Source organism: Candidatus Methylomirabilis limnetica, from assembly GCF_003044035.1.
GTDB lineage: Bacteria > Methylomirabilota > Methylomirabilia > Methylomirabilales > Methylomirabilaceae > Methylomirabilis > Methylomirabilis limnetica.
The window spans coordinates 106,733-153,077 of sequence record NZ_NVQC01000013.1; the positions used below are offsets into that span (position 1 = coordinate 106,733).

Genomic DNA, 46,345 nt, shown 5'->3' on the forward strand with positions numbered 1-46,345 from the left:
TGGTTGTAGGCCTGCTGCAGCGCAATCATCGCGCTGGCGCAGCCCATATCTCCCACATGCACCCGTTGAACCCCCTCCTTCATCCTGAATTCCCGGACGAAATGGGCGTCGATGTTGGGACACCGTCGGCCGGTACACGTGGTGGTCGCGATGAAGTCGATCTCCTGGGCGGAGCACCCGGCCTGGTCCAGTGCCCGCTGGATCGCCAGGCAGCCAATCTCGACGCTTCCCTTGAGGTATCGGGCGTTGAGTTCGTCCGTGGTCTCAGTGGGGTGGAAGGCGGCCTTATCCAGATACATATGCCGGTGTTCGATACCGCTGTGGATGAAGAAGCCCCGCCGTCGCTCATCGGTGTAGGGCGTTAGGGCTAGAATCTCTTCCTGGGAGAAGGACGTTGTCGGATTGGCGGTTCCGAGCGCGACGATCCTGGGGTTGGGCATAGGTGAGCCTCCTGAAGATGCGACATCCGGATTCCTCACTCGCGGACACAAGGCCTGCGGCTAAGCCGCTTCCGCGAACTTCAACCTGGATGCCTGGAAAAGAACATTTAATCTCAAGGACAGTACGCCTCTTCTCCTGCTGGTCGAGCAGCAGGTCATGAGAGGCAACGAGGGATCTCCCACCTGCTCAGTGATCCGGCCCTCGCGGCACACCTTATTTCTTCTCTACCAGGAAGTAGGTGTAGCGAAGAAAACCTACGTCATAGCCGACCTTGATGTAGATAGCTGCCGGAAATTGCTCTTTAATAATCCCAATACCGTCGCTCCCTAACTTCATTCCTGTCCAGATGAGGCGTGGAAGATCTTTGAATGAAAGCTTCTTAATACTCTTCAATGCTGCCTCGTAACCGAATTCCCAGTTTCGCTTGACTTGATTATTGAGGTCCGTAATCTCAATTATTCTGAAATCGTTTTGATCAAAATATTTCTTATAATTCTCTGGCGTCTCAAGGCTGGGTATGGCCCAGTACTTCATAAAAGGATGCAACACAAGTTCTTCCTGCATTGAGTTTAGCCCATCCTGCTTGCACCATCCAAGCAGGAGGAAACGAGCTCCAGGATTCATGACTTTTGCGATTTTTTCCACAGCTAATCTTTTATCCGGTAAATAGCAATCGGCGTCCATGAGCAAAATCGCGTCAAACATTTCTCCGAGTTCATCAACTTTCATGATGTCGTGGTGCTTGAAACGTAAATTGGGCCGCTTAAATCTGTTGGTATGTGAAAGTTGTGAACGGGAAATATCGATCCCCAAAACTTCACCAGAAGTATTTTCAGCTAGAACGTCGGTAACACCGCCTCTCCCACAAGCCAGTTCGAGCACCTTACGCACATCTTTAATCCGCAGAGCTTCTAAATATTTTTTGTGAGTATTTCTGAAAGCCGATTCCCAACTTTCATTTTCATCCTTGAACAGTGCGGGATGAAAATAATCATTCCAGTGCTCCGCATAAAGATCGCTGACCGCCGCAAACATACGTTCCATACTTTCGGCGTATTTCTCCTTAAAATACTTAAAATCATTTGTGTAAGTGTTTGGCGTAAGCATATGTTTAGAAAATTTCCTTTTGCCCTTACAGAATTCCGTTCGAGCCATTTTCAGAATACATCGCCGATTGGAAGTTTGTAAATAAGAAAGCTCTGCTTCGCGGCGCGTCTCTCGCCGCCTATTGGCCATTCAGCAAGGTTTCTTATGTTATCACTACCGTCCCGTCAAAGGCGACTGTCAAGAACTTCCTCCGTAAGAAGTGCGCCGTGGGAAGGGTGTGCGCGAGCCATGTCGACTCCACACAGTCTTGCCACTTTTCACTTGACAGGAATCAATCGATGTTTGAAGATCGCCGCGTCTTTAAGGCTTGGTTTTCCTTGTGTTTCCCTCCGATAGGCCCCATGCACATGACTCAGACGATACTGCTACTATGGCACCATGAAGAGATACCCCTGCTATGCCTTACTTGTGGCCAGTGTCAACTCTGTCGATGCTGAGAGGCGGTAGATGAGCGCAGCGACTGGACCCTTCAAGCGTACCCCACTGTTCGATGTGCACCGCCAGCTCGATGCCAGGATGATTCCCTTTGGCGGCTGGGAGATGCCGGTGCAGTATGCCGGGATTATAGAGGAGCACCGTGTCGTCAGGGAGCGGGCGGGCTTGTTCGATGTGTCGCATATGGGGGAGATCGAGATTGCGGGACCCGGTGCCCTGGAAGCGGTTCAGCACCTCACCCCGAATGATGCGTCACGACTTTCTGTCGGAGAGGTACAATATTCTGCGCTCACCACCCCAGAGGGGACATTCGTGGATGACATCACCGTATATAAATATGCGGATGACCGCTACCGTTTGACGGTGAACGCCGCGAATATCGAGAAGGATGTTGCCTGGATCAGCGAGCACTTGGTATCAGACGTCGAGGTCAAGAATACCAGCGATGACGTGGCCATCCTGGCCATCCAGGGACCCAGGGCGCAGGAGATCCTGCAGAAACTGACCTCCGTGGAGTTGGGAACGCTGAGGTACTTCCGATTTGTCGAAGGGCAAGTGGTTGGCATCGACTGCTGTATCTCCCGGACAGGTTACACCGGGGAGGACGGCTTCGAGCTTTACATCCCTCCGCAGTATGCGGTTACTCTCTGGCATGCTCTTGTCGATGCTGGGACACCGATGGGCCTGCAACCCTGCGGACTTGGCGCCCGCGACACCTTACGCCTCGAGGCCAAGATGGCCCTATACGGTCAGGACATCGATGACCAGCACACCGTCCTGGAGGCGGATCTTGGCTGGATCGTCAAGCTGGAGAAGGGGGAGTTCATCGGCCGCGAGGCCCTTGCTCGGCAGAAGGCGGATGGGATCAGTCGAAAACTGGTAGGGTTCGAGATGCTTGGTCGAGGAATCGCCCGCCCCCACTATGCGATGGTCAAGGGCAGTAAGCCGATTGGTGAGGTGACCAGCGGCGGCCCCGCGCCCTCACTCGGGAAGAACATCGGGCTGGGCTATGTGGCGGTACAGTACGCGGCTATCGGAACCGAGTTTGACATTGTGATCCGGGGCCAGACTGTAGCCGCGAGGGTTGTTCGAACTCCTTTCTACAAGCGAGTGCGGAGTTGAGAGCTATGACAACGGTCAGCGATCAACTATTAGCTATAACCTGGCTCAAAATAATCGTTTCACGTTAGCGAACAAACCCTCCTCACCTTCCTTTGCCAAAGGGAGGGTTAACCCCTCTTTGGAAAAGAGGGGCGAGGGGAGATTTTCTCAATCGATGTTTATCCAATGTTAAGACTCTTAATATCAGCCATCAGCGCTCAGCGAAGAGGAAAGAAGCCGTTATACTTTGGCTGATCGCTGATATAGAAGGAGGTGACCATGATCCCTGAGGGGCTGTATTATACGAAAGCGCATGAATGGGTCAAGGTTGAGGGGGATCGTGGGCGTATCGGGATTACCCACTTTGCCCAGAGCCAACTCGGCGACATTGTGTTCGCGGAACTGCCACACGTCGGGAGGGTACTGCGCCAGTTTGAGGCATTCGGCGTCGTGGAGTCGGTGAAGGCGGTTTCTGACCTCTTCTGTCCGCTAACCGGTGAGGTGATTGAGGTCAACTCCTCGCTCGCATCGAACCCGGAGCAGATCAATGCCGATCCCTACGGACTGGGATGGATGATCGTGGCCAAGCTCGCTGATCCCAAAGAGCTGGGGAGTCTGATGACCGCTGAGGAGTACAGGGCCTATCTGGCGGCAGAGAACCACTGATGGAGTACATCCCAAATACGGAGGCCGACTGCCGCGCGATGCTGGATGCCATCGGTGTCCGGTCGAGCGACGAGCTGTTTGCCGATATCCCCCAGAAGCTCAGGCTCAAGCGAGGGCTGAATCTGGCGCCGCCGCTGTCCGAGACCGGACTGCGAAAGCACATGAAGGAGTTGGCCGGCAAGAACGCAGACGTGGATCAATACTCTTCCTTCCTGGGGGCAGGCGCCTACAATCACTTCATCCCTGCCGCTGTCTCCCACCTGGTGTACAGATCGGAGTTCTACACCGCATATACGCCGTATCAGCCGGAGCTATCGCAAGGGACACTTCAGGCGATCTACGAGTACCAGACGCTGATCTGCCAGCTCACAGGCATGGAGGTGGCAAACGCGTCGATGTATGATGGTTCCAGCGCCATGGCCGAGGCGGTCCTGATGGCCCACAGGATCAACGGTCGCCGGGAGGTGGTGCTGCCCATGGCCGTGCACCCGGAGTACCGGACGGTATCCCGCACCTATGTAAGCAAGCTAGGCCTCCACCTGCACGAGGCTCCATACACGGACCAGGGCACGACCGATCTGAAAAAGGTGAAGGCGGCGCTTTCGGATCGTACCTGCGCCGTTGTGGTCCAGAGCCCGAACTTCTTCGGAGTCCTGGAGTCGTTAGATGAACTCGCAGAGGCCGCTCACAAAGTCGGGGCGCTCCTGATCGTGGTTGTGTCGGAGCCGGTGTCGTTCGGCATCGTCCGATCCCCCGGTGAGTGCGGGGCGGACATTGTGGTGGGAGAGGGCCAGGCGTTCGGGAACCACCTGAACTTCGGTGGCCCCTATCTTGGCTTCTTCGCCTCGAAAGAAGCCTACATCCGCAGCATGCCGGGTCGCCTGGTCGGACAGACCGAGGATAAGGCCGGGAGGGTAGGCTACGTCCTCACGCTCTCCACCCGAGAGCAACACATCAGGCGAGAGAAGGCTACGTCCAACATCTGTACGAACGAGGGGCTATGCGCCCTGGCAGCGACCGTTCACCTTTCCCTGTTAGGCCGGGCCGGGCTCAGGGAGCTGGCCCTACTGAACCTCCGCAAGACGGCCTATGCCAAAGAAGCGATATCCAAGCTCCGCGGGTACGAGCTTCGTTTTGCAGGCCCCACCTTCAATGAGTTTGTGGTGCGGGTAAAAAGACGGACCCCTGCTGAGGTGAATTGCGCGCTGCTGGCCAAGGGAATCATCGGTGGTTTGGATCTGGGCCGATTCTACCCGGAGCTTTCGGATTGCCTGCTCATCTGCGTGACGGAGCAAAACAGTCGCGAGGAGATCGACGCGCTCTGTAAGGCGATGGGAGGTGGGCGATGAAGGATGAGGTGCGAGACACATCTCCCCATCCCCCCTTTGGTAAAGGGGGGCGAGGGGGGATTTCATCTGGGCAAAGCGCCAAATGCGAGGAAGAAGGGGCGGGTGTCGGCGCACAGGGACTCACCTTCAATGAGCCGCTCCTGTTTGATCAGGGTTCACCGGGACGGCGAGGCTGCACGCTTCCTGAGTGCGACGTCCCGGAGCTGAAGCCGGAGCGACTGCTGCCCAGAAAGCTCCTCCGGCACGACATTCCCGGTTTCCCGGAACTGTCCGAAGTCGAGGTGGTCCGGCATTTCACGCGGCTATCGCAATGGAATTACGGAGTCGATACGGGCTTCTACCCATTGGGCTCCTGCACGATGAAATACAACCCGAAGATCAATGAGGAAGTATGGCGGTTGCCAGGCTTCTCCCTCGCGCACCCGTATCAGCCGGAGAGCCTGATCCAGGGCGCCTTGGAGCTGATGTATGAGCTGGAGCAGTTCCTGGCCGAGGTGAGCGGGATGGACCGGGTGTCACTCCAGCCGGCCGCCGGAGCCCAGGGGGAGGTCTTGGGCATGATGCTGATCCGGGCGTACCTGGAATCGAAGGGGAGCCCACGGAAACGGGTCCTGGTCCCTGACTCCGCCCATGGCACCAATCCTGCGAGTTCCGCCATCTGTGGCTACGAGGTGCTGCAGATCAAGTCCGGGCCGAACGGCCGCTTGGACCCACAGGTCGTGGCCAACGCGATGGACGAGGACGTTGCCGCCATCATGGTCACGAATCCCAATACCCTTGGGCTATTCGAGGATCAGATCGCTGAGATCGCCAAGATTGTTCACGCCAAGGGCGGGCAGGTCTACTGCGACGGCGCCAACCTGAATGCCATCATCGGGATATCGAGACCGGGCGACACGGGGATCGACGTCCTGCACTTCAACCTGCATAAGACGTTTGCCGTCCCACACGGGGGCGGCGGTCCTGGCGCGGGACCGGTGGGGCTCAAGGCGCATCTCGCACCATTCATGCCGGTCCCGGTCATCGAGAAGAAGGGGAGGCGATTTGTCCTGAATGACGACCTGCCGTCAAGTGTCGGCAGGGTGCGGGCCTTCTATGGGAACTTCGCGGCGCTGGTCCGGGCCTACGCCTATATCCGTTCGCTGGGTCCATCGGGACTGCGCCGTGTAGCCGAGGTGGCCGTAATCAATGCCAATTACATCATGAGCCAGCTCAAAGACCACTACCATCTGCCGTACGACACGTTCTGCAAGCACGAGTGCGTCTTCTCCGATGCGCGCCAGCTTCCGCACGGCGTCCAAACCATCGACATCGCCAAGCGACTGATGGATTACGGCTTTCATCCCCCAACCATCTACTTCCCCCTGATCGTCAAGGGGGCCATGATGATCGAGCCGACCGAGACCGAGAGCAAGGAGACGCTGGATCAGTTCATCGACGCCATGAAGCGGATCGCCGAGGAGGCCGAGCGCGATCCGGAGCTAGTCCGGTCCGCCCCGCACAAGACCAAGGTCTCGCGGCTGGACGAGGTAAAGGCCGCCCGTCAGCCGAATCTGCGCTGGAAGGGAAAGACATCAGGAGAAGAGAGCGGGAGCTGAGGGGAGAGCAATCTCAGTAATTTCCCTAGAAAATAGCATGCAGCAGTCAGCACTCAGCCGTCAGCATCCGACAAACCCCCCTGACCCCCCTTTCAGAAAAGGGGGGGGGATATTCCTGATACGCCTCCGTGCCTCCCCCTTTCGTAAAGGGGGATTGAGGGGGGTTTGTCGGATGCGGTGCGGCCGCGGCCGCATGGGGTGTTGCTCGGCTGTGACGCAACCGATGGCGCTTTGGCCTTTGGGAATCGTGCCGTTCGACGTATGCCGCTCGCAGGCAGTGATCGTGCCTGCTCATGTTTTAAACAGGTCAGAGTGTGTGCCCATTCTCTCGAAGTGCATCCGATCGCCGGCGAGTCTGTAAACCAACAGCCAATCGGACTCGATATGGCACTCACGGCGGCCGATGAAGTTGCCGACGAGACGATGGTCACGGTGGATCGGATCCAGAGGTTCCCCTGCGAGAAGGCTGCGGATAACGATCTTCAATTTGTCGAAATTCTTACCACGACGACGGCTTCTCTCCAAGTCTTTAGCGAACTGCTGTGTATATACGGGTTTGTACATCAGATACCGAGTTTTCGGAACATGTCGTCTGCATCATCGCAGACGACCAGATCACGTCCGGTCTCGGAAGCCTCGAATGTCCGTTTTGTGGTTGCTGTCGGAACGACGACATCGAATGGAAGTCCGTCACGAAGCTCGACTTGCCTGTAGAAAATCGTGATGGCTTGTGTTGCGTTCAGGCCCAATCGGTGAAAGACGGATTCGGCGTGGTTTTTCAGGTCCGGTTCCAATCTCGCCCGTACCATTGCGGTCTTGCTCATAATATCACCTCCATTTCCTCAAAGTATTGTAGCGCAATTGGGGTACAGACGCAAGTCGTCTCTTCCTGCTAACGACTTCGACCTCAGCGGCGAATGACGTGAGGCCGCTGCAGCGAGCGGTGAAGCCGCTCGGTCGGTTGATTGCCTACGGACCCGAATCAGGGCCCGCCTTCCTGTGGTAGTTGGGTGAGGATACGATCAGCCTCCTCGAACTGAAACTCGTTGAGCACATGGATGCCCGCTTGTCGGAGGAGGGCTGCGGTGACGCCTTGCCCCGGAACCCTTCGGGAAGTAAACGTGCCGTCGTATATGAAGGACGTGCCACAGGATGGGCTACCATCTTTTAGGACCGCGACCCGAATCGACTCCCGCCGAGCGTACTCGAGTGCCTGCTGCGCGCCGGCGACGAAGAAGGCCGAGACATCACAGCCATTCACATCGAGGACCCTTCCGGTCCCCGACAGGACGCTCGAACCACCCGTAGCCCGGGCTATCTCAGCGGGTGGCCTCGGGACAGGCAACCCTCCTGCGACTTCCGGACAGAATGGTACTACGCGCCCTTCGCGTAGCCATCGTTGAAGGACGCGATCATGGCTCTGCTTGTGCTCGCCGTTGTGACGAACGCGCTCACCCAGTAAGCATGCGCTCACCAGTACTCGGTGCATCGTGAGTTGTCCCGTCAGCAGCCTAACGTGGAGGTCACCCGCGCTGCGCGGCTTTATTGCGCAGCGTCCGGTAGACCGCAGGGTTATGCCTTGGATTCATAGAGCTTGAGCATGCGGATGGTTTGAAGAAGTTGAGTGTTGTAACGGCCCTTGACTTCAACCCGACCCACTAACTCAGGGATCATGTCATCGAAGTACCACAGTTCGGATCTGTACTTCAAGGCTTTCATCTTCCGGTGGAATGAGGCCTCCATTTCGGAGCGTTTCGCTTCGAACTTGACGACCATTTTCTTGGTTGTCGCGACGACTTTGATGGTCTTTCTCCGGCCGATGAATTCGCGGAGCTTTTCCTCTGCCTGCTCCCTGTATTTCTCAAACTGATCGACTAGATAGCCGATGGTCTCGCCATCATTTGTAAGAGAGAAGGCCGACCTGAACTTCACTTCTAAGTCGTAGTATTGATTGGCGATCGGGTAATAGCCGAGCACATCGATGTTGCTGTAATTGTGTGGCACGGTGAAAGGGATGTCCCCGATGTAAAACCATCCCTTCACGATCTTCAAACACTGCTCAAGAATTTCCTAGTTCACTTCAGCCTTGGGTGTGTTCGGGACCTCAGCGATCACGTCGGTCATGGCCCAGAATACGGTCGGCGTCCAAGGGGTCGGTCCTTGAAGATATCTATATCGACGCGGCCAAGACCGATTCATGGTGCCTGTGGGATCGCGGCCAACTAATCCTTGGGAGTTCATCAATCTGCGGAGTGGATGATTCCATGGGGCCTCCTGTCTGACCGTTAAATCAACTGCCAGACTGACACCTCAAGCTTTCTCTCACCGCAACTCCCTAAGCAGCCTCACTTTTATGCCGTGTACCCCAAAATCCTGCAGTGCTTGACAACCTGGATGAAATCGCATACGGTTGTCTGGAATAATCAGGGTGGAATCGTTGCGGTCTACTGGGTTAAGGGGGGGGTTGGCATGGTGGAAAAAACAGCGGAACGGGGGGATCGGAAAGAGCGGGAACGAGCGCTAGATCTGGCAATCTCCCAGATTGAGAAATTGTACGGTAAGGGCGCCATCATGAAGATGGGCAGTTCGGGTGCGCTCTTGCCTATTGCGGTTATTTCCACCGGCTCGTTGGAACTGGACGCGGCGTTAGGAGTGGGGGGAGTGCCGCGGGGTCGCGTCATCGAGATCTTTGGGCCGGAATCGTCCGGGAAGACGACGCTAGCCCTGCACATCATCGCCGAGGCGCAGCGGGTGGGTGGCTCAGCCGCTTTCGTCGATGCCGAGCACGCGCTGGATGCCGCCTATGCCCGGGCCCTGGGGGTGAACATCGATGAGGTGCTGATCTCTCAACCGGATACGGGGGAGCAGGCCCTCGAGATCACCGAGGTTCTGGTTCGCAGCGGGGCCATCGATGTCATCGTGATCGACTCGGTTGCCGCCCTCGTGCCGCGGGCGGAGATTGATGGTGAGATGGGAGACCCCACGATGGGCCTTCAGGCTCGGCTGATGTCCCAGGCGCTCCGGAAGCTCACGGCGGCCATCAGTAAGTCCAAAACCTGTGTCATCTTCATCAATCAGCTCCGGGAAAAGATTGGGGTTATGTTTGGCAATCCCGAGACCACCACTGGCGGCCGGGCCCTGAAGTTTTATTCATCAGTCCGGCTTGACATCAGGAGGATCTCAAGTATCAAGGAAGGGGACGAGATAATCGGGGCGCGCGTGAAGGTCAAAGTGGTCAAGAACAAGGTCGCCCCCCCATTCAGAGAGGCAGAATTCGATATTATTTACGGCGAGGGGATCTCGCGGATCGGCGGTCTGCTAGATCTTGGCGCTGAGTATAAGGTTATTGAAAAGAGCGGGTCCTGGTTCTCCTACGGCGGTGAGCGGATTGGCCAGGGACGGGAGAACTCCAAGCGCTTTTTGCAGGATAATCCTACCCTATGCAATGAGATCGAAGGAAAGGTGCGCGTCGCCCTTGGATTGACCGGTGCAGTCGAGACGGAGGTGGCGCAGCAGGCACGTTGATACCTCGCGGGAAGTCTCTCCTCACGCCTTCACGCCTCACGCCCTCACGTCTTTTCTGGGAGGCTGAGCGCTGGCCGCTGAGCTCTGGTTTCTAAGGAACTATAGAGATGCCTTTCGACCTTCATGAGCTGTTGAGGCTAGTCGTTGAGCGACGTGCCTCGGACCTCCACCTGAAAGTCGGCTCCCCACCCGTTCTCCGGATTGACCACCAGCTCGTCCCTGTACAGGATCGACCTTGCCTCACCCAAGCTGACCTCGATACGACTGTCAGCCTCGTCACGACTGAGCCACAGCGACAGCGGTTTGCGCAACGTCGGGAACTAGACCTGAGCTATAGCGTTGCTAGGCTGGGACGATTTCGGACCAACCTCTTTCAGCAACGCGGGATGGTGGGGGCCGTCTTTCGGGCTATCCCACTCAAGATCGAGACGATTGAAGCGCTCAATCTGCCGCCGGTCATCGGAAAGCTGGCGATGGAACCCAGGGGGATGCTGTTGGTCACCGGCACCGCAGGAAGCGGGAAATCGACAACCCTGGCAGCGATGATCGGTCATATCAACGACAATAGAACCGGCCATATCGTCACCATTGAGGACCCGATCGAGTTCCTCCACGTAGATAATCGGTGTTTGATCAATCAGCGGGAAGTCGGAATCGATACGGAGTCGTTTCCCGACGCCCTGCGCAGCGCACTTCGCCAAGATCCGGATGTGATCCTGGTTGGAGAGATGCGCGACCATGAAACGATCAGCACGGCTATTGTAGCTGCCGAGACCGGCCACTTGGTTGTGAGTACCCTGCATACCATCGATGCGGCCGAAACGATCAACCGCATTATCGCAATCTTTCCACCCTACCAGCAGAGGCAGATCCGGATGCAACTCTCCTCGCTGCTTCGAGGGGTCATCTCGATGCGCTTGATCCCGCAGGCGGATGGCAAAGGGCGCGTGCCGGCGGTAGAGATTATGGTCGCAACCTCCACCATTCGGGAGTACATCGCTGATTCTGAAAAGACCAGAAAGATTCCGGAGGCCATCGCAGCCGGGGTATCGGAGTACGGGATGCAGACCTTCGATCAATCGCTCATGAGCCTGTACCGCCAGAGCCTCGTGAGCTATGAGGAGGCGCTCCAGTGGAGCAGCAACCCCAACGACTTCGCCCTCAAGGTTCGAGGGATCGAGACCTCGTCGGATCAACCCTGGACCGCAGAACAGAAGGGCGGCTTTCGCGAACGAAAGCCTCACTGAAGGCCAAGCCTCCTGACGCGGCGTACAGGGTGGGCGTACGCCTTCTTACTGTTCGGGACAGAACGCGCGCTGAGCTTGCTCGCCTCCTTGCGGTCAGGGGATTTGACCGAGCCGACTCACAGGTAGCGCTCGATCGGCTGCAAGAGCAGGGGTACCTGGACGACCGACGATTCGCGACCACCTGGGCCAGGAGCCGTCTCCGAACAAAACCGATGGGGTCGTATCGGCTTGGCAAGGAGCTCGAGGTCAAGGGGGTTGAGGAGCAACTCGTGCGTGAGGTCCTGGGGGACCTTTACGAAGAGGGAGAAGAGCCGGCAGCCCGCCGTGCTATGGCAGGAAAGCTCTCGGTACTCGGGCGTCTTCCGGCTTCAGCCAGGACCCTCCGGGTGGCGCGATTTTTACAGCGGAGAGGATTTTCAAGCGAAATGATCTGGCGACTGCTTCACGAGGAGCAGCAGGGGTAACGGAACACGTCATGCTGGGATTGACAGGCGGAGAGATCCGCGAGCGGTTTTTGCGATTCTTTGAGCGGAACGATCATACGGTGGTTGCCAGTTCCTCACTGGTCCCAGCCGACGATCCGACGCTACTCTTCACCAATGCCGGAATGGTTCCGTTCAAAGGGGTCTTTCTCGGAACCGATCCGCGTCCCTACCGGCGTGCCGCCTCGATCCAGAAGTGTTTGCGCGTCAGCGGTAAACATAACGATCTGGAGAATGTCGGTAGAACCGCCCGCCACCACACCTTTTTCGAGATGCTCGGCAACTTCTCCTTTGGCGATTATTTTAAGGAGAGTGCCATTGAATATGGTTGGGCGTTCCTGACGCGCGAGCTCAAGCTGCCTGCGGATCGGCTCTGGGCCACCATTTACAAGGATGATGATGAGGCGTTCAACCTATGGCAGAGGCTTGCCGGCCTGCCGCCCGATCGAGTCGTTCGCCTGGGGGACAAGGACAATTTCTGGACCATGGGCGAGACAGGTCCATGTGGGCCCTGCTCTGAACTGATCTTTGATCAGGGTCCGATGGTGGGCTGCGGGCGGACGACCTGTAGCATTGAGTGCGGGTGCGATCGCTATCTGGAACTCTGGAACCTGGTATTCATGCAATACAATCGTGATGCCTCCGGGACCCTCACGCCTCTGCCCAAGCCGAGTATCGATACCGGTGCTGGGCTGGAGCGAATGGCCGCGGTATGCCAAGGGGTCACGAGTAATTTTGAGACCGACCTGATCCGGCCGCTGATCGCGACGGTAGAGGAGCTCTCGCAGAAGCGCTATGGCGCTGACGAGAAGGACGATGTGTCGATGCGGGTGATCGCCGATCATGCACGAGCGGTCACCTTCGCGTTGGCCGACGGTGTTCTGCCCGGCAATGAGGGGCGGGGCTACGTACTGCGGCGGATCCTGCGGCGCGCACTTCGACATGGCCGTCTCCTGGGACTTGACAAGCCGTTTCTGGCTGCTGCGACCGATAAGGTGATCGACCTGATGACGGATGCCTATCCGGATCTCCCGGCTAGCCGAGCGCATGTCGCGCGCTTCGCCTGGATCGAGGAGGATCGATTCAGCATCGTGCTGCGCGAGGCGCTGCCACGCCTTCATGACCTGATCCAGAATGTGAAGACCCAGGCGGCGGAGCGGGCCATGCTTCCAGGTTCAACGCTCTTTGAGCTGTACGACACCTTCGGAGTGCCTCGGGACCTGATGGACGAGATTGCCACTGAGCAGTCAGTCGAATGCGATTGGGGCGGGTTCGAGGTAGAGTTGAGACGCCAGCGTGAACAGTCGCGATCGCATCTGAAGGCATTTGGAGACGTCCAAGGGGTCGCAGAGGCATTCCGTGACCTTGCGAAGACGGGGCGAACGGTATTCCTGGGCTACGAGTGTCTCGATCTGCAAGCGTCGGTAGTTGCGGTTCTGGCAGATGGGAAACAGGTCGATCGGATCGATGTGGGGCAGGAGGGAGATGTCGTCCTCGACCAAACTCCTTTCTATGCAGAATCTGGTGGTCAAGTGGGTGATACCGGGTACCTTCGTGGTGAGGCGCTTATCGCGGAGGTCCTGGATACCAAACGGCCGCTTACTGGATTAATCGTTCACCGAGTCCGGGTAAAGCGGGGCGACATCAGGAGAGGTCAGCGGCTCACGGCTTCGGTTGATGCATGCCGGCGCGACACGACGGTCAAGAACCACACAGCAACCCACCTCGTCCACGCGGCCCTCCGGCAGATCCTCGGAGACCATGTGCGACAGGAAGGCTCGCTGGTTGCGCCGGACCGCTTGCGCTTTGACTTCCGGCACTACGGGCCTCTGAGTCCCGCCGAGATCACTCAGATCGAGGAGATAGTCAATACTAGGCTCTGGGCCAACCAGCCGGTTGTGATCGAAGAGATGCGGATGGACGAGGCACTGGCCAAAGGCGCACTGGCCTTCTTCGGTGACAAGTATGGAGACGAGGTACGGGTAGTCAGTATCGCCGACTTTAGTATCGAGCTGTGCGGAGGGGCCCACACCAAGGCCACAGGGGAGATCGGCCTATTTAAGATCTCGCATGAGACCGGCGTCGCTGCCGGCGTACGGCGGATCGAGGCTCTGACCGGCCCTGGGGCCTTTCAGCACCTGAAGCGTGAGGGCGAGGTTCTGCAGGAATCGGCTGATCGGCTGAAGAGTAAGCCTCTTGAAGTTCCCGAAAAGGTTGACCGCCTCTTCGACGCGACACGCGCCCTCGAGCGAGAGGTCCAGCAGCTTCGGGCCAAGCTGGGTGCGGAAATGGCGGAGGAGTTGCTGAAGAAGGCGACCCAAGTCTCCGGCGTCACGGTGGTGACGGGTCTGGCCGAGTGGTGTGATCAGCGGGCCCTACGGGAGCTCGCAGATAGACTGAGGGCCAAGATCAGCAGCGGGGTGATCGTTCTGGCAACGTCCTCGGATGGACGGGTAAGCTGGGTGGCGGCCGTGACACCCGACCTCACCTCGCGGCTGCACGCCGGCAAATTGGTGAAGGAGGTGGCAAGTATTACGGGTGGGAGCGGAGGCGGCCGGGCCGATCTCGCCGAAGCCGGCGGGAAGGATCCTGATAAGCTGAATCTGGCGCTCCAGCTTATCCCGGACTTGGTTAGACGGTTTCTCGCATGAGCCCATTGTTGACCCTATTTCCCTTGGCGATCGCCGCCAGCCATGGTATCAATGACAAGAATCACTGATCAAATACCCTTTTGTGGGCAGCGTAGATGACGATACCTCTTGCACGAGAAGGGTGGCCATTTATCCTAGCACCGCTGGGCCTGGCTGCCATCCTATGGGTTGCAGGGTGGCATGGTGGTGGCGTTGCTGTACTTGTTTTGGCTGTGTTGGTGGCGTTATTTTTCCGTGACCCACCCCGCGACGTCCCGCAGGGCAAGGGGTTGCTCCTTGCCCCTGGCGATGGGACCGTTGTCCAGGTTATCCCGTATCTTGGCCACGAGTTGCAAGAACCGGCCACCCAGATCAGCATCTTCCTATCGGTTTTCAATGTACACATCAACCGTGCCCCGTTTCCCGCGGTGGTCGAAACGGTTGAGTACAAACCGGGGACATTTCGCCCCGCATGGGAGTCTAAGGCGTCGACAGGCAATGAACAGAACCTCATCATACTGAAGGCGCCGGAAGGCCGACTATTGGTGAAACAGATCGCAGGCTTGATCGCAAGGCGCGTTGTATGCCGGGTCGTTGCCGGGCAAAAGCTTGAGGCTGGAGAGCGATTCGGGCTGATTCGGTTTGGGTCGCGCGTAGATCTGATCGTTCCGGCACGTGCGGAGCTTTCCGTGAAACGCGGAGATCGTGTCAAGGGAGGAATCACTGTGATGGGGATGCTCCGATGAGCAAGGGCCGTCGCCGGCGGGGGGTCTACCTCCTACCAAGCCTGCTGACCATCAGCAATCTGCTGTGCGGGGTCTACGCTATCGTCGCCGTGCATAATGACGAGTACACCCGCGCAGCCATCGCTATTCTCATTGCGCTGATTATGGATGGCCTCGACGGGGCCGTGGCTCGGCTCACCAACACCCAGAGCGACTTTGGAGTGCAGCTCGATTCGTTAGCGGATCTGGTTGCTTTCGGCGTCGCGCCCGCCATCCTCACCTATGCGTGGGCGATCAAACCCTACAGCAAGATGGGATTGCTGTTCGGATCGATCATCCCGACGGCGCTGTTCGTTTCGAGTGGCGCCTTCAGGTTGGCGCGTTTCAACGTTCAGACGCGAATTCTCGACAACCGCTATTTTGTCGGCCTCCCGATTCCGGCGGCCGCAGCGGTTATCGCCTCCTTCGTGCTCTTCATGCGAGAGTCGCCTTCGCTGATCCTCTTTCAGCGTGAGTTGCTCTCAGATCGGGTGACGTCTGCGCTCATGGTCGTCATCGTCTACGCGCTATCGTTCTTGATGGTCAGTCCCCTCCGGTACCGCAGTCTGAAAGGGATCGAGATCAAGAAACGTCAACCCTTCGCGCTCCTCATCGGCCTGACACTTGTGGTCTCGGTCATCGCTTCAGAGCCAGGATTGGTGGCCTTTTTCTGCTTCTTTCTCTATGCCATGTCTGGCGTCATTCGCATGATTCCGTCAATTAGAAGACACGTATCAGAGCCGGTGGAGCACGTGATCGGCGGGGAAGGTGGACCGTAGGGCAGGGCGGAAGGCTCGTTCCGTCGCCGCGAGAGGCAGCAACAGAGGATCAGTGAAGCGGAGATAGTTAGTTGTGTACGTCTCATGCTTCTGTGTATTTACCGTTCGCCCTGAGCTGGTCGAAGGGTGAAGCATTTCGACAAGTTCCGTTCATGGTTCGACCAGCTCACCACGAACGGAATATAAAGGGATACCCTAGAGGATAAGATGGGCAATCGTATTATGATCTTCGACACCACGCTCCGGGATGGCGAGCAGGCGCCGGGCTGCAGCATGAATACCAGGGAGAAGCTGGAAATGGCCCGGCAACTGGCGCGTCTTAAGGTGGACGTGATCGAGGCCGGCTTTGCTATCGCCTCCGAAGACGACTTCGAGGCGGTCAAGACGATCGCCCAGAACCTGAAGGACGGACCGATCATTGCCAGCCTCTGCCGAGCTCGCGATATCGACATCGATCGCTCCTGGGAGGCGTTGCAATATGCTGAGCGCTCACGGATTCATATCTTCATCGCCACCTCCGAAATTCATATCACCTACAAGCTGAAATCAACCCATGAGGATGTCCTGCAGGCGGCTGTTACGGCAGTCAAGCATGCCAGGCGCTATACCGACGATGTCGAGTTCTCACCAGAGGACGCTCATCGGAGCGAGCAGGATTATCTCTGTAAGGTTGTTGAGGAGGTGATCAAGGCTGGCGCCACCACGATCAACATTCCAGATACGGTCGGCTATGGTGTCCCCTGGGAGTTTGGAGCCCGGATCAAGAATCTGTTCGATCGGGTGCCCAACATCGACAAAGCGGTGATAAGCTGCCACTGTCATAACGACCTTGGGCTGGCGGTGGCGAACTCGCTGGAGGCGATCAGAAACGGGGCCAGACAGGTTGAATGTACCATTAACGGAATCGGTGAGCGTGCCGGAAACGCCTCTCTGGAAGAGATCGTAATGGCGCTGCGGACACGAAAAGACCTGCTGGACTTCGAGGTCGGGGTCAATACGGAGGAGATCTACCGGTCCAGCAAGCTCCTGACCAGCATCATCGGGATCCCCGTCCAGCCGAATAAGGCCATCGTCGGCGCCAACGCTTTCGCGCACGAGGCCGGTGTACACCAACACGGCATGCTGCAGAAGCCGCTCACCTATGAGATTATGACCCCCGAATCAGTGGGGGTGCCTCAGAGCCGACTGGTTCTGGGGAAGCACTCCGGGCGGCACGCCTTTAAGAAGCGGTTGGAGGAGCTGGGCGTGATGTTGGCTGAAGAGGCCTTAAACAGGGCCTTCATCCGGTTCAAGATCGTGGCCGATAAGAAAAAAGAGGTGTTCGACGACGACCTGCTGGCCATCGTCGAGGAGGAGGCCCTGGCTGCCGGCGAGACCTATACCCTTGAGTATCTGCAGTTCACGAGCGGTATCAACATCGTCCCCACTGCCACCGTGCGGCTCAAGCGAGAGAACGAGATCTTCCAGGAATCAGGCTGGGGGGATGGCCCGGTGGATGCGGCCTACAAAGCGATCGACCAGATCACGAAGATCCAAGGGCGGCTGGCTGACTACTCGATCAGGGCCATCACCGCCGGGAAGGACGCGTTGGGCGAGGTGGTCCTGAAGCTGGAAGTCAATGGCCATACCGTAATCGGCAGAGGAACCTCTACCGATGTCATCGAGGCCAGCGTGAGAGCCTACCTGAACGCGATCAATAAGATTGTCGGCGCGGCTCGGCCTCCCAAAGATATGGCCGCGCCAAGGGGACTGTGACCGCGAGGACGTGACATGGCGAACAGAACATACACGGTAGCGGTCGCCGGAGCCACCGGCGCGGTCGGAGAGACAATGCTTCGACTGCTCGAAGAGCGGAACTTTCCCGTCCGACGACTGAAGCTCCTGGCCTCCGAGCGCTCAACCGGGAAGAGCCTCACCTTCAAAGGGGAGGAGATCAAGGTCGAGCGGCTGGACGATGGCTCGTTCCAGGGGATTGATATCGCCCTCTTTTCGGCCGGCGCCACCCGCAGTCAGGAGTTCGCCCCGGCGGCTGTCAAGGCGGGCGCGGTCGTCATCGATAACAGCTCCGCGTTCCGGATGCAGTCCGATGTCCCGCTCGTCATTCCGGAGATCAACCCGGACGCGATTGCCGGGTATCAGGCTCGTGGCATCATCGCCAACCCCAACTGCACCACGATCGTCATGCTCATGCCGCTCAAGCCGCTGCACGACTATGGCCGGGTCAGGCGTGTCATCGTTTCGAGCTACCAGGCAGTGTCCGGTGCGGGGGCGAAGGGGATCGAGGAGTTGAGACGGCAGACGTTAGCCTGGGCCAGGGGCGAGCCGATCGAGGTCAGCGCCTTCCCCCAGCAGATTGCGTTCAACCTCATTCCTCACATTGACACGTTCCAGCCGAATGGCTACACGAAAGAGGAACTGAAGCTTGTCTTTGAGACCCGGAAGATCCTGGGAGACGAATCGATCGGGGTCTCTCCCACTACCGTACGCGTCCCCGTCTTTACAGCCCATTCAGTTTCCATGAACGTCGAGACGGAACGAAAGATTGGGGTAGATAGGGCAAAGGAGTTACTCTCGAAGATGCCGGGACTTGTTGTGATCGATGAGCCAGAAGCAGGCCGCTACCCGATGCCGATCTTCGCGGCCGGCAAGGACGACTGCTTTGTCGGTAGGATCAGAGAAGATCTTACGAATGATCATGCCCTCAACCTCTGGGTGGTGGGAGACCAGCTTCGAAAGGGGGCGGCCCTGAACGCCATTCAGATCGCTGAGCTGTTAGTGGACCGCTATCTTTGAACAGCCAACCCTTGATCTTCAAAGATAATCCATGACAGGAGCGCTGAATCGGCGCTCCTGTTCGTCTTTTAGGACAATACCTCATTAAACTTTTATTTGCCCTTAGAGATGAACACCAGGACCAATCACCCACTCCCCAACCCTCCCCCCTCGGAGGGGGAGGGGACGGGTGGGGGGGACTTTCGAAGCAGTGATGCCTACCTTCAAATTGACGATCGAATACGATGGGACAGACTATCATGGCTGGCAAGTTCAGCCTGGAATGACCACCATTCAAGGAACGCTACAGAAAGCGGTCAAGCGGATTGTCGGGAAGGGCGTCCACGTCATGGGTGCAGGCAGAACCGATTCCGGCGTCCACGCCCTCGGTCAGGTCGCCAGTCTTCGAGCTGAATTCAGCCATCCACCAGACATTCTCCGGCGAGCCCTGACCAGTGTTCTGCCGCCCGATATCGTCGTGACGGCGGTGGAGGAGATGGACAACGACTTTCACGCTCAGCTCTGGGCGAAGTGGAAGCGGTACCGGTATACCATCCTTACGCGCCCATACCCATCCGCCCTCGAGCGTCGATACACCTTATTTGTCCCTTACCCACTCAAGATAGATGCCATGGCTGATGCCGCGAAGACCCTGATCGGTACCCACGATTTCAGCGCCTTTCAAGCGGCTGGTAGTTCCGTAAAATCTTCGATCCGAACGGTATTGGTAGCTGAGTTACGGCAGGAGGGGGATCACCTGTTGCTTGAGATCGTGGCGAGCGGGTTTCTCCGCCACATGATTCGGATCATCATGGGGACTCTGCTGGACGTTGGGAGGGGAAGATTACGGCCTGAAGATCTTAAAGCGATACTTGAAGGAAAAGATCGCAACAATGCATCTAAGACTATTTCTCCACATGCACTATGTTTGCTCGAAGTGGGCTACCAGCCGTTCACGCCTCACGCCTCACGCCCTCACGTCCTTTCGCAGGAGGTTTGCTTCCCATGAGTGAAGCTACTGATCTCTCCAGGAGAAGGCTATTGCAATACCTCGGTCTCACCGCAGTGGCTACGGCAGTAGTGCCGGAGTGGTTATTTGCGGCGGACGAACAGGGTTCCCAGGAACGCTCGGGTCAGTCGGAGCCGGATATCGAGGTCGGAATAACAGCCCAGCCAGCAGAGAGTCCGATCCTACCGGGTCGTCCGACAAAGGTATGGAAGTTCTCGGGGGAGTTGGTCAAGGGGCCGCCCGGCACCGTGGAGGATATCCCGGATAGCTATCTCGGCCCCATACTACGGTTGCGCCAGGGGCAAAAGGTCCGCATCCGTTTCCACAACAAACTGCCAGAACCCTGCGTGATCCATCAACATGGCCTGCATGTGCCTGAGAAGGCGGACGGCCACCCTCGGCATCAGATAGGCAGCGGTCAGACCTCTGTGTATGAATTCACGGTCCTCGATCGAGCCGGCACCTATTGGTTCCACCCGCACACCCACCATCGGACCGCTGAGCAGGCCTACTACGGTCTGTCGGGTTTGATCCTCGTGACTGATGCTGAGGAGCAGTCACTGGATCTGCCGCGCGATGAGCATGATATTCCATTGGTCATTCAGGATCGCAGCTTTGATGACCACAACCAACTGCGCTATATCGGACATATGCATGATCGGTTCAGGGGGTTCTTGGGCGATCGGGTGCTGGTCAACGGCAAACCGGATTTTGTCCTCCCGGTGGCTACCCGAGTCTACCGCCTTCGGATCCTCAACGGATCGAATTCCCGCATCTACAAGTTGGCCTGGAACGATGGGAGCCCGTTGACCGTGATCGGCACTGATGGGGGGCTTCTGGAAAGCCCGGAGGTCCGCAACTATCTGATGCTGGCCCCCGGTGAACGAGTAGACCTTTGGGCAGACCTTCGCGGCCGAAAGCTCGGTGACGAAATTACGCTGCGCAGCGCTGCCTTCTCTGGTGTGATGCCCATGATGGGCATGGGCGGCGGCATGATGGGGATGGGGCGCGGCATGCGAGGCGGGATGATGGGCGGGATGGGCGCCGCACTGCCTCACGGGGCGGAGTTCTCTATCCTGACAGCTCGCATTGTACGGGAGGAACGTGATCAGCGTGTCCTCCCGCGCCGCTTATCGCAGATTCAGCGGTACCGGCCGCAAGATGCTGCCAATGCCCAGAAGCCCAAGTCCATTCATCTGTCCATGAGGGGTATGTCGCCACGACTGAACGGCCGCTCGTTTGAAATGACCAGGGTAGCTGAAGAGGAGATCATCCCGCTGAATACCATGCAGCTACTGGAATTCGTGAATCGGGACCACCGTGCCCACGGGATGATGATGGCCCACCCGATGCATATCCATGGTCAGCAGTTTCAGGTGCTCAAGCGAGAGATGGCCCCCGGATTTGAACGACATTACTCTTCGGTCAGTCAAGGGTTCGTAGATAATGGTTGGAAGGACACGGTGCTTGTGATGCCGGGGGAAAAGGTCACGATCCTCAAACGCTTTGACCATTTCACGGGCCTGTATCTTTATCACTGTCACAATCTCGAGCACGAGGACCTGGACATGATGCGAAACTTTCTGGTCCAGGCTTAGCGTAATCAGGCTTCTGAAACCAATGAGTAAGGAGTGTATCATGCTGTTAGTGGGAAAGAGCAGATCTGAAGGCCGGGCCATTGCGATCGGCGTAGCCTTTCTCTTATGGGCAGTTCTATTTGAGCAGTCTGCGTTTGGTGGGGGGCCGCCAGCCAAATCGGTAGATCCGGGAGTGGCTGCAAAGGTGGGTGACCAGATAGTCACGCTAGATGAGCTCGAGAAGGCGCTGGCCCCGCAGCTTGCCAAGCTGCAAGATCAGAAATTCCAGCTCATGGCGTCGAAGCTGGAGGAACTGATCGCGGGGCGCCTTCTGGCACTCGAGGCTAAGCGGCGCGCGATCACGGTTGAGGAGCTATTGAAGGCCGAGGTTACTTCGAAGGCGCCTGGGGTCACTGACACAGAGGTCACGGCATTCATAACGCAGAATAAGGCGCGGCTTCAGGGGCAGGAAGCCGAGATTCGCCCTAAGGTTCGCGAGCACCTGGTGGGTCAGAAACTACAAGAGACGCGCAGTACCTATCTGGCCGGCCTCCTGCAACGCGCCAAGGTTGAGCGCTTCCTGGAGGAACCAGAGCCGATTCGGATCCCGGTGAGTGCGGAAGGGGCCTTTGCTCAAGGCCCAAAGGATGCGCCAATCACCATCGTTGAGTTCTCCGACTTTCAATGTCCGTACTGCAGTCGGGTCATCGCGACACTGAAAGAGGTGGTGCGGCTCTATCCTAAGCAAGTACGGTTAGCGTTCCGGGATTTCCCGATCGCCGGTCTTCATCCTAAGGCATTGAAGGCGGCTGAGGCGGCGCGATGCGCTGGCGAGAAGGGAAAGTTCTGGGAATACCACGACCTCCTCTTTGAGTCTCAGGCTCAAGCGACGCCCGCAGACTTCAAACGATTCGCTGAGCAGTTGAAGCTCGATGCCAACAGCTTCGCTACGTGCCTGGACAGTGGAAGGCACGCAGCAGCGGTCGCCGCTGATGTCCAGGAAGGGACGCGCCTCGGTATCACCGGGACCCCGACCCTTTTTATCAACGGGCGGTTTGTCGTTGGCGCCCTGCCATTGGAGGCCTTTCAGGGGATCATTGATCGCGAGCTTCGCCGCTCCTCGAAATAACCTTCAGCCTTCAGCCTAAACCCCTAAACATCACTCATGTTCAGGAGGCATGAAATGTCGACCGAAGAGAACAAACGTTTGGTGCGTCGTCTCTACGAGGAAACCGATAAGCAGAATTTCGCGGCGATGGATGAGTTCTTCTCCGCCGATCTGATCGATCACGACCCACCGCCGATCCCTAATCTTCAGCCCGGGCTTGAAGGGATCAAGCAGGCGTTCAGGGTGTTCGCGACCGCGTTCCCAGACGGCACCCATGTCATCCACGATCTGATTGCCGAGGGAGACCGGGTGGTGATCCGAGTGAGCGGAATCGGAACGCATCAAGGCGAATTCAAGGGTATCAAGCCAACTGGGAAGCCGGTCGAGATGACTGGCATTGCCATCTACCGTATCGATGGAGGGAAGATCGTGGAGCGATGGGCGCAGCACAACTTCCTTGGGTTCGTCATGCAGCAATTGGGGGTGATCTCCGCTCACGGGCATGAGTCCTCACCCCCATCCTGACCAGCTCAAACTACATGCGCCCTCTACGCCTAACGGTCGAGATTACTCGCCAGGGATGGCGGCGAGCGACGTTGAATGTACGCGCATGCTCCCTCTTGATGGGGGAGGGTGGGAAAAATGGGCGGGTTCTTTTACTGGCGTGAGATCAGCTCTTCTCGCGGATCTGTAGTTCTTTGATCAGGCGGGCAAGGTCGGTCCGCTGCAGGCCAAGGGCGCTCGCAGCCTTCGATTGATTGCCTCCTGAGCGGTACAGGGTCTCCCGGATGACCTGTCGTTTGTAAGCCACCACAGTTTCATGGAAGTCGCGAGGCGCTTCTCCAGCAGGCGACTCCGGTGCGCCGGCAAGGACAGTCAGTGGGAGGTCTTCCGAGGTGATCCGATCGCGGGTACTCAGGACAACGGCCCGCTCGATAAAATTCGCCAGCTCTCTCACATTGCCTGGCCAGTGGTAGTGTCGCAGTAACTCCCATGCGTCCGGAGTGATCTCCTTAATTCGCTTTCCCATGCGGTCGCAGTATTGGGTGAGGAAGTGATTGGTGAGGGAGACAATGTCCTCCAGGTGGTCTCGGAGTGGGGGGAGCGAGACGGTAATGACATTGAGACGGCGGTAGAGATCCTCACGGAACAACCCCTCGCGGATCGCCTTGTCCATGCGGCGATTCGTGGCGGCAACGAAGCGGAGGTCGACCCGTATCGGCCTCGTCCCGCCGACCCGCTCAAACTCGTGCTCTTGAAGGACACGGAGCAGCTTTGCCTGTAGGTGCGGCTTCAGATCGCCGATCTCATCGAGGAAGGCCGTCCCGCCGTCGGCCAGCTCCAGCTTCCCGCGCTTGCGCTGGTGCGCGCCCGTAAAGGCTCCGCGCTCATGCCCGAACAAATCGCTCTCAAGCAGATCTTCCGATACTGCCACGCAGTTCACCACCACAAAGGGCTGATCCCGCCGCTGGCTCCATTGATGGATAGCTCTCGCGAATACCTCCTTGCCGGTTCCAGTCTCCCCCTGCAGGAGAATCGTAGAACTTCTGGCCGCCGCTCGTTTGGCGGCCTCGATGGCATTCAGGATCGACGGGCTGTGCCCGATGATCGGCCGATCTTGTCCCCTGACCTCCCCTGACAGTAGGAGGTTGTCCCGCTTCAACGCCTCCCGTTCTAGCGCCTTGCCGATAACCACTTCCAGATGCCCCGGGCTAAACGGTTTGGTCAAGAAGTCGTACGCGCCGGCCCGCATCGCCTCCACGGCCTTATCGATGGTGCCATACGAGGTCATTACGATAGTTGTCGTCTCGATCCCCTCATCGCGGATCGCCTTCAGCACCTCGAGGCCACTCTTCTTCGGCATCATAAGATCAAGGAGGGTGATGGTCAGCGAGTTCTCTCTCAGCCGCGTCAGCGCCTGCACACCATCTTCTGCCTCCACGACCTCGAACCCCATGGCCTTCAGCCGATCACGCACCACCTCCCGAATGTCGGGGTCATCGTCCACGATCAGGATCTTGCTATGACTGGGGATCATTGTGATTGCTCCGCGTCAGCGAGGGTTGTCGTTACATTGGTCTGCGCCAGGGGCCGCCTGGGCAGGGTCATGTAGTGCCCCCCTGAAAGTCATTGGGGACGACGCGCTGCATGAGCGACACGCACTCGCGCCGAAGTCACTTCCGCATACGGCGTTGTCTCTACCATCTGGTTCTCCCCATGAGGCTAACAGATATTAGCCGACAGTTCTTAGGCGGACTCTACGATATTGGTGTGTGCAATGCAACACGATACTCGTGACACACTCCTTGGAACACTCTTGAACAAAACGCTTGCACGGGAACCCACTGTTGGATAGCCTGTTCGTCAGCTAGGGATGATACCCAATGCCTCAGGTGTGGACCCGTCGCCCCCTTGCCCCAGATTCCCGGTGGCCAGCAGGGTACTTGCAGGTGGCCATAGACTCTTTTCTCCAGGCGCTGACAAACGATTCGGTGGTTGCTGTGGTAGAGGCCGACCGGTTGCTCGGTGGGGCCGTCAGGTGTTGGCCATAGCAACGGAGGTGAGAGACTGATGCGGCGAGCGTTGACCATCGCGGGCTCCGATTCCGGCGGTGGAGCGGGGATCCATGCCGATCTGAAAACGTTCACAGCCCTTGGTGTGTTCGGGACATCGGCGATTACGTCGGTTACGGCCCAGAACACGATCGGCGTCCATGGGGTGCACGATCTGCCGCCGGAGTTCGTAGGGGGCGCCAGATCGACTCGGTCCTTGACGATATCGCCATCGACGTGGCCAAGACCGGGATGCTTTCGAGCGCAGCGATCATCGAGGTGGTCACGGCGAAGGTGAAGGCGCATGCGATCCAGCGGTTGGTAGTCGATCCGGTGATGGTGGCCAAGAATGGGGCGCCGTTACTTCGGTCTGATGCCGTGAACGCGCTCATTGAGCGTCTGCTGCCCCTTGCCCTTGTTCTCACGCCGAATGTGCCGGAGGCTGAGGCGCTCACAGGGCTGACGATCACTGAGCTCAATGGGATGCGTCAGGCGGCGCGGCCTACAACAGGCGGATAGAAAGGTGGAAGACATGAATGTGCGTTCAATCCTGACAATTGTAGCCACGCTCGCGCTGGCGTTACCGGCACAGGCGGACGATGAAGGCGTCGCGCTGACGATCTACAATCAGAGCTTCGGGGTCGTGCGCGAGAAACGAGGCGTCGAGATCAAGGACAAGCTTGGCGTGGTCCGGTTCACGAACGTGGCGGCGCAGATTGACGGCACGAGCGTGCAATTCAAATCGCTCACCGATCCCGCCGCGCGTGTGCTGGAGCAGAACTACGAGTATGACCTCGTCTCCGCGGACAAGCTCCTGCACAAATACATCGACAAACAGATCGCGGTGCTCACCAAGGACGGCTCGCGCTATTCCGGCAACCTGATGAGCTTCGACGCGAACCAACTCGTCATCCGGCAGTACGGGGAGAAGGGCGAGATCGTGATGGTGCAGCGCGGCGACAACGTCAAAGACATCCAGTTTGGCGCGTTACCGGAAGGATTGATTGCGAAGCCGACGCTGGTGTGGAAGCTCGCGACAGAGAAACCAGGCACGCATCTCGTCGAGGTCGCCTATCAGACCGGCGGCTTGAACTGGCAGGCCTCTTACAACGCCGTGCTCAACGCCAAGGATACCGGGCTGGACCTCGGCGGCTGGGTGACAATCAACAACACGTCCGGCGCGACCTATAAGGACGCGAGGCTCAAACTTATTGCCGGAGACGTGCGCCGGGTCCAGCCGCCGTCTCGCGCATACGCCATAAAAGGCGCGATGGCGATGGAAGCGGCCGCAGCGCCACAATTCGAGGAAAAAGCGTTCTTCGAGTATCACCTGTACACGCTGCAACGGCCCAGCACGGTCGCCGACAACCAAACGAAGCAGATCGAATTGCTTAAGGCGGCGGACGTACCGGTCAAGAAGGTGTTGCTCTACGAGGGCGCGCCGCAATTCCGGTTCTACGGTGGACTGCACACGTCGGCGGAGTATGGCAGCCAGGAGTTCAACAAGAAGGTCAACATCATCATCGAGGTCAAGAACTCGAAGGACAATCACATGGGCATGGCACTGCCGAAGGGCAAGGTGCGACTCTACAAACGCGACGAGGCCGATGCGGCGCTGGAATTCATCGGCGAAGACGAGATTGATCACACGCCGAAGGACGAGACGATCAAGCTGCACATCGGCGACGCGTTCGACGTCGTCGGCGAACGCAAGCGCACCGATTTCCGCGTGGACAGCGGCCGGCACGTCATGACCGAGAGCTTCGAGATTCGCATTCGCAACCACAAAGACGAACCCGTGGACGTGCTCGTCAAAGAGACGCTCTATCGCGGGAACAACTGGGAGATCACCGCGTCGAGCCACAAGTGGACCAAATTCGACTCCGGCACCATCCACTTCCCGATCACCGTAGCCAAAGACGGCGAGCGGGTCGTGACGTACACGGTGAGATATACGTGGTGATGTCTGAGGCGTTGAAGCTTTTAGCCGAGTGAAGCGAGTCGCCGCTCACCCAAGGCGGTCTGGCAAGACTGGTGAAGTCCAGCCAGTCCAGGGTCGCCAAGATGGAAGCCGACGATCCCTCGGTGTCTTGGACCTGCTCATTAGAACCCTTCTGGCGCTGGGAGCCTCGAGTCGCGAGATAGCGAGAACCTTCGCGCCCTCTCGTCGCGCCACGGCGGCCTAACGCTCCGCTTCATCTGCGGGCGCTCACGCCTCATCAATGGCGAGCCGTCAACTGCAAGCGGTAGTTAGGTCTTTTCACGAAAACAGTTCCGCCAAAGTCGAGAAAACCGCCGACTGTGTTTGCGGCCCAACTTTCCCCAATCTTTTCACCAATCTTGATTTGTCGACAGTTCGAATCTGGTCGAGAACAATCTGGGCTTGCTTGCCTTGGGAAACACAAGAAACCCGAGAGGGATAATCTCGCCCCTTCGTGGTCATTGGGGCAACTATGACTGTGGCAATGAAACGGTTTAATTCGTCCGGCGAGATGATCAGACAGGGGCGACTCTTCTTGATCTCGCTTCCAACAGTAGGGTCCAGGTTTACCAGATAGACTTCAAACCGTTTCACTTCCATTCCCATTCTTCCTTATCCCAGGAAGTCTGGCTAGCCGCATCCGCATCCAACAACTTGTCATCGCCCCTTGCCGCCATGGCCCGGAACTTTTCCGCCCAGCCTTCGCGCGGCTTTTTCACTGAGCGAATGATAATCTGGCGGTCCCCAACCTGAAGCTCAACCTCGCCACTCAGATGGGTCTGCTCCAACACCACTTTGGGGATTCTAATGCCTTGGGAATTACCGATGCGAACGATGCTTGCCTTCATCGAATACCACCTCCAACCAACCTTGATATAATTACAATGTAATCACATCGTACTCTTTCGTCAATAGTGAAATAGGCCCAACGTTCACGTCAACCGGCGCGCGCCGCTCTTGCGCGCGTCCGTGTTGGGCGTGCTGTTAGGGTGCCCTCGCTGCTCAGTGGGCTTGCCGACAATTGAAGGCGTCGACGCAAAGTCCCAGTTGTCTTCATACACCGAAGCCAGCGGTGCAGGGACGGCGATCGGGCGATCATTGGGAAGACCGATGCGAAATAGACGCCGGTCGCTGGTGCGGTGCGCCGGGTTGTCTTTGAGCCATAGTTGATGCTCGTCTCGCACGTATTTGGCAACGACGACACTCGGGACGATAAAAAATCGCAACGCGTACTTCGACAACTCAGTCCGGCTCGAATTGATGTGCACGAAGCAGTAGAACAGGTTCGGGTCAATGACGCCTTCGTGCTTGGCGCTCATCTGCCAATCGGTAACGAATGTTTCAAAGAGCCTTGAATCACTGTCGCGGGTGCGAGTCTCGAGGTTTGTCTTAACCTCGACTTCGTAACGTGCGCCCCTGCGGGGGTCGAGCACCAGGATGTCGATGTTCTTCGTATGACCCAGAGTCATGCCTGCGTCGTAGCCCCGCAGTGTCAATTGCGATAGGACGGCAAATTCTCCCGCGAGCCCTACTGAATTGGGTGGAATTCGCGCCATATTGAGTGCCCTAACAGATATTAGCCGACACTTCTTGGACGGGCTTTACGATATTGGTGCGTGCTATACCAACACGATACTCGTGACACACCCCTTGGAACATCCTTGAACAAAACGCTTGCACAGGAACCCCCTGTTGGATAGCCTGGTCGTCAGATATGGATGATACCCAACACCTCAGGCGTGGACCTGTTGCCCCCTCCAACGCGGTGTTAGCCCACCTCGTCATTGGGGGCGACGCAAGGCATGAGCGACATGCACTCGCGCTGAAGCACCGATACATCGTGTTCGACGATCGCCCACACGACAGCGTCATCCACGGTCGGGTACTCGTGGGTAAGCTGGTTGCGGAAGTCCACGATCCTCCGTGCCCGCGTGATTGCATCGAAGGCATCCGGTGCGACTCGGCCGAGTGCCGCGGCCGCCTCTCCGATGATGATGAACTCGCGCTCGACCGAAGAGCGGACGAGGCGATTGCTTTCATACCCGGCGAGATTAAGGTCTCGAACCGCGACGGTGATCGCGTCGCACGACTCGATGATGTCGGCCAAGTAGGCACGCGCATCACGCGGCATAAAGCATCTGCCTCGTACGCTCGATGTCGCGGGCGATGTACGGGTTTTTGATGGCCCCCACCATGACCAAGTCGATCTTCAGGCCTAATACGGTCCGGAGTTCTTCCAGCATGCCGAAGTAGGCCTCGACTCGAGCGTACGGCTCCATCGGCCCGAACTCGACCAACAGGTCCAGGTCGCTCTCATCCGGTTTGAAGTCATCATGCAAAGCCGAACCGAACGCGTACAGCCGTACCACACCATGGCGCACGCAGGCCGCAGCTATCGCTTGGCGATTGTTCTCGAGAACACCGATCATGACGTGTCTCCCACGTTCATCGTACCTACAGCGGGTGAGGCGCGCACCGGCCAGGAACGATCCGCGCCGAAGTCACTTCAGTGTGCGGCGTTGTCTCTACCCTCTGGTTCCCCCCCGATGGGGCTAACAGATATTAGCCGACACTCCTTGAATGGACTCTACGATATTGATGCATGTAAGGCAACACGATACTCATGACGCGCCAATTGGACAACTTTTGAACAAAACGCTTGCACAGGAAGCGACCGTTGGATAGCCTGTTCGTCAGATATTGATGATACCCAACAACTTAAGCGTGGACCAATCGCCCCCTTTAACCGAGATCCCCGGTGGCCAGCATGGTACTTGTAATTGGCCATGGGGTCTTTTCTTCAGGCGGAGACCAACGATCCGGCGGTTGCTGTGGCAGAGGTCGACCGGATGCTGGATGGGGCGGGCAGTCTCCGGTGGAGTACGTGGACGATATCCAGAGGACGTCGGCCGGGCAAGCACCCGTGCGTGGTTTGCTATGTCCCGCCAGTATAGTGTCCCATAAGTCCCTTTACAGTGATTGTCATTCTGGGCTTGACAAGCCTGCCCCGTACTTGATACGGGGGAATCCAGTCTTTCTGTGCTGGATTCCCGCTCCCCGCTTAAGGCATGCGGGGACAAGCTTCGCGGGAATGACGGCTTCGGTACAACGGAGGTGATAAACCGATGCGGACGGCGCTCACGATAGCAGGCTCCGATTCCGGGGGTGGAGCGGGGATCCAGGCTGATCTGAAGACCTTTGCCGCCTTGGGTATCTTCGGGACATCGGCGATTACGTCGGTCACTGCCCAGAACACGGTCGGTGTCCAGGGGGTGTACGATCTGCCGCCGGAGTTCGTCGGGCGCCAGATCGACTCGGTCCTGGAAGATATCCACATCGACGCGGCCAAGACCGGGATGCTTTCGAGCGCAGCGATCATAGAGGTGGTCGCGGAGAAGGTGAAGGCGTATGCGACCATGCGGCTGGTGGTCGATCCGGTGATGGTGGCCAAGGGTGGGGCGTCGTTACTTCGGCCTGATGCCGTGAAGGCGCTCGTCGAGCGTCTGCTGCCCCTTGCCCTTGTTCTCACGCCGAATGTGCCGGAGGCTGAGGCGCTCACAGGGCTGACGATCACCGAGCTCAATGGGATGCGTCAGGCGGCGCGGCAGATCCACGGCCTCGGCCCGAGGTACGTTGTCCTCAAGGGGGGCCACCTTGGCGGTCGCGCGATCGATCTCCTGTTCGACGGAAGTCACTTCACGGAGTTGGATGCCGAGCGGATCGATACGCCGCACACCCACGGGACCGGATGCGTCTTCTCTGCGGCCATCACCGCGGAGCTGGCCAAGGGCAGTCCGGTTCCAGAGGCAGTTGCCATCGCCAAGCGCTTCATCACGGCTGCAATCCACTATGGGTTTCGGCTTGGCAAGGGATTCGGTCCGACCGATCCGATGGCGGCCGCAAGGAGCCTCACGCCATAAGAACAGGGTAGAGGGTTTAGGGTATATTGAATCATGCGCAACCGGACTCTGCAACGATGGGACGTCTCACCGCAAGAGGCCATAGCGATCCAGCTCACACTGCGTTCCCATCTTTGTCTGCACGGTACAGGATCTTTTGCCACAGTCGCAGGGGTAGATATCGCGTATGATGAGACCACAAAGTTGATGTACCCTTCATAGGGTGTGGGGGATAGGGTCTAGGGTAAAGTGAGAGCGTAAAGGAGGGGGCAACATGGAGTTGGGGTTGCGTGGGAAGGTTGTGATGGTGACCGGCGGAAGCCGAGGGATCGGCAGGGCGATCGCCCTGGGTTGTGCCGAGGAGGGGTGCCGGCTCAGTATCTGTGGTCGAGGCCTTATAACACTGGAAGAGGTGGCCGAGACGATCAAAGCCTACGGGGTCGAACTCCTCACGGTGTCCGCCGACCTCACCGACCCTCATGGGGCCGAGCGCTTTGTGCAGGCGACGCTCGAGCGGTATGGCCGGATCGATGTGCTGGTGAACAATGTCGGCGGGTCACGCCGCGGGGAGCTGGAGGCCCTCTCGGAGGAGGATTGGCGAGAGGTGTACGATCTGAACTTCTTCTCGACGCTACGGATGGTCCGGCTGGTGGTGCCGGTGATGAAGCGGCAGGGCGGAGGCCGGATCATCAACATCGCCTCGATCTGGGGGCGAGAGTCGGGAGGGGCGATGACCTACAACGCGTCTAAGGCGGCGGTGATCAGCCTCTCCAAGTCACTCGCCAGGGAGCTGGCCCCTCACAATATCCTGGTCAACAGTGTGGCGCCTGGCTCGACACTCTTTCCGGGTGGCTCGTGGGACAAGCGGCAGCGCGAGAACCCGAGCCAGATGGCCCAGTTTATCAAGGACGAGCTTCCGCTTGGCCGATTCGGCCGTCCCGAGGAGGTCGCAGCCGTAGTGGTCTTTCTGGCGTCCCAAAAGGCGAGCTTAGTGACCGGAGCGTGCGTTACGGTCGATGGCTGTCAGTCGCGGTCGCTTATCTAACCGGTCGCATCGGGTGGGCTAGAGGATGGCTTGATGTTCCAGATCTCCCGGGCGTACTCAGCGATGGCGCGGTCGCTGGAGAATTTGCCCGTCCTGGCAACGTTTAAGATGGCCTTGCATGTCCAGCCCACGGGGTCTTTGAACGCTTGAGCCACCCGTTCCTGGGTCTCGATATACGACTCCAGATCGGCCAAGTGGAAGTATGGGTCCCCCCGGTCCAGGACCGACTCATAAATCCAGCGAAACCGGCTTGGCTCATCCGGGCAAAACAGGCCGGACGCAAACGTGTCCATGAGCCGTCGTATATCGGGGTTGCGATGATAGTAGGTTCGAGGATGATACGACCCTCCCGCACGCATCTGCCGGATCTCTTCGACCTGTAATCCGAAGAGAAAGATATTCTCCTGACCCACCTCATCCATGATCTCTATCGTGGCCCCATCATGAGTGCCGATGGTGAGCGCCCCATTCATCGCGAACTTCATGTTCCCCGTGCCTGAAGCTTCCGTCCCAGCCATGGAAATCTGCTCGCTCACATCCGTAGCGGGGACGATCTGCTCCGCCAGAGAGACTCGATAGTCGGGCAGGAAGACCACTTTGATCAACCCCTGCACCCGGGGATCGGCATTGATAACCTGGCCCACGCTGGTGATTAATTTGATGATCTGTTTCGCCGCCCAATACCCCGGCGCCGCCTTACCGGCAAAGATGTATACGCGAGGTACCGGCGGCGTTATCCCGTCTTGGATCATGCGCAGATACTGGTGGATGATCTGCATGACGTTGAGCAATTGCCGTTTGTACTCGTGGATCCGTTTGACGTGAACATCAAACAGCGCATCCGGACTGACGGCCACTCGACAGCGGTCATAGATGATCTGAGTGAGGAGCGTCTTGCTGGATCGCCTCACCATCATGAATGCTTGTTGGAAATCCGGATCCTGCGCATAAGGTTCCAAAGCCCTGAGCTTGCCAAGGTCAGTAATCCAATCGCTCCCAATGGTGCTGGTAATGAGATCGGCTAACAGCGGATTGGCTTGAAGCAACCAGCGTCGCGGCGTGACCCCATTTGTCTTCGTGTTAAATTTCTCCGGCCAGAGTTGATAGAAATCTGGCACCAAGGAGGTTTTCACTATTTGGGTGTGGAGAGCCGACACCCCATTTGTAGAATGGCTGCCGACAAGCGCCAGGTTCACCATGCGCACAGCTTTCTGCTCCCCTTCCTCAATCAGGGACATGCGTCGCAATCGCTCGTGGTCATCTGGCCACACGGAGGCCACCTGCGCGAGGAACCGGTGGTTGACCTCATAAATGATCTGAAGATGCCGTGGCAAGACGTACTCTAATAGCGAGACCGACCACTTCTCTAACGCTTCAGGCATCAAGGTGTGATTGGTATACGACAGTGTGGCCTGAGTCGTCTCCCAGGCTTTCTCCCATGGTTGGGCATGTTCGTCGACCAGAATGCGCATCAATTCTGCGACGGCCAGGGCTGGATGGGTATCGTTGAGGTGAATGGCGACCTTGGAGGCGAACTGGTCAAAGGTGGCATGACTCTTTTCATAGCGCCTGACAATGTCTCGAAGGGTGCATGCCACAAGTAGGTATTCTTGAACCAGTCGCAGTTCCCGACCCGCTTCGACCAAGTCAGAGGGGTAGAGGACCTTTGAGATGGTCTCCGAGGCGATCTGCTGCTCGACCGCTTTCAAGTAGTCCCCCTCATTAAAGATCTGCATATCAAATTCCGCGGACGATCGCGCCGAGTACACTCGCAGCACATTCACCGTCTGGCCACCGAACCCCACGATCGGCATGTCGTGCGGAACGCCGACGATGATCTTCCAATCCATCCACATGGGGTTGTATTGGCCTGCGCGGTCGATGCCGTGTTCGATGCGACCGTATAGGGGAACGATGCAGGCCTCATCGGGACGCTCAATCTGCCAGGGGCTTCCGTGGATCAGCCAGTTGTCCGGTTTTTCCTTCTGGTACCCATTGTCAATGTCCTGTTTGAACAAGCCATACTCATAGTTAAGTCCGTATCCGTACCCCGGCATACCCATGGTGGCTAGGGAGTCCAGAAAACACGCCGCCAAGCGACCGAGCCCGCCATTTCCCAGGGCGGCCTCACATTCACCTTCCATCACCTCCTCAAAATCAACGCCCATCTTGCGCAGCGCATCTCGGCAAAGATCGAGCATCCGCAGATTGCTCAGGTTATTTTTCAAGGACCGACCCAGGAGATACTCCATAGAGAGATAATGCACGCGCTTGGGATCGGTCTGTTGATACCGATCCTCGGTCTCCAACATTCTGTCGATGAGGGCGTCTCGAACAGCTAACGCGACAGCCGTAAAAAGTTCGCGACCGGAACAGAGCCCCCACCTTTTGCCCAACGAGTACCGGGCATGATAGCGGATAGTATCTAGAAAGGCAGGTACGGTAAGGGCCACATCGCTATGCTTTTTAGATGTCAGCCGCGCTTGCTGCTCAGGCCTTCTGTTCGACATCGGTCACCCTTTCAATGGTCCGTCTTTGGCTTGACACGGTCCGAAAAACCTGGTCAAGGTCAGGATATTTTTCCCCTCGCAGGTGGTATACGTCACATCGTCCATCGTTGCCTTGATAATCGCGAGCCCCAACCCCCCTTCTGGAATACTGCTCAGGCGACACGGATCGAAATCGAAGGGTGATGCCGCCTGAGGCTTGAGGTGCTTCGGATCCATGGCCATTCCCGTGTCACAGATCTGAAGGGTCAGGTGGTCGGGATACTGCCAGAAGAGTACCTCCACCTCATGTCCTGCCTCATTGCCGTAGGCGTGCAAGATGGCATTGTTGACAGCCTCGACAACACACAGCGCGATCCGGTGTGATTCGACATCGGACAGTGGGATGAGGGAGCAAAACCGCTCTACCGCCTGACCGATAAGCGGCACATTCTGCAGATCGCTGGTGATGGCTAGTGTGATCCGTTTTCCGCTCAACTTGCCCAATCCTTGTTTAGCAGCCTAAGGCTGATATGGCCTGCTGCTCATTGCCAAAGACCTGAAACACCCGGTCCATCCTAGTGAGCCGGAACATGGTCATGGTGGTTTCCTGCAATCCGCATACGACCAGATCCCCTTGTCCCCCCATGCGTTTCAGGCTCGAGACGATCGCCCCCAACCCACTGCTGTCGATGAACTCAACCCTGGAGAGGTCCAGCACGATCTTCGTATTCCCCGAAGCGATCAGTTCGGCCATCCGCTCCTTAAAATCAGTCGCGACCCTGGCATCCAGTCGATCCTCTAGCGGCGCAACCACCAAGGCCTCGCCTGCTCTCCGCTGCTCAAGCTGCATCGCATGTGCTCCTTTGCCTATACCTGCCCCCGGACCTGAACTGTTACAGCCGCAAGGTACGCTGCCAGCCGCTCGCACAGTGTCGTGATGGCCTTCCGATCGCCCCGCACACTCGCCTCCTCGATCCCCCGTCCTATCTCGCTGATCTCTGCGAACCCATAGCCGCCACCGGTCCCTTTCATCGTGTGGCCTAACCGCGTGAGCTCCTCATGGTTGCCTTCCTGGACCAGCCGCGTGATCGTCTCAACATCCCGTCGCCGATTCTCTAAAAACTCCGGGATCAGGTCTGCCAGTTCTTCGTCAACAAAGACAACAGTCGTCTGTTCCCCCATTTTCACCTCCCTCCGAAAATCCCACTTATCAAATACCACCGTGGCCCCCCTTTGCTAAAAGGGGGGGTGGGGGGTTTTCGTAATCGGCCAGATAGCGGGCCACCGTCGCAAGCAGGAGATCCTTCTTCAGCGGCTTCGTGAGGTAGTCATCCATTCCTAGCTGGAGACACTGCTCTCGATACCCCGCGATTGCATGCGCTGTCAACGCGATAATGGGCGTCCGTCCTACGTTATGCTCGCGTTCCCATGCCCTGATGGTTCGAGTGGCCTCAAACCCGTCCATTTCCGGCATCTGCACGTCCATCAGAATGAGATCATAGCGGGCCTGCCGCACGGCGCTCACTGCTGCTACCCCATTTCCCGCAATGACGACCCAGTACCCAGCCTTCTCCAGAATCCTTCTCACCAGGTTCTGATTGTCCACGTTGTCCTCGACCAGCAGGATGTGTTGCTGGATGGTGGGGCGCATTGCCTTCGGGATCGCCGGCTCAGCGAGTGTCACCGCTTCCTCCGGTCTTCGTAGCAGCCCCATCAACATATCGAAGAGCTTCGACTGTTTGACCGGCTTGGTCAGGACCACCGTAATCCCCAGTTCCTCCCTTACGCCGGCGAGCAGCCCCTCCCAGGACGAGAGCATCACCAACTTGATCCCCTGGAGCTTTGGATCGTGCCGGATGGCTCGTGCCACGTCTACCCCATCCATGTCCGGCATCTGATGATCCAGGATGACGACCTGAAAGTGCGTGTGCGACGTACGCAATAACGCCAAGGCCTCCTCCCCCCCGGATGCTTCCCCTACGGAGGTGCCCCACGCTTGCAGCGTCCTGCGCAGGATCAGGCGATTGGTCGGATTGTCGTCCACCACCAACACCGCCACGTCGCGCAGATCGGGATAGACCTCGCCCTCCACCCGCAGTATCTCAGCTTCAGGCTCCGCCAAGGATACCGCAAAATCACAATGGAAGGTGGACCCCTTTCCGATCTCGCTCTGCACCCATATCCGCCCGCCCATTAGCTCGACCAGGGACTTTGAGATACTCAACCCCAATCCGCTTCCCCCGAATCGCCGCGTCGTGGTGGAATCCGCCTGAGCGAATGGGTCAAAGATCCTGGCTTGTTGATGCGTGGGAATGCCGATCCCGGTATCGGCCACCGAAACATGGAGCCCAACTCGTCCAGGCGCGGCGGCAGCGGCCTGCTCAACTTGAATGGCTACCTCCCCGCGCTCCGTGAACTTGATGGCATTGCCCACGAGGTTCACCAACACCTGCCTCAGGCGAGTGGGGTCGCCGAGCACTCGAGATGGCAGCACCGGATCCACATAGCACGTCAGCTCTAGCCCCTTTTTCTGGGCCCGGATGCTCAGGACCTCGGCCACACCTTCCACGACTTCACGCAGGTGAAAGCCCACATCCTCAATGACCATCTGGCCCGCCTCAATCTTGGAGATATCGAGAATATCGTTAATGACCGTCAGCAGCGCTTCAGAGGACGACAGCACGACCTGCAAGAACTCTCGTTGCTCCGCAGTAAGCGCGGTGTCGAGGGTGAGCTCCGTCATACCAATGACGGCGTTGAGCGGGGTCCGAATCTCGTGGCTCATCATGGCCAAGAACTCACTCTTGGCGCGGTTGGCCGTTTCGGCGGCGGACTTCGCCTGTTGGAGCTCTATCTCCGCCCGCTTGCGCTCTTCAACCTCTCGTCTCAGCTCTTCGGCATGACGTTGCACTGAGTTGTACATGCGGCTATGCTCAATGACAATGGCCACCTGGTCAGCCAGAGGGAGCAGACGCTCAATGTCTCGTGCGGAGTACGTCCCGGCCGTCAAACTATCGAGGAAGAAGACCCCCACTGCCCTCCCTCCAACCAGAAGCGGGAGCTCAATGGAGGACCGGACGCCCTCCTGCACCATATACATCTCATCGTGGAACCTGGCCTCCTTTACCATGTCGCGCACAAGTCGAGGCTCCCTCTGGGTGAGCATCCACTCGATCGCCGTGTCGTTCGTCTTTGGCCAGCTCTGTCCCTGGTAGGCGGCGAGTGGGGGGTTCGCCACGGAGTAGGCCACCCGGAGCTGGTCGACTTCCGGGACGATCACCCCCAGCCGGTCATACGGGACGTAGGACTCCACCGCCTGGGCAAACGTCCCAAAGACCTCGTTGAGTTCGAGCGATCGGTTCAGCAGTCGGCCCAGCGTGAAGAGCGCCTCCCACCGCGCGGCGTGGTCCTTCGTCGTCTCATACAATTCGGCGAGATCGGCGTGGGCGGCTCCTAGGTCAGCGTCTGCCTGCTTGCGGGCGGTGACGTCCTGTTTGACCGCGATGTAGTGGGTGATCTGACCTCGGCTGTCTCGGACGGGGGCGATGGCCTGCTCCTCGGTGTAGAGGCCCCCATCCTTACGCCGATTAATTATCTCCCCGTGCCAGACCTGTCCGGCGAGAATCGTTGCCCAGATCTGCTGGTAGAACGCGGTGTCGTGCTGGTCTGACTTGAGGAAACGCGAATTTCGGCCGAGCATCTCTTGGGCTGTGTAGCCGGTGAGCTGGGTGACGGCGGAATTGACCCAGGTGATCGTTCCCTCTCGGTCAGTGATCATGATGCCGTTGGCCGCCGCCTCCAATGCAGTGTGTTGCAGGTGCAGTTGAGCTTCTGCCTGCTTACGGGCGGTGATGTCGCGGATCGCGCTCATGGCGATACCGCCATCTTTGGTGGGATAGTGACTCAGCTTGATGTCAACGGGAAACTCACGCCCATCCTTGCGCACGGCGTATAATTCCAGACCCACCCCCATGGGTCGCGTCACAGGGGTGGTGGTGTAGGTAGCGCGATGCTCTGTGTGCTGGCTGCGGAGACGCTCTGGCACCAGCATCTCAACTGGTGCGCCCAGCAACTCTTGCTGCGCATAGCCGAATATCCTCTCCGCTTCTTCATTTGCGAGCACGATGCGTCCTGCCTTGTTGACGAGCAGTATGGCGTCCGGCGCAGCATTCACCAGCCCGCGAAACTTGTCCTCGCTTTCGGTAAGGGCGTCGAGCATCTCATTCAGAGAACTGGCCAGACGGCCAAGCTCATCGGCAGCCAAGACCGGGGCGTACGCCGTCGCCTCACCCGCCGTGCGGGCATCCATGGTTGCACGAATGGTACTGACCGGACGTAGGATCAGCCGCTGGAGCAGCGTCCAGGCGAACAACAGGGTCAGCAGGATGACCGTGAACAGGATGGCGCGCACTTGCCACATGGCCCGGGACACCTGGCGCTCGATCGGGTGGGCGTCCAGACGGACCATGACCGCCCTATCCGCCCTGTCCCTTGGGCTGGCTCCTGCGCCATCTAGGTCGAAGGGTAGTATGAGCTCGAACTCACTGGTCTCGGTGTGAAAGTGAAGGTGCTCCTGTTGGGTCGCCATCGTGTTGGTCAGGTGCTGAGTCGCGTCCTTCTCAGGAAGATCAGAAATGGACCGGCCGATCCAGGCCTGCTTCGTTGCAGCCAAGACGCGAAGGGTCTCCCCGCTTGCTACAACAATGAAGGTGACGTCCGGCTCCTCACCCAGGGCGTGGACAATCCGCATGAGCTCCGTCGGCTCGCCCGCGATCCTCGCGACAGCCTTCACGGCGCTCGCCAGATGGTGCACACGATACGCTGCCTGTTCTTCAAGCCGCTCCGCGAACAGTCGCTGGGTCACCCACATGCTCAGCGCCACCAAGAGGGCGCTGATCACGAGCAGCGGGATGACGATCTTGGTCTCGAGGGAACGGAATGGGCTGGGAGGTGAGTTGAGCTGCATCGATGTCCTCTAGTCGCTACACCCGCTCAAGCGCCAAAAGCGTGATATCGTCTTCGAACTCATTGCTGCCCCTCCAGCGCTCTAGTGTTTGCTCTATACCCGCCATCACCTCCCGTAACGGACGGTCTCGCCATTCTTCCAAGAGGGTCATGAGGCGGTTGACGGAAAAATGCTCTCCATGCTTACTGGTACATTCTGTAATACCGTCGGAGTACAGGAAGAGGCGGTCGCCCGGTTGGAGGGTGAGGTCGAGTTCCCCATACTTGGCATCAAGCAACATTCCCACAGGAAACCCCCCTGTTCCCAGCAGCTCAGCTTTGGCCCCCCTGGGTTGATAGATTGGGGATGGATGACCGGCCTGAGTGAGCAGCATTCTGGCACTCCGAGTCTCGACGATGCCATAGACCATAGTGAAATAGTGCATCGCATCATCCTCGGACTGAAACAGTTGGTTGAGGGATTGGACAGCCTCTGCAGGCGTCGCGATGTCGTAGTGGGGTGGGTCTGAGACGAAACGCATCAATGGACTGCCCTGACTGGATATGGGGGAGAGGACCTTACTCAACGTGACCGACAGCATCGCCGCAGGAATCCCGTGACCGGCAACGTCAAGGATGTAAAAGCCCACCTGATGTTCATTGAGCTGAAAGAAATTAAAGATATCCCCCGCGACGAAATGACAGGGAGTGAATATCCAATCAAACTTGAACCCAGGGATGGTCAGCGCACTGCTTGGCAGGAGACCTCGCTGCATCTTCACCGCGGCATCAAGGTCCTCACGAATCCTGGAATAGGCCTCCTGTAGCTTTTTATTCTGCTCTTCCAGATTACTTTCCAGTGTGACGATCCGTTCCCCAGCTCTGATACGGACCTTGAGTTCACCGGCATTGAAGGGTTTGATCAAAAAATCGTCGGCCCCGGCCTCCATCCCCGTGATGAGTTCATCCTTCGCATTCTTGGCCGTCAGGAGGATGACGTAGATGTATCGTGCGAATTTCGCCTCTCTGATCCGGCGGCAGAGCCCCAAACCGTCGAGATTCGGCATGGTCCAGTCAGTGATCACAAAACTAATCGGTTCGTTCTGGAGACGCTCCCACGCTTCCACTCCATCGGCCGCAGGGACGGCGTCGTATCCCCATCGTTGGAGGGTTCGCAGAAGCAGCTTCCGCATATCCACATCATCGTCAACGATCAGAATTCGCATCGTAAGCTCCCGCTACATGCTTTGTCGGCGCACCCATGGTCCTGGAAGCCAGCGCCTTGCCTCCCTCAGCCTTCCCATTGTAGGGGCAGGCCTTGTGCCTGCCCAGATCGGGCGACCACGAGGGCCGCCCCTACATCGGGACGGGTGATGGAGAACTTTCAAAGTAATAACAATAATAGTGTAGGACGAGGAGGGCCGGGATGCAACTGCATGATGCAGCCGCGATAGACAATAGATCAGTTCTGTCCGAGGCTGAAGGTAGATAGACTGAAGATGTTAAGGATTCTTCAGCCTTCGGTCTTCAGTCTGAATACCTGCTTTTGGCGCTGATTGCTGACCGCTACTTTCTAGCGAACGATGGAGAAATCAAAATGGTCGAGCGTAGTTTGAACGTGGTTGAGGAAGGCGCTGGCGTAGGCGCCGTCGATGAGGCGGTGATCGTAGGAGAGGCAGAGGTAGGCCATCGAACGGATGGTGATGGCATCGTTGATCACGACCGGCCGCTTCACCACCTTGCCGAAGCCTAAGATTCCCGCCTGCGGCTGAACAATGATCGGCGTCCCGATCAGGGTCCCTAACGCGCCGAAGTTATTCACTGTGAAGGTCCCTTGGTGGACCTCCTCAAGACTGATCCGCTTGTCGCGTGCCCTCGCGGCCAGGTCGGCTAGCTGTTTCGCCAGGGTCAGGAAGCTCTTTTTGTCAGCCTCCCGCAGCACCGGGACGATGAGACCCTCCTCCAGAGCCACGGCAATCCCGATATTGACCGCTTGTTTGACGATGATCCCCTCACGGGTGTAGGAAGCGTTCATAAGCGGATAGGCGCGCAGGCCATCCGCAGCGGCCTTCACCACGAAAGGCAGAAAGGTGAGCGTAATTCCGGTCTGCTTGAGGAAGGTCTCTTGGTGGGCCTGCCGGTATCCATCGATGGCCGTCATGTCGACCTCGTAGATCTGCGTCACGTGAGCAGCGGTTCGCTGACTCCGGACCATATGCTCAGCGATTGCCTTTCGCATAGGGCTGATCGGGAGGATCTGGTCCTCGGTAGCGGGGGCAGGAGGTTGGGGGCCCACTCCGGGCGGCTGTACAGTTACCTGTGGTCGCTGCGCGATGAAGTCTAGCAGATCCTTCCGCGTGATGCGTCCATCCGTACCGGTTCCTCTCACCCGGGTAAGGTCCACGCCGTGCTCCTTTGCCAGATCGAGGACGACGGGCGAGTACCAGTGCGTTGTCTGCGTCGCAGCCTCTGCTCCGAGCGCAGTGGCCTGAACGCCCTCCCGCCGCTCTACCACCGGCCTGCCTGGCGGGACCGTATCGGCGTGAGAAGCCTCGCTGATATAGGCCAGCACAGCTCCGACCGACGCCGTGCCCCCATCCTGGACGACGATCTCAGCGAGTACTCCAGCGGCAGTGGAGGGGATCTCGACATCTACCTTGTCTGTGGAGATGGCCACCAGTGGCTCATCCTTGGCGACCAATTCACCGACCTTCTTCAGCCAGGCGATGACCGTCCCCTCCGCAATACTCTCGCCCATCTGTGGCATTATGACTTGAATGTGCACGGTCGGACCTCAGAAGCTGGCCAGTTCTCTTGCCTTACTGGCGATGGTTTCGGCATTGGGCAAGTACGCCTCCTCCAGCACGGGACTATAGGGGATAGGAGTGTGGGGGGGCGCCACGCGGGCGATAGGGGCATCCAGATAGTGAAAGAGCTCCTCGGCGATCCGGGCTGCGATCTCGCCGCCTATGCCACCGGTCTTTTGGGCCTCATGCACCACCATTACTCGTCCTGTCTTCTTGACTGAGGCGGCGATTGCGGCCATATCGAGGGGCTGGAGCGTGCGGAGGTCCACTACCTCCAAGTCAATCCCTTCCGACATGAGTAGCTCCGCCGCTGCGAGCGACTGCTGGAGCATGGCGCCGTAGGTGATCACGCTGACGGTACTGCCCTGTCTTTTCACCTCTGCCTGGCCGATCGGCACGATGATGTCTCCTTCCGGCACATTCCCCTTGATGTGACGATAGAGGTACTTGTGCTCAAAGTAGATCACCGGGTTAGGATCGCGAATGGCTGCCTTCAGCAGACCTTTCGCATCGGCAGGGGTGGAGGGGGCCACAAGCTTCAGGCCCGCCACATGAAAGAACCACGCCTCTGGACATTGGGAATGGAACGGTCCCGCGTGGATGCCGCCTCCATAGGGGGCCCGAATCACCAGGGGGACCGGTTCACCGGTGCGGTAGTGATGTTTGGCCGCCATGTTGACGATCTGGTCAAAGGCGCAGGCAATGAAGTCGGCGAACTGCATCTCGACTACCGGTCGCATCCCCATGAGGGCGGCGCCGATCGCGGCTCCGACGAACCCAGACTCAGACAGCGGCGTGTCGATCACCCGCTCCGGCCCGAACTTGTCGAGAAACCCCTTTGTCACCTTGAAGGCGCCGCCATAGACGCCGATATCCTCTCCGAGCATGAAGACGCGCTCGTCCCGGTCCATTTCTTCCCACAAGGCTTGTCGAATCGCTTCGAGGTAGGTGATCTCCATCCTCTTCCTCAAACCCGGCTGATAGCTGTTAGCTAGGAGGCGTAGACTCCATCGAGAAGTTCCTTCGCATCCGGAAACGGGCTCGATTCCGCGAATAAAACGGCCTCCTCGATTTCCCCGGCAATGCGGTCGTCGATCGCCTTGACGGATGCGTCGTCAAGGACCTTCTGATCTCGCAGGTACGCGACGAATCGATCGATTGGGTCTCGCTTTCGCCACTCCTCGATCAGGGCAGGCGGGACATACGAGGCGTCGTCATGCTCGGAATGACCTCGCATCCGCATCGTCTTACCTTCTACGAGGGAAGGGCCTTCGCCTGATCTCGCGCGAGCGGCCGCTAAAGAGACGGCCGCGCGGACGGCGAGCACATCGTTACCATCCACGCTGACGCCCGGCATCCCATAGGCCTTGGCACGATCAGCGACATGCTCGATGGCCATCTGACGGGAGACCGGGGTGGAGTAGGCGTACTGATTGTTATGACAGATGAAGATGACGGGCAGTTTCAGCACGGCAGCGAGGTTCAGGGCTTCGTGGAAATCGCCGCGACTTGACGCGCCGTCGCCGAAAAAGGCCGCGACCACGCGGCGCTCGCGCCGAAGCTTGAAGGCTAATCCGACGCCTGCCGCCACCGGCAGCAGGTCGGCCATCGGACTGATGAATCCGATGATGCCCCGTGTGATATCGCCGAAATGGACATTGCCGTCACGTCCCCTGGTCAGTCCGGTCTGTCTGGCCAGGTACTGGGCCATAAATTCCTTCGGTGTGATTCCCTTTACGAGATTCGCGCCGAGGTCCCTATGGGTTGGGGCGATGACGTCGTCGGGCTCGAGTGCGACGGCACTCCCCACCGCGATTGCCTCTTCCCCTGTGCCAAGGTAGACGCCACCCACGATCTTGCCCTGTCGGTAGAGAGTGATGACCCGCTGCTCCAGCCCGCGGGTGAGCTTAAGGAAGTAACAGATATTGAGCAGCTCGTCTGGTGTGGGTTGCTGAACCCCCATGATGCCACCTCTCCCCTCTGTTGTGAAAAGCGGCTTCACTCTAACTGGTAGCAGTATAATCTGTCCAAACCGAGTTTGTAAATCATTTCATCGCGCATACGACGATTTCTCGCCGTCTGCTGAACAGGCTTTCCCCGGCTGTTCTCAGCGCCCCATAGCGAACATCATCAGGACGATCAAAGCAACAGTGACAGCGGCCACAATCAGGAGTAAGCGGGTGGCCCTTCGTGTGTACTTGCGTATCTGTCGTTGTGACATCTCTCACTCCACCGCAGTAACGATCTCCCCACCGACTTTCCTCCATGACCGCTTTTACCATAGCATACGGCCCTTGGACTCCGCTACAGTAGATCACTCCTCATCACCCAATCCCCCCCTTTCAAAAAGGGGGGCGAGGGGGGATTTGGCGGTGACACTGATTGGAAAGTCTCCCCCACCCGCGTCACCGCGAGGGAGCGGAGCGACCGAAGCAATCCCATCGTTCTTCACACCCTCAAGGACATTCAGATTGCCACGCTCCCTTCGGTCGCTCGCAATGACGAGCCAGTGAGTGGCATAGTCTGGCTTTAAACTTTCATACCCAAGAGCGCCCTATATCCACATGGCTGCCAACACACTACGACGATCTATACCCATGTAATGAACCGAAGGGACAAGGGAATCCACAGCCCAGTCGATAGGCTCGAATTTAGCTAGGGCAGTTCGCTGTGGGAAGGTTGAATAGGCTGACCTGGGTGCAGCGTTTGCCGTCATCAGGATTTATAAGAATGTATTGCTAACTACGCGATAAGGCTGTACTATTTGCTCTGACCTAAAAACGGTTGGTCTGGATATACTGGTCAGCATACATAATAGTTGGGCAACATGTACCCCAGTGTTGTCTGACTCTTTAATCAAGGGGAAGGGAGAGCAATATGTTTTGTCTAAAGTGCGGCAAGGAAAACTCTAACGACGTAAAGTTTTTCGTCTTGACCGTGTAGAAAGATCTGTGGTGTACTTAGCCGTACATCTAATGATTGGTCAGCCGTGGTCCGGCGCTTGGAGTAAAATTTACCCGACATTTCGAGAGGTAGGGGCATGAAGCAATCGTCGGTTGTGCACTGCGATCCTGATATCCTGGGGGGCACCCCGGTGTTCGTTGGAACGCGCGTTCCTGTTCAGGCGCTGATTGACTATATCGAGGGCGGCCACTCCCTTGAAACGTTCCTTGATGACTTCCCAACCGTGAGCCGGGACATCGCGGTGGCTGCTCTCGAGCAGGCGAAAGTGCATTTACTCGCCGATGCGCGTGCTGCTTGACGAATGTTTCCCCCGAGCCTTACGCGTGGAGCTTCCTGGCCACGAAATCGCGACGGTCGCTGAAGCCGGGTGGGCTGGCGTTAAAAATGGCGCGCTCTTGCAACTTGCGGCAGCGCGGTTTGAAGTTCTCTTGACCGTTGATCGCAATCTAGAGTATCAGCAGAACTTTTCCAGTCTTACGATCGCCGTCATCGTAGTTGACTCCCCAAGCAACGATGTTGAGGTGCTTCTGCCATTGTGCCCAAGGTCCTCGAAGCCTTACCCAAGGCCAAGCCTGGAGTCGTGACGCATGTCCACGGCTAACAGCGCAATCACACCGACGCGCGCAAAAGCGGTGCGCGCGGGTGATTGCGAACGTTGGACGACATAACAATGGACAAACGTATCTTGTGGGCAGTGTTCTCGGATTACTCGCTTTAATATTTGCGTATTCCTATCAAAGCCGCTACCCATTCTGATCGCAAAGTAGACATCTCTTCCGATTGAACTCGGCCAGACGTTCCGATGTTGGTGCAGATTTGTGGTTGAAATCTACACCGCGATGCCGAGGGTGACATCCCCGCTTGGAGGTGGAGAGTCCTTCTGATCAGCGGGAATAGGCTGACCGTTCCTGCAGTGTTTGCCATGTTCCGGATCGTTGGAAATTCCTTGCGGGTGTAAGACAAATTTATGGGTAATATTGACTTTTCCCTTTTTTTGGCCTATCATCTGATTGTTAATTGAGCAATCAGATAAGGAGGCCTTATGACAACACCACTTGAACAACTGGAAGAGCG

The 46,345-nt window shown here is 57.9% G+C and carries 44 protein-coding genes and 1 pseudogene (1 of these 45 only partly in view); 23 read left to right on the plus strand and 22 right to left on the minus strand.

Features of this window, described 5'->3' with window-relative positions:
- A protein-coding gene (locus tag CLG94_RS03360; RefSeq protein WP_107561471.1) for a type III polyketide synthase crosses the window boundary here: on the minus strand, window positions 1-440 show its 5' end (the start). Its footprint begins 586 nt before the window's first position; only the first 440 of its 1,026 coding nucleotides appear in the window; it begins with the start codon at window positions 438-440; its stop codon lies beyond the left edge, outside the window.
- A gap of 214 nt (window positions 441-654) precedes the next feature.
- Complete coding sequence (locus tag CLG94_RS03365; RefSeq protein WP_107561472.1) at window positions 655-1,677, minus strand: class I SAM-dependent methyltransferase; 1,023 nt, start codon at window positions 1,675-1,677, stop codon at window positions 655-657.
- 318 nt (window positions 1,678-1,995) lie between these two features.
- Between CLG94_RS03365 and gcvT the strand changes: the two genes are divergently transcribed.
- From gcvT to gcvPB, 4 genes are all read left to right on the plus strand, one after another.
- Window positions 1,996-3,105 (plus strand): glycine cleavage system aminomethyltransferase GcvT, encoded by a 1,110-nt coding sequence (gene gcvT / locus CLG94_RS03370; protein ID WP_107561473.1) that lies wholly within the window; start codon window positions 1,996-1,998, stop codon window positions 3,103-3,105.
- A gap of 258 nt (window positions 3,106-3,363) precedes the next feature.
- A complete protein-coding gene (gene gcvH, locus CLG94_RS03375; RefSeq protein ID WP_107561474.1) occupies window positions 3,364-3,750 on the plus strand; it encodes a glycine cleavage system protein GcvH in 387 nt (128 codons plus the stop codon).
- Window positions 3,750-5,099 (plus strand): aminomethyl-transferring glycine dehydrogenase subunit GcvPA, encoded by a 1,350-nt coding sequence (gcvPA, locus tag CLG94_RS03380; protein WP_107561475.1) that lies wholly within the window; start codon window positions 3,750-3,752, stop codon window positions 5,097-5,099. Before gcvH ends, gcvPA begins: the two co-directional genes overlap by 1 nt.
- Window positions 5,096-6,697 carry an aminomethyl-transferring glycine dehydrogenase subunit GcvPB gene (gene gcvPB / locus CLG94_RS03385; RefSeq protein ID WP_239993100.1) on the plus strand — a complete coding sequence of 534 codons (1,602 nt, stop codon included), beginning with the start codon at window positions 5,096-5,098 and terminating at the stop codon, window positions 6,695-6,697. The genes gcvPA and gcvPB overlap by 4 nt, the downstream gene beginning before the upstream one ends.
- A 291-nt stretch (window positions 6,698-6,988) precedes the next feature.
- Here gcvPB and CLG94_RS03390 read toward each other — a convergent pair whose 3' ends face one another.
- The 4 genes from CLG94_RS03390 to CLG94_RS03405 all read right to left on the minus strand — a co-directional run bounded on the left by CLG94_RS03390 (window position 6,989) and on the right by CLG94_RS03405 (window position 8,749).
- Window positions 6,989-7,261: a type II toxin-antitoxin system YafQ family toxin gene (locus CLG94_RS03390; protein ID WP_107561476.1), complete on the minus strand. Its 273-nt coding sequence runs from the start codon at window positions 7,259-7,261 to the stop codon at window positions 6,989-6,991.
- Entirely contained in the window at window positions 7,261-7,521 is a 261-nt protein-coding gene (locus CLG94_RS03395) for a type II toxin-antitoxin system RelB/DinJ family antitoxin (protein ID WP_107561477.1), read from the minus strand. The genes CLG94_RS03390 and CLG94_RS03395 overlap by 1 nt, the downstream gene beginning before the upstream one ends.
- Before the next feature lie 158 nt (window positions 7,522-7,679).
- Window positions 7,680-8,186, minus strand: a complete 507-nt coding sequence (locus CLG94_RS03400; protein WP_107561478.1) for a 2-thiouracil desulfurase family protein — start codon at window positions 8,184-8,186, stop codon at window positions 7,680-7,682.
- 83 nt (window positions 8,187-8,269) lie between these two features.
- Complete coding sequence (locus CLG94_RS03405) at window positions 8,270-8,749, minus strand: hypothetical protein (protein ID WP_107561479.1); 480 nt, start codon at window positions 8,747-8,749, stop codon at window positions 8,270-8,272.
- A 417-nt stretch (window positions 8,750-9,166) separates the two neighbouring features.
- Between CLG94_RS03405 and recA the strand changes: the two genes are divergently transcribed.
- The 12 genes from recA (at window position 9,167) to CLG94_RS03470 (ending at window position 23,115) form a co-directional block, all read left to right on the plus strand.
- On the plus strand, window positions 9,167-10,222 hold the full coding sequence (gene recA, locus CLG94_RS03415; protein ID WP_107561480.1) for a recombinase RecA: 1,056 nt from the start codon (window positions 9,167-9,169) through the stop codon (window positions 10,220-10,222).
- Between the two features lie 107 nt (window positions 10,223-10,329).
- Window positions 10,330-11,469, plus strand: a complete 1,140-nt coding sequence (locus CLG94_RS03420; RefSeq protein WP_107561481.1) for a type IV pilus twitching motility protein PilT — start codon at window positions 10,330-10,332, stop codon at window positions 11,467-11,469.
- 29 nt (window positions 11,470-11,498) lie between these two features.
- Window positions 11,499-11,933, plus strand: coding sequence for a regulatory protein RecX (locus CLG94_RS03425; RefSeq protein WP_161953999.1), 435 nt, complete (start codon window positions 11,499-11,501; stop codon window positions 11,931-11,933).
- Window positions 11,934-11,953: 20 nt separating this feature from the next.
- The gene (alaS, locus tag CLG94_RS03430; protein WP_161954004.1) at window positions 11,954-14,602 is read left to right on the plus strand and encodes an alanine--tRNA ligase; all 2,649 of its coding nucleotides are present in this window, start codon (window positions 11,954-11,956) and stop codon (window positions 14,600-14,602) included.
- A gap of 95 nt (window positions 14,603-14,697) precedes the next feature.
- Complete coding sequence (locus CLG94_RS03435; protein ID WP_107561484.1) at window positions 14,698-15,327, plus strand: phosphatidylserine decarboxylase; 630 nt, start codon at window positions 14,698-14,700, stop codon at window positions 15,325-15,327.
- The gene (gene pssA / locus CLG94_RS03440; RefSeq protein WP_107561485.1) at window positions 15,324-16,124 is read left to right on the plus strand and encodes a CDP-diacylglycerol--serine O-phosphatidyltransferase; all 801 of its coding nucleotides are present in this window, start codon (window positions 15,324-15,326) and stop codon (window positions 16,122-16,124) included. The genes CLG94_RS03435 and pssA overlap by 4 nt, the downstream gene beginning before the upstream one ends.
- A gap of 207 nt (window positions 16,125-16,331) precedes the next feature.
- The gene (locus CLG94_RS03445; RefSeq protein WP_107561486.1) at window positions 16,332-17,879 is read left to right on the plus strand and encodes a 2-isopropylmalate synthase; all 1,548 of its coding nucleotides are present in this window, start codon (window positions 16,332-16,334) and stop codon (window positions 17,877-17,879) included.
- Between the two features lie 15 nt (window positions 17,880-17,894).
- Window positions 17,895-18,917: an aspartate-semialdehyde dehydrogenase gene (locus CLG94_RS03450; protein WP_107561487.1), complete on the plus strand. Its 1,023-nt coding sequence runs from the start codon at window positions 17,895-17,897 to the stop codon at window positions 18,915-18,917.
- A gap of 193 nt (window positions 18,918-19,110) precedes the next feature.
- A complete protein-coding gene (gene truA / locus CLG94_RS03455) occupies window positions 19,111-19,905 on the plus strand; it encodes a tRNA pseudouridine(38-40) synthase TruA (RefSeq protein WP_107561488.1) in 795 nt (264 codons plus the stop codon).
- Entirely contained in the window at window positions 19,902-21,503 is a 1,602-nt protein-coding gene (locus CLG94_RS03460) for a multicopper oxidase family protein (protein WP_107561489.1), read from the plus strand. Before truA ends, CLG94_RS03460 begins: the two co-directional genes overlap by 4 nt.
- Window positions 21,504-21,543: 40 nt before the next feature.
- On the plus strand, window positions 21,544-22,611 hold the full coding sequence (locus CLG94_RS03465) for a thioredoxin domain-containing protein (protein WP_161954000.1): 1,068 nt from the start codon (window positions 21,544-21,546) through the stop codon (window positions 22,609-22,611).
- 54 nt (window positions 22,612-22,665) lie between these two features.
- Window positions 22,666-23,115, plus strand: coding sequence for an ester cyclase (locus tag CLG94_RS03470; protein WP_107561491.1), 450 nt, complete (start codon window positions 22,666-22,668; stop codon window positions 23,113-23,115).
- Between the two features lie 145 nt (window positions 23,116-23,260).
- On the opposite strand, the gene CLG94_RS03475 is transcribed toward CLG94_RS03470, so the two are convergent.
- Complete coding sequence (locus CLG94_RS03475) at window positions 23,261-24,628, minus strand: sigma-54-dependent transcriptional regulator (protein WP_107561492.1); 1,368 nt, start codon at window positions 24,626-24,628, stop codon at window positions 23,261-23,263.
- 530 nt (window positions 24,629-25,158) lie between these two features.
- Here CLG94_RS03475 and thiD (CLG94_RS03480) point away from each other — a divergent pair.
- Together thiD (CLG94_RS03480) and CLG94_RS03485 are read left to right on the plus strand one after the other, a co-directional pair.
- Window positions 25,159-25,643: pseudogene (thiD, locus tag CLG94_RS03480) on the plus strand (bifunctional hydroxymethylpyrimidine kinase/phosphomethylpyrimidine kinase); the annotation flags it as partial.
- Window positions 25,644-25,674: 31 nt separating this feature from the next.
- Window positions 25,675-27,105 carry a DUF4139 domain-containing protein gene (locus CLG94_RS03485; protein WP_239993105.1) on the plus strand — a complete coding sequence of 477 codons (1,431 nt, stop codon included), beginning with the start codon at window positions 25,675-25,677 and terminating at the stop codon, window positions 27,103-27,105.
- 297 nt (window positions 27,106-27,402) lie between these two features.
- Here CLG94_RS03485 and CLG94_RS03495 read toward each other — a convergent pair whose 3' ends face one another.
- The 5 genes from CLG94_RS03495 to CLG94_RS03515 all read right to left on the minus strand — a co-directional run bounded on the left by CLG94_RS03495 (window position 27,403) and on the right by CLG94_RS03515 (window position 29,552).
- Window positions 27,403-27,729 carry a type II toxin-antitoxin system PemK/MazF family toxin gene (locus CLG94_RS03495; RefSeq protein WP_107561494.1) on the minus strand — a complete coding sequence of 109 codons (327 nt, stop codon included), beginning with the start codon at window positions 27,727-27,729 and terminating at the stop codon, window positions 27,403-27,405.
- Window positions 27,714-27,971 (minus strand): AbrB/MazE/SpoVT family DNA-binding domain-containing protein, encoded by a 258-nt coding sequence (locus tag CLG94_RS03500; protein WP_107561495.1) that lies wholly within the window; start codon window positions 27,969-27,971, stop codon window positions 27,714-27,716. The genes CLG94_RS03495 and CLG94_RS03500 overlap by 16 nt, the downstream gene beginning before the upstream one ends.
- Before the next feature lie 84 nt (window positions 27,972-28,055).
- Window positions 28,056-28,679 (minus strand): hypothetical protein, encoded by a 624-nt coding sequence (locus CLG94_RS03505; RefSeq protein WP_107561496.1) that lies wholly within the window; start codon window positions 28,677-28,679, stop codon window positions 28,056-28,058.
- A 212-nt stretch (window positions 28,680-28,891) separates the two neighbouring features.
- A complete protein-coding gene (locus CLG94_RS03510) occupies window positions 28,892-29,254 on the minus strand; it encodes a HepT-like ribonuclease domain-containing protein (protein WP_107561497.1) in 363 nt (120 codons plus the stop codon).
- Window positions 29,244-29,552 carry a nucleotidyltransferase family protein gene (locus CLG94_RS03515; protein ID WP_107561498.1) on the minus strand — a complete coding sequence of 103 codons (309 nt, stop codon included), beginning with the start codon at window positions 29,550-29,552 and terminating at the stop codon, window positions 29,244-29,246. The genes CLG94_RS03510 and CLG94_RS03515 overlap by 11 nt, the downstream gene beginning before the upstream one ends.
- A 357-nt stretch (window positions 29,553-29,909) precedes the next feature.
- On the opposite strand from CLG94_RS03515, the gene CLG94_RS13245 reads away from it, so the two are divergent.
- The 3 genes from CLG94_RS13245 to CLG94_RS03530 all read left to right on the plus strand — a co-directional run bounded on the left by CLG94_RS13245 (window position 29,910) and on the right by CLG94_RS03530 (window position 32,067).
- The gene (locus CLG94_RS13245) at window positions 29,910-30,077 is read left to right on the plus strand and encodes a hypothetical protein (protein WP_161954002.1); all 168 of its coding nucleotides are present in this window, start codon (window positions 29,910-29,912) and stop codon (window positions 30,075-30,077) included.
- 171 nt (window positions 30,078-30,248) lie between these two features.
- Window positions 30,249-31,043, plus strand: a complete 795-nt coding sequence (gene thiD, locus CLG94_RS03520) for a bifunctional hydroxymethylpyrimidine kinase/phosphomethylpyrimidine kinase (RefSeq protein ID WP_107561499.1) — start codon at window positions 30,249-30,251, stop codon at window positions 31,041-31,043.
- A gap of 253 nt (window positions 31,044-31,296) precedes the next feature.
- Window positions 31,297-32,067, plus strand: coding sequence for an SDR family NAD(P)-dependent oxidoreductase (locus tag CLG94_RS03530; protein WP_107561500.1), 771 nt, complete (start codon window positions 31,297-31,299; stop codon window positions 32,065-32,067).
- Here the strand turns inward: CLG94_RS03530 and CLG94_RS03535 are convergent.
- The 9 genes from CLG94_RS03535 to CLG94_RS03575 form a co-directional block, all read right to left on the minus strand.
- Entirely contained in the window at window positions 32,064-34,577 is a 2,514-nt protein-coding gene (locus CLG94_RS03535; RefSeq protein ID WP_107561501.1) for a glycogen/starch/alpha-glucan phosphorylase, read from the minus strand. The genes CLG94_RS03530 and CLG94_RS03535 overlap by 4 nt on opposite strands.
- 3 nt (window positions 34,578-34,580) lie before the next feature.
- Window positions 34,581-35,051, minus strand: coding sequence for an ATP-binding protein (locus CLG94_RS03540; RefSeq protein ID WP_161954003.1), 471 nt, complete (start codon window positions 35,049-35,051; stop codon window positions 34,581-34,583).
- Window positions 35,052-35,067: 16 nt separating this feature from the next.
- Window positions 35,068-35,406, minus strand: a complete 339-nt coding sequence (locus tag CLG94_RS03545; RefSeq protein WP_107561503.1) for an STAS domain-containing protein — start codon at window positions 35,404-35,406, stop codon at window positions 35,068-35,070.
- Window positions 35,407-35,423: 17 nt separating this feature from the next.
- Window positions 35,424-35,738, minus strand: coding sequence for an Hpt domain-containing protein (locus CLG94_RS03550; protein ID WP_107561518.1), 315 nt, complete (start codon window positions 35,736-35,738; stop codon window positions 35,424-35,426).
- A gap of 28 nt (window positions 35,739-35,766) precedes the next feature.
- A complete protein-coding gene (locus CLG94_RS03555) occupies window positions 35,767-39,522 on the minus strand; it encodes a response regulator (protein ID WP_107561504.1) in 3,756 nt (1,251 codons plus the stop codon).
- A gap of 16 nt (window positions 39,523-39,538) precedes the next feature.
- Complete coding sequence (locus CLG94_RS03560) at window positions 39,539-40,726, minus strand: PP2C family protein-serine/threonine phosphatase (RefSeq protein ID WP_107561505.1); 1,188 nt, start codon at window positions 40,724-40,726, stop codon at window positions 39,539-39,541.
- Window positions 40,727-41,073: 347 nt separating this feature from the next.
- A complete protein-coding gene (locus CLG94_RS03565) occupies window positions 41,074-42,267 on the minus strand; it encodes a dihydrolipoamide acetyltransferase family protein (RefSeq protein WP_107561506.1) in 1,194 nt (397 codons plus the stop codon).
- Window positions 42,268-42,294: 27 nt separating this feature from the next.
- Complete coding sequence (locus CLG94_RS03570; RefSeq protein WP_107561507.1) at window positions 42,295-43,266, minus strand: alpha-ketoacid dehydrogenase subunit beta; 972 nt, start codon at window positions 43,264-43,266, stop codon at window positions 42,295-42,297.
- 32 nt (window positions 43,267-43,298) lie between these two features.
- Window positions 43,299-44,270, minus strand: coding sequence for a thiamine pyrophosphate-dependent dehydrogenase E1 component subunit alpha (locus CLG94_RS03575; protein WP_107561508.1), 972 nt, complete (start codon window positions 44,268-44,270; stop codon window positions 43,299-43,301).
- Window positions 44,271-45,347: 1,077 nt separating this feature from the next.
- Here CLG94_RS03575 and CLG94_RS03580 point away from each other — a divergent pair.
- The gene (locus CLG94_RS03580; protein WP_107561509.1) at window positions 45,348-45,569 is read left to right on the plus strand and encodes a DUF433 domain-containing protein; all 222 of its coding nucleotides are present in this window, start codon (window positions 45,348-45,350) and stop codon (window positions 45,567-45,569) included.
- On the plus strand, window positions 45,553-45,855 hold the full coding sequence (locus tag CLG94_RS03585) for a DUF5615 family PIN-like protein (protein WP_107561510.1): 303 nt from the start codon (window positions 45,553-45,555) through the stop codon (window positions 45,853-45,855). Before CLG94_RS03580 ends, CLG94_RS03585 begins: the two co-directional genes overlap by 17 nt.
- Before the next feature lie 245 nt (window positions 45,856-46,100).
- Here CLG94_RS03585 and CLG94_RS13485 read toward each other — a convergent pair.
- Window positions 46,101-46,345, minus strand: a 245-nt coding sequence (locus CLG94_RS13485) for a hypothetical protein (RefSeq protein WP_204593528.1), incomplete at its 5' end; no start/stop codon positions are given.

Excerpts from the sequence above, each read along its gene's own strand:
- CLG94_RS03390 (WP_107561476.1), bottom strand. The coding sequence starts at position 7,261 with ATGTACAAACCCGTATATACACAGCAGTTCGCTAAAGACTTGGAGAGA.
- CLG94_RS03575 (WP_107561508.1), bottom strand. The coding sequence starts at position 44,270 with ATGGGGGTTCAGCAACCCACACCAGACGAGCTGCTCAATATCTGTTAC.
- CLG94_RS03435 (WP_107561484.1), top strand. The coding sequence starts at position 14,698 with ATGACGATACCTCTTGCACGAGAAGGGTGGCCATTTATCCTAGCACCG.
- CLG94_RS03530 (WP_107561500.1), top strand. The coding sequence starts at position 31,297 with ATGGAGTTGGGGTTGCGTGGGAAGGTTGTGATGGTGACCGGCGGAAGC.
- CLG94_RS13245 (WP_161954002.1), top strand. The coding sequence starts at position 29,910 with ATGGGGTCTTTTCTTCAGGCGGAGACCAACGATCCGGCGGTTGCTGTG.
- CLG94_RS03470 (WP_107561491.1), top strand. The coding sequence starts at position 22,666 with ATGTCGACCGAAGAGAACAAACGTTTGGTGCGTCGTCTCTACGAGGAA.
- gcvPA (WP_107561475.1), top strand. The coding sequence starts at position 3,750 with ATGGAGTACATCCCAAATACGGAGGCCGACTGCCGCGCGATGCTGGAT.
- CLG94_RS03465 (WP_161954000.1), top strand. The coding sequence starts at position 21,544 with ATGCTGTTAGTGGGAAAGAGCAGATCTGAAGGCCGGGCCATTGCGATC.
- gcvPB (WP_239993100.1), top strand. The coding sequence starts at position 5,096 with ATGAAGGATGAGGTGCGAGACACATCTCCCCATCCCCCCTTTGGTAAA.
- CLG94_RS03555 (WP_107561504.1), bottom strand. The coding sequence starts at position 39,522 with ATGCAGCTCAACTCACCTCCCAGCCCATTCCGTTCCCTCGAGACCAAG.
- CLG94_RS03515 (WP_107561498.1), bottom strand. The coding sequence starts at position 29,552 with ATGATCGGTGTTCTCGAGAACAATCGCCAAGCGATAGCTGCGGCCTGC.
- CLG94_RS03550 (WP_107561518.1), bottom strand. The coding sequence starts at position 35,738 with ATGGGGGAACAGACGACTGTTGTCTTTGTTGACGAAGAACTGGCAGAC.
- CLG94_RS03560 (WP_107561505.1), bottom strand. The coding sequence starts at position 40,726 with ATGCGAATTCTGATCGTTGACGATGATGTGGATATGCGGAAGCTGCTT.
- truA (WP_107561488.1), top strand. The coding sequence starts at position 19,111 with ATGCCTACCTTCAAATTGACGATCGAATACGATGGGACAGACTATCAT.
- CLG94_RS03365 (WP_107561472.1), bottom strand. The coding sequence starts at position 1,677 with ATGGCCAATAGGCGGCGAGAGACGCGCCGCGAAGCAGAGCTTTCTTAT.
- CLG94_RS03485 (WP_239993105.1), top strand. The coding sequence starts at position 25,675 with ATGAATGTGCGTTCAATCCTGACAATTGTAGCCACGCTCGCGCTGGCG.
- CLG94_RS03580 (WP_107561509.1), top strand. The coding sequence starts at position 45,348 with ATGAAGCAATCGTCGGTTGTGCACTGCGATCCTGATATCCTGGGGGGC.
- CLG94_RS03510 (WP_107561497.1), bottom strand. The coding sequence starts at position 29,254 with ATGCCGCGTGATGCGCGTGCCTACTTGGCCGACATCATCGAGTCGTGC.
- CLG94_RS03500 (WP_107561495.1), bottom strand. The coding sequence starts at position 27,971 with ATGAAGGCAAGCATCGTTCGCATCGGTAATTCCCAAGGCATTAGAATC.
- CLG94_RS03420 (WP_107561481.1), top strand. The coding sequence starts at position 10,330 with ATGCCTTTCGACCTTCATGAGCTGTTGAGGCTAGTCGTTGAGCGACGT.
- CLG94_RS03535 (WP_107561501.1), bottom strand. The coding sequence starts at position 34,577 with ATGTCGAACAGAAGGCCTGAGCAGCAAGCGCGGCTGACATCTAAAAAG.
- CLG94_RS03495 (WP_107561494.1), bottom strand. The coding sequence starts at position 27,729 with ATGGGAATGGAAGTGAAACGGTTTGAAGTCTATCTGGTAAACCTGGAC.
- thiD (WP_107561499.1), top strand. The coding sequence starts at position 30,249 with ATGCGGACGGCGCTCACGATAGCAGGCTCCGATTCCGGGGGTGGAGCG.
- CLG94_RS03445 (WP_107561486.1), top strand. The coding sequence starts at position 16,332 with ATGGGCAATCGTATTATGATCTTCGACACCACGCTCCGGGATGGCGAG.
- CLG94_RS03570 (WP_107561507.1), bottom strand. The coding sequence starts at position 43,266 with ATGGAGATCACCTACCTCGAAGCGATTCGACAAGCCTTGTGGGAAGAA.
- gcvT (WP_107561473.1), top strand. The coding sequence starts at position 1,996 with ATGAGCGCAGCGACTGGACCCTTCAAGCGTACCCCACTGTTCGATGTG.
- CLG94_RS03585 (WP_107561510.1), top strand. The coding sequence starts at position 45,553 with ATGCGCGTGCTGCTTGACGAATGTTTCCCCCGAGCCTTACGCGTGGAG.
- gcvH (WP_107561474.1), top strand. The coding sequence starts at position 3,364 with ATGATCCCTGAGGGGCTGTATTATACGAAAGCGCATGAATGGGTCAAG.
- CLG94_RS03400 (WP_107561478.1), bottom strand. The coding sequence starts at position 8,186 with ATGCACCGAGTACTGGTGAGCGCATGCTTACTGGGTGAGCGCGTTCGT.
- CLG94_RS03565 (WP_107561506.1), bottom strand. The coding sequence starts at position 42,267 with ATGCCACAGATGGGCGAGAGTATTGCGGAGGGGACGGTCATCGCCTGG.
- CLG94_RS03460 (WP_107561489.1), top strand. The coding sequence starts at position 19,902 with ATGAGTGAAGCTACTGATCTCTCCAGGAGAAGGCTATTGCAATACCTC.
- pssA (WP_107561485.1), top strand. The coding sequence starts at position 15,324 with ATGAGCAAGGGCCGTCGCCGGCGGGGGGTCTACCTCCTACCAAGCCTG.
- recA (WP_107561480.1), top strand. The coding sequence starts at position 9,167 with ATGGTGGAAAAAACAGCGGAACGGGGGGATCGGAAAGAGCGGGAACGA.
- CLG94_RS03475 (WP_107561492.1), bottom strand. The coding sequence starts at position 24,628 with ATGATCCCCAGTCATAGCAAGATCCTGATCGTGGACGATGACCCCGAC.
- CLG94_RS03395 (WP_107561477.1), bottom strand. The coding sequence starts at position 7,521 with ATGAGCAAGACCGCAATGGTACGGGCGAGATTGGAACCGGACCTGAAA.
- CLG94_RS03505 (WP_107561496.1), bottom strand. The coding sequence starts at position 28,679 with ATGGCGCGAATTCCACCCAATTCAGTAGGGCTCGCGGGAGAATTTGCC.
- CLG94_RS03545 (WP_107561503.1), bottom strand. The coding sequence starts at position 35,406 with ATGCAGCTTGAGCAGCGGAGAGCAGGCGAGGCCTTGGTGGTTGCGCCG.
- CLG94_RS03450 (WP_107561487.1), top strand. The coding sequence starts at position 17,895 with ATGGCGAACAGAACATACACGGTAGCGGTCGCCGGAGCCACCGGCGCG.